Genomic DNA, 57671 nt, shown 5'->3' on the forward strand with positions numbered 1-57671 from the left:
AAGTTGAAAATGCTGTTACTAGTATGGGAAAAGAAGTAATCCTTGGAGCACTTGCGGCAACTCTAATTATCTTAATCTTTTTACGTAACTTCCGAACGACACTCATTGCTGTTGTCAGTATTCCATTATCTATTTTATTAACACTCTTTTTACTACACCAATCTAACATCACACTTAACACTCTAACACTTGGTGGTTTAGCCGTTGCAGTTGGACGTCTCGTCGATGATAGCATCGTTGTCATTGAGAATATTTTCCGACGTTTACAAAAAGAATCTTTCTCTAAAGATATTATTCTCGATGCAACGAAAGAGGTCGCCGTCGCAATTACTTCTTCTACTTTAACAACGGTCGCTGTTTTTTTACCTATTGGCCTCGTATCAGGAGTAATCGGAAAATTAATGTTACCTATGGTATTAGCAGTCGTATATTCTATACTATCATCCTTAATCGTTGCACTAACAGTTGTTCCACTTATGGCTTTTTTACTACTCAAAAAAACAAAACACAAAAAGCCAAGTTCTTCACCACGATATGTCGCTACATTAAAGTGGGCTCTTTCGCATAAATTCATTATTCTACTTACTTCTTTTTTATTATTCGCAGGATCGATTGCTGCCTATGTATTACTACCGAAAGCGAATATAAAATCTGAAGACGACACAATGTTATCTATTAATATGACTTTCCCAGCTGATTACGCTCCTGAAACACAAAAACAAAAAGCTTTTGATTTCGAAAAGAAGCTACTTTCTAATTCAGATGTAACTGATGTTATTTTACGAATGGGATCTAGCGCAGAAGATGCACAATGGGGGCAAACGACCAAAAATAATCTCGCAAGTATATTGGTAGTCTTTAAAAAAGGTTCTGATATTGATCAGTATATTAAAGAGTTAAAGAAAGAACATAAAACTTTTGAACCCGCTGAACTTGATTATATAAAAATGAGTTATTCAAGCTCTGGCGGCGGCAATAATTTACAATTCAACGTAACAGCCACTAACGAAACGAATTTAAAAGAGGCTGCTACTATCGTCGAAACAAAACTAAAAGATATGGATGATCTTTCTAAAGTAAAAACGAATTTAGAAGACTCTAAGAAAGAATGGCAAATCCATGTTGATCAAACAAAGGCCGAACAACTAGGATTAACACCAGAATTAGCAGCTCAACAAGTGGCATTCCTTATGAAGAAATCACCTATTGGTGAAGTTTCAATCAATAACGAAAAAACTACTATTATGATAGAACATAAAAAAGAAAGTATTACTAAACAAGAAGACATTTTAAACACAAACATACTATCACCTATTAATGGACCAATTCCTTTACAAGACATTGCAACTATTTCAGAAAAACAACTTCAAACAGAAGTCTTCCATAAAGATGGAAAAGAAACCATTCAAATTACCGCAGAAGCTTCAAATGAAGATTTAAGTAAGGTAAGCGCAGAAGTGAACAAAGCGATAGCCGACTTAGATTTACCTAGCGGAGCAAAAGTAAATATCGCAGGCGCCACTGAATCTATGCAAGAGAACTTCACAGATTTATTCAAGATTATGGGGATTGCAATCGGGATTGTATATTTAATTATGGTTATTACCTTTGGGCAGGCGCGTGCTCCTTTTGCAATCTTGTTCTCCTTGCCATTAGCTGCTGTCGGCGGTATTTTAGGATTAATCATTTCAGGAACACCAGTTGATGTAAATTCCTTGATCGGCGCATTAATGTTAATCGGGATTGTCGTTACAAACGCTATCGTATTAATAGAAAGAGTACAACAAAACCGAGAACACGGTATGGAAACGAGAGAGGCCTTACTTGAAGCAGGTTCCACTAGATTACGCCCAATTATTATGACAGCTATTACAACAATCGTCGCTATGCTACCACTCCTATTTGGTCAATCACAAGCAGGAAGTATGGTATCGAAAAGTTTGGCAGTCGTTGTCATCGGCGGTTTAGCAGTCTCAACTGTCCTTACATTAGTAGTCGTTCCTGTAATGTATGAACTATTAGATAAAATCGGGAGAAAAAGACGCTCTCGTAGAAAAATAAATACTTCTACAGAAACACCTGATATTTAAACGAAAAAGCGTTATCTTCACGAATGAAGATAACGCTTTTTCTCTACCTACTCATATAATTCATCATTTTTTCTGCATACCGCTCTAGAGGTTCACTAGAATTCACAATAAGATATTCACTATTTAGAGGTCTTTTACTACCATTTAACCACTTTTTAAAAGCTACTTCCGACTCCACCTTTTCAATTTGACTGACCAGACGCTTACGTGTTTGTAGTCTCATATTAATCTCTTCCATATCATTCAGATAACACTCAATATATTTATATTTCACACCATGTTTATTAGACAGCTTAATTCCTTTTTCAACCATCCCTTCATATAGACATGGACTATCCAATATCACACTATGTCCTTGTTCTAAATATGAATCAATCAATACCCATTCAGCATCATACGCAAGTCCACCAATAATCGTTGTTTCAATACCTTTCACTTCTAGTGATCTTAACAATGCTGATTTCAAAACGTCATGATCTACAATTATAGCACCTGTTAACTCCCCTATATACTTAGAAACTGTGGATTTTCCCGATCCTGGAAAACCTGACATTTGCAGAAAAAACAATTCCTCCACCCCTTCATTTGCACCTGTTCATCTATATAATTCAATTCCCGTTACTTCCATTCCTTCTATATTAAAACGCAAAAAGAACCCCCTACTTATAAATAGAGAGTTCTTCTTTATAACTTATGCCGCTTTTACCTTCTTCGTCGTTTTACTTTTTCTTTTCGCTCCTGTAAAACGTTTGTGCAATATAGATGCTACTAATCGTGAAATAACATTGAATAGTAATACCATAATAATTAATACAGCTGCAGATTTTGTCGCAATTAACTTCGCATCCGGAATAATTCCTTCAGAATTTAACTTCCAAATGTGAACCGCTAACGTTTCAGCTGGTCTAAATGGGTTTAAAGGATGAGCAGGACTTGAGAAGTCCGCTGCTGAATTTAAAATTGGAGATGTTAAACCCGCTGTGTAAATCAATGCTGCTGCTTCACCAAATATACGACCTGCCGCTAAAATAACACCTGTAATAATTTGCGGTAATGACGACGGGATAATAATACGAGTGATCGTTTGCCACTTTGTTGCACCTAACCCAAGGCTCGCCTCTTTCACATTAGCAGGAACTTCTGAAATCGCATTTTCACAAACACGTGTTAAACCTGGCAAGTTTAAAATCGTTAAAGCAAGGGCACCACCCATTACTGTGTATCCCCATCCTGTCATTGTAACGAACACTAACAAACCGAATAAACCAACAACAATAGAAGGTAAAGATGCCATTGTCTCAATACATAAACGAACAAAGTTTAAAAAACGTCCTTGTTTTGCATACTCTGCTAAATATATTCCAGCGCCTAATCCAAGTGGAATGGATATAATAAGCGTTATAACAAGCATATAGAATGAATTGAATAACTGCGGACCAATCCCACCACCAGCTCTTGTATTGCTTGGTTCTCCAAACAGGAAATTAGGATCCCAAAAACCCCATCCCTTTTGTAAAATCTCAAATACTAAGAACACTAGTAAAGCTACGACTAAAGCCGCAACCGCATAAAAGATACCTGTCCAAACTTTATTTACCGTCCTTGCATTCATTATTATCGCTCACCTCTTTGCCCAATTGCTCGAATAACTAAAATAAACAGGAATGAAATAACAAGTAAAATCATTGCTAAAGTCCATAGCGCATTGTTCCAAGCAGTTCCGTTTAATGTATTTGTCATATCCATTGTCAAAATACCAGTTAACGTTGCTGTCGGACTATATATTCCTTCTGGTAATTTAACCGTATTCCCAATTACCATTTGAACCGCTAACGCTTCACCAAAAGCACGCGCTAAACCTAAAACAACACCTGTTAAAATCCCTTTTTTCGCAGCAGGAACAATTACTCGGCTAATTGCTTGCCATTTCGTTGATCCTAAACCATAAGAAGCTTCTAAATAATCAAACGGAACAGAGCGTATTGCATCTGAAGCGATACTAGCAATAGTAGGTAAAATCATAATACTCAGGACAATAATACCTGCAATTAAACTAAACCCTACTCCCCCAAACGAATCACGTAATAGCGGTACTAAAATTGTAACCCCTAATAATCCGTATACAACCGAAGGAATACCAACTAATAATTCTAAAACAGGCTTCAATACTTTATTTCCAAACTTCGGCGAAATTAAATTCATGAATATAGCAAGAGCTATAGCAATTGGTGCACTAATAATAACCGCACCTAACGAAACCACCGTTGAACCTACAATGAAAATTACAGCCCCGAAAGTTCCCTCATCAGCATTTGGACTCCATTTTGTCGATGTTAACATCTCAGTAAACGAGATACCACTTTGCGTAAAAGATTGAATTCCTTTACCGCAAATAAACGCAATAATAGCTAATGTAACTAAAACAATAAAAATACCACAAAACGTAACAAGTGATCTTCCTATATATTCACTTTTCACGTAATTAATTTGTTTTTTCCCCTTCATCACAGGACAGACCCCACTTCATAAATTGAAATGAACAGGACTGGCCTTGCAGCCAGCCCCATAAATTTTATTACTTATTTAATTTAGACATTGGAATATAACCCATATCTTCTACTTGCTTTTCAAAATCTTTACCTTTTACATAGTCAATGTAAGCTTTTGTTGCTTCTTTCGCTTCACCTTTCGTTACCATGTACTCGTAAGACCAGAATGGATATTTACCAGACGCAATGTTTTCAACTTTTGGTTCAGCACCATCAATTTTCACTGTTTGTAGCGCACCTTTTTTCTCGCCAACCATGTAAGACATTGCTAAATAACTTACTGAACCTGGAGTAGAATTAATCGCTTGCTCTACTGCACCGTTAGAATCTTGTGTAGTACCAGTTCCGTCATTAATTTTCGCATCTTTCATAATTGTTTTTTCAAACGTAGCACGTGTACCAGAAGAAGCTGGACGGTTAATTACGTTGATTTTTTCATCTTTCCCGCCTACCTCTTTCCAGTTTGTTACTTTTCCAGTGAAGATATCTTGTACTTGTTGTACTGTTAAATTATCAACTTTTACATCTTTATTTACGACAAGTGCGAATGCAATACCCGCTACCTTGTTATCTACTAATTCTTTCGCCTTATCAGCATCTTTTATTTTATCTGCAGATGGAACATCTGAGTTACCAATTTGGACTGCACCAGAAGCTACTTGGTTAATTCCAGTTCCACTACCGCCACCTTGCACTTGAATAGAAACGTTTGAATTTTTCTCCATAAATTTCTTTCCAGCTTCCTCTGCAAGAGGTTGAAGTGCTGTAGAGCCTGCAGCTGCTATCGTACCTGACAATTCTTGTTTTGCATTATCGCTTCCTTTAGCATCTTTACCTGATGTCTCTTCTGCTTTTCCACATCCCACTAATGAACCCGCTACCACTAAAGCTGCTAAAGAAAATTTAATACCCTTTTTCATGACCATGTCTTGTACCCCCATTTGGATTATCACTTTTCACATTTATCTACTTCTTTCGAACACAAATTCATTGTAGGACAATAATATTATGTGAGTGTTAAGCAATTTTTAATTTTAAGTAAATGACGATAATAATCCTTAAAAACTAGGAATCCCAACATTTATAGTTAAAGAACCCAACAAAATCCACACTAATTAAGCTGTAATGTAAATTTACTCTTAACAATGTAAATTCAATGTAAATGTTTTTCACTCTTTTTCCCTTTGAGTTAAAGTTACATTTACAATTCCGCTGTATTTTGTTACTTTTACACACCTAATTTATGCACATCACACAGAATTTCAGTAATATTTTTTAGTACAACTAAATAAATTGGAACAATTCTAAAAATAAATGAATATTTTTAAAGTACCAATTGACAGCATCATCCAATGTAGTCTACTATATTACTAACAAAAAGTTTACCTAAGGAAACTTTTTAAACTTAAACTAACAATATAGAGATGAGGTAACTTTTATGGTATCGGCTAATATAAAACCACTTTCCGAATTTAAGACAGGAGAGTTTGTACAAATTGAGAAGATACAATTAGAAGGAACTATGAAACGACGTTTATTAGATTTAGGATTTATCCCTGGGGCAACAATTAAAGTATTACAACGCAGTCCACTTGGAGATCCGGTCGCTTATCAAGTAAGCAACACCACTATTGCACTACGTAAGGAAGAAAGCTCCCTTATTTTCGGGATATTAATAGGAGATGATTTCAGATGAGCAAACATCGCATTGCTTTAGCCGGCAACCCGAATACCGGGAAAAGTACATTATTTAATACTTTAACAGGCTTAAAACAACATACTGGAAACTGGACAGGAAAAACTGTTTTAAAAGCTGAAGGGGAATATGAACATAACGGTAGTAAATATACATTAATAGATTTACCTGGGACTTACTCACTATATTCAAATTCTGCGGATGAAGAAGTAGCAAGGGATTATATTATATTTGAAAAACCAGAAGTAACTGTAGTTGTTGTAGATGCAACAGCAATGGAAAGAAATTTAAATTTAGCACTTCAAGTGATGGAAATGACGAGTAACGTAGTCATTTGTATTAACTTAATTGATGAAGCTGAGAAAAAAGGCATCGTTATCGATGAAAAAAAATTAGCAAAATCACTTGGTGTACCTGTAGTTAAAATTTCCGCTCGTAACCGAGTAGGCATCGGTCATTTACTAAATTTCATTGCTAAAGTAGCAAATAAAAAGCTAATTCCAGCACCAATTAAAGTTACTTATAGTGAAAAAATCGAAAATATGATTCGAGAATTAGAACCACAAATTTATAAAGTATTCGGTGATACGTATCCAGCACGTTGGATTGCATTACGTATATTAGATGGAGATAAAAATTTCTTAACTGCACTTGAAAAACATCATAACGAACCACTTGTAAGGGAGGTCGTAATCAATGGAATCTCACTCAGCCAGTAAAGCTCTTCCATTAGACTATATTATTCAACACGCTCAAACACTTTCAAAAGAAGATATACGAGATGATATTGTCGGAGATATTTATCGAACATCTGCAAGCATCTGTAAAGAATCTGTTCAATATACAAATACGGATAAATTATATCGTTCTGAAAAACTAGATAAAATTTTCACATCTCCAATATGGGGATTCCCAATTATGCTCGGTATTTTATCTATCATTTTTTATCTTACAATCGCTGGTGCTAACGTACCATCTGATATGATTGCTGAGTTTTTCGGATGGGCCGAAGGATATTTAACTTCTTGGTTCCAAGCAGCACACGCACCTGAATGGTTACATGGCATTTTAATACTTGGTTTATTCCGTGGTATCGGCGCTGTTATTAGCGTTATGTTACCACCTATGGCCATCTTTTTCCCTATGTTCGCACTATTAGAAAACTATGGATACTTACCACGAGTTGCGTTTAATATGGACCGCTTATTCAAACGCTCTGGTGCACACGGTAAACAATCTTTAACAATGGCAATGGGCTTTGGGTGTAACGCTGCAGCTATTATGTCAACACGTATTATTGAATCACCACGTGAACGTATGCTTGCAATCTTAACAAATAACTTCGTACCTTGTAACGGTCGCTGGCCTATGTTAATTTTAATGGCCTCATTATTTATGGCTGCTGGTTATACAGGTAGTATGCAAACACTTGTTACTGCCGGCGTTGTAGTTGGAATGGTTGTAATTGGTATCGTTATGACATTAACTGTTTCTTGGGTACTATCCAAAACAGCTTTAAAAGGCGTTCCAACCCACTACACACTTGAGTTACCGCCGTACCGTAAGCCAAAGGTTTGGAATACAATTGTGCGCGCAACACTCGATAAATCAGTTTATGTTTTAAAACGAGCTGTTGTTGTAGCTGCCCCTGCGGCTGCATTAACTTGGTTACTAGCTAATATTTTCATCGGTGACACAAGCTTACTTATGTATTTTGTAAATTTTCTAGATCCATTTGCTAAAATGTTAGGACTTGACGGCTTTATTCTAGCTGCTTTCATTCTTGGACTACCAGCGAATGAAATTGTTATCCCGATTTTATTAATGTCTTACTTATCAACCGGAGCTTTAACTGAAATAGATGATTTTAATCAAATTAAAAATTTATTCTTAGAAAATGGTTGGACTTGGTTAACAGCGTTAAACACAATGTTGTTCTCACTTCTTCATTTCCCATGTGGAACGACACTGGTTAACATATATAAAGAAACAAAAAGTGCAAAATGGACATTCTTATCGTTTGCAATCCCTACCGTTATCGCCATTGTTGTGACATTCCTCTCTACACAATTGGTACATTGGTTAGGGCTTGTATAAAGCAAAGCATACATAGAAGGTATCCCCCTTCACATATGCTTTGCACGAAAGAAACCTGAAATCATTCAGGTTTCTTTTTTTGCACATCAGTATTCCAAGGCTGCGCTCCATACGTTGTGAGTTTCTTATGAATAAAGTATATAGCACCTGGAAGAATCGCCATTAATATTGTGCAACTAATTCCTAATCCAGTAAACAACTTCCATCACCTTACTTTACTTTCTTTGGTAATGCTGAACCTGAATGTTCAATTGTTGGATCAACGTGAACATTAATTTCAGCATTACTAAAATAATTCTGGCCTTGATCCCAATTCTTACTAACTTTCTTCCACTCTTTATAATTATGCCTCTTATATACCTCTCCTAATTCCAATACATCTACCTTATATTTTTTTTGAACAAGCTGTATAGACTTTTCAATACGCTTCTTCATCTCCTTTGAAATCTCTTTCTTTAAAAACTTTTCATTCATCACTTGTTTTGGTTCATTAAAATGTAACTCAGCTAATATGCCTTCTGTGGACAAATAAATATCAAACTTCGGTTTTGTAGCATTTTCAGTAGACACTTGGATCTTTCGGCGCAACTTATGAATTTCATATGTAATGAGCTGATTCTTTTTACGAACAGTAAAGAAACCTCCAATTTTTTTACCTATTACATAGTTCATGCCTAATGTTTGTTCTCCATTCAAAGTTCCAACGCACTTATTATCCTTTCCACGGATCAATGCCGCTCCTTCCATTTGTACGCCTTGTTTAGTTAACCCTAAGAGAGGTAATGCAAAACTTCGATCTGCAATCATTTTTCCTTGTACTTCACCAATTCTCGCCGCCTCAATCATTTGAGCGTTTTTCGGAGGATGTTCAGCTAACATATCAATGTACTGCGCCGGTAAGTTTTCAGGTTTTGCACTCTGTTTTAAAATAGATTCTGCATTTTTCTTGGAAACGAACAAACGAATATTTCTTCTCATTTCATGGTCACGAAAATATACATCTAACGTATTTTGCAAAACATACGGATTTGCTAGTAATTCATCCGAAAAAATAATGACTTGTATATGCGGAAAAAATAATGTTCGACTAATTTTTTTAGCAATTATTCTTATTTGCTCAAAGACGCTATCTGCTTTCGCACTTACGTTAATATAATTTTCACTATCTCCATCGCCCTGTCCACCTTGTTGTGCTAACTTACTGGGAAGTACCATCTGATATGTCCCTTTCATAATCGGATTTGATTTCTTTTTCTTCACAATATCGTAAGCTGCGCCTACTACAAAGCCTCTTTCTTCTATTTCTTCTAGTTCAGAGCACCCACTTATAGATCCAACTAAAACCATAACCATTATAATTTTAAGAAGGTGTTTCATTTCTACCATTCCTTCTTTTTATTTTATATACAATAAAAACTAGCAAAGGAGCTAATACGACAAATCCCATATCTATCCACGCTAAATACGTTCCGTAACTTGATAACGTATCTAAATTACCAGGGAGCATATTCAGCATAAAAATCAGAGGCGCGCTTCCGAAAATAAAAATATGTTTCTTCACTTTCGGAAACATGGCACAAAATAATAAAGAGGCGACATCATAATACATTGCTGTAGTGTTATAAATAGTAATAATCCAAGTCGTAAAAAAAATTGCATCGAACCTTTCTAAAAAGCCTCCACCAATTTCAATTTCTTTCCCTAATTCAATTGTTGGATATGTCAATCCACGAGTTGTCATATACGTAAAAACACTAATACAAGTTACATAAATTAAAATGTATGAGAGCACATTTACTATCACTGCTTTCGCAACTGCCATTGGTGCCTTTTTCGCTGTCTTATCATTTAGCAACACAGCATAAAACAGAGCTACCTCAAATCCAATAAATGTGAATATAGAATTTTTAACCCCAACAGCGTATTGACTTACTTCCGTTTGGAAAGCTGGAAATAAATTGTTTATTTCCATTAAATTTATATTTAATAAAGAAAGAAGCACTATTGCAATTAAAACAATAGGTAAGAACATAACATTTAATCGTAATAAAGCTGCTCTCGACCCTGCTATTCCATAGATAACAACTAATAAGAAGAAGAAAGATAGGAGCTGTACCGGCGTATCACTAAATAAATACGTTTGCGAAATAATTGCAATCATCCGCGATTCATATGCTGTCAAAGCCGCAAACGTCAATACTAAAATGCTACTAATTGTATATGCAACAGGCTTCGTCAAATGTATGCTTGTATATTGAACAAAGTTTTGTTTTGGAAATAAAATAGCTACCCTCGTTACAAACCAACCTAAAACTGCACATATTAATCCACCCAAAAGCAAAATAATCCAACCATCTGAAAATAATGTTTGGTTTGCAATATCCCTTGGCATAGATAATGCGCCTATACCAATAATGGTCGATGATACCGCAAACCCAATTTCCCGAGATCCAATTTCTTCATCGCCATACTCAAATGGTTTCAATTATTCTCGCTCCTTTGGACGTACTGTAGAATCTTTTGTTTGTAAATATTCAGGTCTCTCTTTCAGCATTGATTTTGGCATGCGAATAAACTCTTCTTTCCAATCTTTATAAAATGCAGGAGCAATTGGAGTTGTATACGGTACACCAACACTTGTTAAATTTGTAATATGAACAGCAAGCGCAATAAGAGCTAGAATGATTCCATACAAACCAAAAGCAGTCGCTGCTAAAACAAAAACGAACAATAAAATTCGAAACGTAATCGTAATGCTATATACAGGGAGAGAAAAGGTAGCGATAGCTGTAACCGCAATAATGATAACTAAAAACGGATTTACAATTCCTGCATTCACCGCTGCCTCTCCAATTACAAGACCACCTACAATCCCAATTGTTTGTCCCATCGGTTTCGGCAACCTAATTCCTGCTTCTCGTATTAACTCCATCGTTAATGCCATCATTAACGTTTCAATATAGGCAGGAAACGGAACACCTTCTCTTGCTCCAGCAATCGAATAAGCCAATTTAGAAGGAATAAGTCCTTGGTGATATGAGACGAGCGCTACATACATCGCCGGCATTAAAATTGCAACTATACCAGAACCCATCCGCAAAATTCTTAATAAAGTTCCTATTACCCAACGCTCATAATGATCTTCCACAGATTGAAAAATATCGACAAATACTAGCGGAGCTATAAGCGCAAACGGGGATCCATCCACCAAAATAGCTGCCTTTCCTTTCGCTAATGAGGCCACAATATTATCAGGCCTTTCCGTATTCAAAAACTGCGGAAACGGCGACAAATTATTATCTTGAATTAATTGCTCAATTGTACCCGTCTCAAAAACGACATCTGTCACTATGGATTGAAGACGCCGATCTAGCTCCTTTACAATGTAAGGATTAATAATGTCTTCTATATATACTAAAGTCACTTCTTTTTAGGATCTCTTTCCCATAATATAAGATTGAAATCTCAGCTTTGGGTCACGTAAACTACGGCGAATTAACATTTTATTCACGTTAATATCTTCATTTAATCCTATCCTCGGTCCACGTATTAAATCTTCTGTTACTGGCGGTTCTAAACTTCTTTTTTCCCAAGCTCTACTATTAATCACGATCGCAGTTTGAATATTATCGATTAATATAACTGTATCTCCCGCTAAAATCGCATTTATAATATCCGGAAATGTTGTCTTCTTACCAACTTCCGCAATAGAAATAAAGCGATCTAATAATGTTTGAACAACAGCTTCGTCTTTTTGTATCTCTTCATATTGAAGCGTACGAACTACATATTTATAAACGTTATCCTTATCTGTTAACCCACATAAAAAGACAACAGCACAACGTTTAAAACTACCAGCAAGGGCAACTTCCCTAATTGTCAAATCATTAGGCGAACCTAACTCATCTCTAATTTCTTTCATAACTTCAAATAAGTTACCTTTTAGCTCTAACAAGTCCCCCACCTAACTTCCTTTTCAACAAGTTTTTAGTTAGATTCCGCTAATCGAAGAAAATATATACAAAAAAGAGCTATCTCTTTTCAAAGATAGCTCTAGCATAAGAATTACTTTTCTACTATTATATTGTCTTTCTTTATAGACACATTTTTCGTGAACCCGCTAACGATAAACATCACAATCATATTCATTAACAACGCGACTATACCTACATTTAAATCTTTTATATATTGAGGGAAACTCGGAAACATCGTAGCTATAGTTGAACCCGATAAAGTAATATACGCAACCACTAACAATCCAATCCCCATCCCTGCAATCGCTCCTTGCTTCGTAATAACCTGACGTGGAAACAGACTACATACAAGTGCAGGGAAAAGCTGTGTCACTATACTATATCCCATTAAAAGAAGTGCTCCTATCGTTTCTCCACCTTTAAAAGTAAACAAAACAGCTACAAGCGTTACTACAGGAACAAATAATTTCACTGTTTTTGCCACTTGTCGATCCGAAGCAGATGGGACCATTGTTCGGTAAATATTTTTCGCTAATAATGTAGAAGCAGCCATGACAAGCATAGAACCTGGAACTAATGCCGTTAAAACTCCTGCACTACCAATAATCCCAATAAACCAAGGATCAAAAGTTTGAAGAGCCAGACGGAATAACGAAAGGTCTACATCCCCTCCCTTTAATCCAGGAACTTGTAAAATAGCTGCAAACCCTGCAAAGAACACGAAAAGTAAAACTAAAGAGTACAGTGGCATAATGGCCGCATTTTTACGAAATACTTTTTCATTTTTTGCAGAGAAAGCAGAGGCGAATGTATGGGGCCACATATAGAAACCGAGAGCTGTTAGTACAATAGTAGAAACAAACCAAGAAATGCTCATTCCTTCATCAGATAAAGATAAAAATCCTGGTTTTGCTGCCTCTACGGCTTCAAACATCGGTTGAAATCCTCCGTAATAATGGTACGGTAAATATATACCTAAAAACATAACGATAAACAGGATCATAATATCCTTCAAAGCGGCCGTCCAAGCAGAGCCGTGTATACCTGAAACCATTACATATATCGTTATGACAATTGCGCCAATCCACACTGCGATAACTGGCGATACCCTTCCGTAAGACGCTTCCGAAACGATAATTCCTAATCCTTTTAACTGTAAAACAAGGTATGGGATAATCGAAATAACCCCAATAATAGAAACGATAAGGCCAAGTGTCTGACTCTTATATTTCTTCACAAAAAAATCTGGCTGTGAAACTAGATTATGCTCTTTTGCATACTTCCAAACTGGTGGTAATAAAAAATAAGATAAAATATAAGCTAACGCACCATAACCTAAAATATAAAAAGTAGGTGCTCCTTTACTATACGCCCATCCACTTCCACCTAAAAATGTGAATGTCGTATAAATTTCACCTGCCATAAGAAGAAAAACAAAAATAGTACCAAAGCCTCTTCCTCCAACTGACCATTGCTCTAAATTCATATCTTTTCCATGTTGCGCCCGAATTCCTAAAAATAGTGCGAGAAACAAAAATAAAATAATGATAAGTAATGCGGTCATTTTACATCCCCCTTATTAGCAGGATCAAATACGTACACAATCCCCATACAAAGAGATGTAATAAGCACTGATAATAATATCCAAAATAATAAAAATGGCATCCCTAATATGTAAGGAGTAACTGAATTAGCAAATACGGGGCCAACAACTAAACAAAAAACTGGAATAAGCGCTAATACGTGTATTTTCTTCATCTCATTCTCCTTTACTTATGAAATTCATAATCGATGATACAAAGACTTGCACGCCAATTGGTAATGCATCTTCATCAATCGTAAAACGAGGGTGATGGTGAGGATATATAATTCCTTTCTCTTTATTTCCTGCTCCGATAAAAAAGAATGTCCCTGGTGCTTTTTGTAAAAACGCTGAAAAATCTTCTCCAGCCATCGTCGGCTGTAAACGAGTAACTCGTTCTCTTCCATAAAGCTGTAATGCTGTTTGCTCAATAATCTCTGTAACTTTATAATCATTTACGACGGGACGATATCCATATTCATAAGAAAACGTATATTTCGCTCCGTAAGCTTCCGTCACATGCTTTACAATCTGTTCAATTCTTTTCTCTGTTTCTTCTCGCAACTCATGTCTTAAACTCCGCACTGTCCCTTCAATCTCCGCTTGTTCTGGAATCACATTATGAGTTGTCCCAGCGTGAAATTGCGTAACAGATACTACAAGAGAATCTAACGGATTCGTGAGGCGAGAGACAATTTGCTGAAGTTGTGAAACGACTTGTGTGCCGATGGCAATACTATCAACCGTTTCATGAGGGATTCCAGCATGTCCACCTTTTCCTTCTATCGTAATTTTAAAAACATCTGGGGCAGCCATTGCAGGACCATAAATTACACCTACTTTCCCAACCTCTAATGACGCCCAAAGGTGGGCACCAATAATATAATCCACACCTTCCATTACACCTGCTGCGACCATTTCCTCTGCACCGCCTGGAAAGTTTTCTTCAGCATGTTGGAATAGAAAACGAATCTCCCCTTTAATCTTCTCTCTTGCTTGTACTAACTTATGTACGACTCCAAGTAATATCGCTATATGTCCATCATGGCCACATGCATGCATTACACCTGGATATGCAGAAATAAATTCAAACTCATTCTCTTCATGAATAGGAAGAGCATCCATGTCAGCTCGAACCGCAACTATTTTACCAGACTGCTTTCCAATCAACCTTGCCATTACACTATATTTCGTAGGTCTTGACACTTCTAAACATGGAATTTCCCGAAGTATATCGAACACAAACTGTGATGTTTTTTCTTCTTGAAAAGATAACTCTGGATACTTATGAAAATGCCTTCTCCACTCAACCAACTGATCCTTTGACAAAACAAGTTCTTTTGCAACATCCATTTCTCTTCTCCCCTTCTTCACCAAGTTAAATGTTATTATAACGTGAATCGTTAACTTTTAAAAGAATCTTCTGAATTTTCCGTTATAATTACTTAAAAATAAAAAGCCATCAAAAAAGATGGCTTTCTCATTATTATAAAATAGTAATTGCTTGTTTCCCCATTTGCTCCCACGCTTGCTCAAACTCTGCTCGCGGAACAGCGAAACGCGGATTATTTTTTAGAGGATCATTTACATATACAAAGTTTTGATCGTATCCAACTACTACTACACTATGCTCAAAATATGTAATTTTCACTTCACCAGAGCTTGTATTCCATGTTTCAAAACTACTTTCAGCTAGCGGCTTAAACGTTGTATTAATAATAACCCATACTGGAGAACCAGAACTAATTACCTTATATAGATCTTTCACATCTCTATCTGTTAAATTAATTACTTTTTCAGAAACATATTTTTCTGCTAAATTAAAGATTGGTTTATTGTATACACCATATCCTGGTTCAGCTTTCGTATAAATATTTCCAACAAATCCCTCATACGGATTTCCACGCAAACCATTTTGTTCAAATGGAACTCGATGAATTTCACTAGCAAGTTGCATCTTATCTACTTGCACACCTTTATATTGTAGCAACATAGCTAAGCTTGTCACTTCACATCCACGAGGTAATTCTGGTAACTGCTTTATAAACGGAACATTTTCAATCATAGCCGCTTCTTTCATTTCAGATAGAAAATCTAAGCGTAGCACTTGTGCCTTTTGTATAATCTTATCTTTCCCTATAAAAAACGCTACAGCAAATATAATTCCAAAAACAAAAAGATATTTTAACTTTTTCATTTTAAACAAAACTCCATTAATTATTATTTTACAGACATACCTCTTACCATTGTACCTTTCTTCTTGCTAGTTTGCTAGAAAGATTCTGTGAATTATTGTTCATAACTACATCGTTATAAAATTCTAATTATTTTTAATAAAAAGAAAAAACAATATACTTTTTAGCAACATTTTGCTAAAATCAAAATTATTAACATGGTGAAGATATCACCTTGTTAATAAAAACATTCTTAGAGTATTTAGTCATAGTTCGTTTTTTTACATACTCCATTCATTTCCTAGCGAATAAACTGAGTATGTGTCACATCCCCCACTAATGATTAAAAACTCAGAATGTAAACCAGTTAACACATACAAGAAAATAACGGGGTGAGGGGCATATGAATCAACAAGTAGAACAAACAGATTTAAAACGTACAATGAAAAGTAGACACCTTTTTATGATCGCACTTGGTGGTGTTATCGGTACTGGCCTATTTATGGGATCTGGTCAAATTGTCCATAACGCCGGCCCTGGTGGTGCTATTCTTGCATTTTTAGTCGGTGGATTTGTTATGTATTTAACGATGTTATGTCTTGGTGAATTATCCGTAGCTATGCCAGAAGCAGGTTCATTCCAAAGCTATGCAAGCAAATTTATTTCACCTGGTTTTGGTTTTGTTGTCGGTTGGATGTATTGGTTAAATTGGGCTGTTACAGTTGGAGTAGAGTTAACAACTGTAAGTATTTTAATGAAACGATGGTTTCCAGACGTTTCTTCGTGGATTTGGTGTGTTACATTTGCGGCAGCACTCTTTCTTGTAAACGCTTTATCAGCAAAAGCATATGCAGAAGCAGAATTTTGGTTCGCAAGTGTAAAAGTCGCAACTATTGTTGTTTTCATCGTACTCGGTGGTGCAGTTATGTTCGGTTTACTAGACTTTAACGGAAAACCAGCTCCAATGCTTCACAATTTCACTGAGAATGGCGGCTTATTTCCAAATGGTGCATTAGCTGTTCTTCTTACGATGATCACAGTAAATTACTCCTTCCAAGGAACAGAATTAATCGGAATTGCTTCAGGAGAAAGTGAAAATCCTGAAAAAACAATTCCTAAAGCAATCAAAAATACCATTTGGCGCACACTATTCTTCTTCGTCTTAGCGATATCAGTTGTTGTAGGTTTACTCCCGTGGCAAGAGGCTAATCTAGTCGAAAGTCCATTTGTACTTGTATTTGATGTAGCTGGTGTTCCATATGCAGCAGACATTATGAACTTTGTTATTATTACAGCTGTATTATCCGTAGCCAATTCTGGTCTATACGCAAATTCGCGTATGCTTTGGGCGATGGCAAAACAAGGAATGGCAAGTCCAGCATTTACGAAATTAACTAAAAAAGGTGTACCACTAAACGCATTGATTTTCAGTCTAATCTTTGCAAGTCTATCCCTATTAACAAGTGTATTTGCAGCAGACACTGTCTTTTTAGTTTTAACATCTATCGCAGCAATGGCTGCCGTTGTCGTTTGGATGTCAATTGCGGCTTCACAGTTTTTCTTCCGTAGAAACTTCGTGAAAAACGGTGGTGACATAAATGATTTAAAATATCGCACACCACTTTATCCGCTCGTTCCAATCGTAGCGTTCTCACTCAATTTCATTACATTTGTTAGTTTAGCTTTCATTCCAGATCAGAGAATTGCTCTTTATTGCGGCATTCCATTTATGGTCATTTGTTACATTTTGTATCAAGTGAAATATAAAAAAATTGTCACATTTGAACAACAACAGACTATTCCACAAGAAATAAACTAAATATACGAAATATTCAGCTATCTTCCTTATGATAAGATAGCTTTTTTCTATTTCTTGGGTATCCTGGTATAACTTTATTTATCTTAAAATTTTCACAATCGCATTTTTCTCTGGAAAATAGTTTACAATGTAATCAAGTTACAAATGATATTCACCTTAAAAAGTGTGCATTTGTGTCTATTTTTTAACAATATCTCAAAAACTATTGCCTTCTATAAATTAATAGGTTTATATTGTTTTATTGGCATAGTTTCAATCCAAGGAGAAAGGAGATTTTCAATCGTGCAACTAAAGAAAGCGTTTTGGAAGTTGGCTTCGCTTCTTCCGTTATCATTACTTCTGTTCCTCGGTGGCTGTGATAAAAAACTCGCAGTATTAAATCCGCAAGGACCTGTTGCAAAAGCACAGTATGATTTAATTGTTTGGTCATTCTTGCTTATGTCATTAATTATCGCAATTGTATTCATCTTGTTTACAGTCATCTTGATTCGTTATCGTGAAAAACCAGAGAATATGGACTATGAGCCACCTGAACAACACGGTAACACATTATTAGAAATCATTTGGACGCTTGTTCCTGTTATTATCGTTATCGCATTATCGATTCCAACAGTAAAAGCAACTTATGCTTCGGAAGAGGTTCCGAAAGAGTCCAAACATATTAAACCAGTGGAGATTTATGTTACATCTGCAAACTGGAAATGGTTATTCAGTTACCCAGAGGAAAAAATTGAAACCGTTAACTATTTAAACATCCCAGCTGGTGTACCAATTCAATTCAAACTGACTTCTGTCGGCCCAATGAATGCTTTCTGGGTACCAGAACTTGGTGGTATGAAGTACACAATGGATGGCATGATTATGGACCTTTATTTACAAGCTGATAAGCCAGGTTCTTACCTAGGTCGTAGCGCGAACTTCTCTGGTGAAGGATTTACTCACATGGAGTTCGAAGTTGAAGCAAAAACTAAAGAGAAATATGACAAGTGGGTTAAAGAAGTACAACAAACTGCTCCTAAACTAACAGAAGATAAGTACAACGAAATTGTTAAACCTGGTGTAGTTGGTCGTATGACATTCTCTAGCCATCACTTAAGTTATGTAGATCCAAAATCACTTGAATATTGTGATTACAACTACTACAAAAACAAAAAATAATAGCTATAATTCCAACAGATTGGAGTGAACAAAGTGAAGCTTGATGAATTTTTTGTCACAGGTGACCCGATTATTTACGGTGCAGACGCTTCTATCGTTCTTGTGACATTAGCAATCATTTTCGTACTAACAAAGTATAAAAAATGGAAATGGCTTTGGGACGAATGGTTAACAACTGTTGACCATAAAAAGATTGGGGCCATGTATATTATCTCTGCGGTTATTATGTTATTCCGCGGTGGTATGGACGGTTTAATGATCCGTGCACAGTTAACATTCCCAGAAACAACTTATTTAAACGCTGAACACTATAACGGAATCTTCACAACACACGGTACAGTTATGATTCTTTTCATGGCGATGCCATTCGTTATGGGATTAATGAACCTTGTAGTACCATTACAAATTGGTGCTCGTGACGTTGCATATCCGTTCTTAAATGCTTTAAGTTTCTGGTTATTCTTTGTCGGAGCAATGTTATTCAACATCGCTTTCGTAATTGGTGGTTCTCCAGACGCTGGGTGGACTTCTTACTTCCCAATGGCAGGTACAGAGTTTACTTCTGGTGTAGGAAATAACTACTACGCAATTGCATTACAGATTTCAGGTCTCGGTACGTTAATGACAGGTATTAACTTCCTTGTTACTATCTTAAAAATGCGTACACCTGGTATGACTTTAATGAGAATGCCAATGTTTACTTGGTCAATCTTAATTACAACGATTATCATTATTTTCGCTTTCCCAGTATTAACAGTTGCTCTTGCATTAATGACATTTGACCGTCTATTCGATGCTCACTTCTTTACGATGGCGAGCGGCGGTATGCCAATGTTATGGGCCAACCTATTCTGGGTATGGGGTCACCCTGAAGTATATATCGTTATTTTACCGGCATTCGGTATTTTCTCTGAAATCATTAGTACATTCTCACGTAAACGTCTATTCGGTTACAGTGCGATGGTATACTCAATGGTTGCAATTTCTTTACTAAGTTTCGTCGTATGGCTTCACCACTTCTTCACGATGGGTGCAGGTCCAGCGGTTAACTCATTCTTCTCGATTTCGACAATGGCGATTTCGATTCCAACCGGGGTTAAGATCTTTAACTGGTTGTTTACACTGTATAAAGGACGTATTCGTTTTACAGTTCCAATGCTTTGGTCATTGGCATTTATTCCAAACTTCGTAGTCGGTGGGGTTACAGGGGTTATGCTTGGTATGGCAGCAGCTGATTATCAGTACCATAACAGCTACTTCCTAATCGCTCACTTCCACTACGTATTAATCGCAGGTACAGTATTCGCTATGCTTGCTGGATTCACATTCTGGTATCCAAAAATGACTGGTCATATGTTAAATGAACGCCTAGGTAAATGGACATTCTGGATCTTTATGAGCGGATTCAACATCTGTTTCTTCCCAATGTACTTCTTAGGTTTAGACGGTATGACTCGTCGTATGTACACTTACTCTGAAAGTCTTGGATGGGGATGGCTAAACCAAATCGCATCTGTTGGTGCGGTAATGATGGGTATCGGCTTCCTACTTCTTTGCTACAACGTAATTTGGAGTGCTCGTCACGGTGAACGTGACACAACTGGAGATCCATGGGACGGCCGTACACTTGAATGGGCAACTCAATCTCCTGTACAACATTACAACTTCGCGAAACTTCCTGAAATCAAAGAAGCTGATGCTTTCTGGTACATGAAAAAACGCGGAGAAACAGTTACACCAGCAGCAGAAGACATCAAACCAATTCACATGCCAAGTAACTCTGGTGTGCCTATTATTGCGTCTGGATTCTTCGGTCTTGCAGGTTTCGCATTAGTATTTAGCTGGTTCTGGCTTGCAGCAATCGGCGGCATTGGTATTTTAGCTTGCTTAATCTATCGTTCATTCGATTACGATGAAGGTTACTATATTAGTGTTGATGAAATTAAAAAATCAGAACATGTAGCATGAGAGGTGAAATGATATGGCGGCTTTAGATAAAAGCTTACCTTTGGAATATCAATCCGAACAAAGCAGATTGAATATCCTAGGATTCTGGATTTTTCTTGGGGCTGAAATTATGCTGTTCGCAACACTTTTCGCCTCTTATCTAGTACTTGCTGGTCGTACGGCAGATGGCCCAACACCAGCACAACTGTTTGAACTTAAAACGCTTTTAATTCAAACATTATTACTTTTAACAAGTAGTTTCACATGTGGTATCGTGATTCACGAAATGCGTAAGCACAACCAAAAAGCAATGCTTGGATGGTTCGTCCTTACATTACTTTTAGGTGCAGGCTTCCTATTCTTCGAGATTGAAGAGTTCATTATGTATATTGGTGAAGGCGCAACAATTCAAACAAGTGCTTTCCTATCTGGATTCTTCGTTCTTCTTGGAACGCACGGAGCCCACGTAACAGGCGGTATCATTTGGGCAATTTGTGTTATTATCCAAATTTTAAAACGAGGTTTAACACCAGTTACAGCTCGTAAAGTATTCATTATCAGCTTATACTGGCATTTCCTTGATTTAGTTTGGGTCTTTATTTACACACTAGTTTACTTGAACGGGATGGTGGCGTAAATGGGTCAAAATAACAATCAAGCAAACGGGCATGCGCATAGCGGATTCCCTTGGTCACACGTTTTCGGATTTATTTTATCGCTTGCACTAACGTTTCTAGCGTTATACGTGGCACTTTATACAAACCTGCCACTATCAACGATCTTAACTACCATTATCATAATGGCTGTTGCGCAAGCGTTGTTACAATTAATTATGTTCATGCATTTAAAAGAAGGAGAAGGAAGAGTTCAAGTTCTTACTATGATTTACAGTTTCTTCGTTGCAACTGCAACAGTTGGTTTAACTGTATGGATTTTCTTCTCAATGTAATGTACATGAAAAAGACTGCTGAGATTCCTCAGCAGTCTTTTTTTATTCCCTCCCCTATTACATCCACATTACGGAATTAACAACAGAATCATGAAAAATATACTTATTATGACAAATGTTAAGAAAACTCTTTCTTTATGAAATCGAATCCATATGCGTTGCTTTTCTACCTATTATATGGCTAAATAAGTACTATATTTATTTGAAGGGAGAGAACGCAATGGAACATCACACTTCTGTTCTATCACTTATGGTTGTCGTTGCAATCGCGTTTTTCGTTCCCCTTTTGTTACAACGCTTTAAATTAAAAGCACTTCCTGTCGTTGTTGCAGAAATCATCGCAGGAATCTTTGTAGGTAAAAGTGGGTTTAATATTATTGAGCCAGATATGTGGCTTCAAGTCTTATCGACACTAGGATTTATCTTTCTTATGTTTTTAAGCGGTTTAGAAATTGATTTTTCTATCTTTAAACAAAAAGGGAAAAAGAACACGACAAACGAACCAAACACATTCCAAGCAGCAAGTATTATCTTCTTATTTATTTTCATCTTATCTTATGCCCTATCACTACTATTCGTATGGCTAGGATTTGTAGATAATGCAATGTTTATGACTTTAATCATTTCAACAATCTCTTTAGGTGTTGTCGTACCAACATTAAAAGAGAATAACTTAGGAAAAACAGCAATTGGGCAAATCATTTTATTAGTCGCTGTTATTGCGGATTTAGTTACAATGATTTTACTCGCTGTATTCGTCGGATTAAATTCCGAAAGCGGCCAAAGCATGTGGCTTCTTCTTCTTCTATTCGGCGCTGGTATTGTTATTTACTTCGTTGCAAAACGTTTTAAAAACATTCCATACTTGGATAGCTTAAAAGCTGGGAGTGTACAAATTGATACACGAGCTGTTTTTGCACTCATCTTAATATTAGTTGGGTTATCTGAATCCGTTGGAGCTGAAAATATTTTAGGCGCCTTCTTAGCAGGTGTACTCGTATCATTATTATCACCAAATGAAGATATGGTTGAAAAACTGGATTCTATCGGATATGGTTTCTTCATTCCTATTTTCTTCGTAATGGTTGGTGTAAATTTAGAGGTTTGGTCTATTTTTAAAGAGCCTTCTAGTATGCTAATGATTCCAATTCTAATTGTAGGACTCTTTATCTCAAAACTGTTACCATCACTCGTTTTACGAAAATGGTATCCACGTAATATCGTACTGGGGAGTGCCATCTTATTAACATCGACACTTTCTTTAGTTATTGCAGCTGCACAAATTGGTGAAAAGCTAGGGATCATCAGTCCAAGTTTATCTGCTTCCCTTATTTTAAGCGCAGTTATTACTTGTATTTTTGCGCCTATATTATTTAAAAAGATGTTCCCAAAAGTAGAAACGCCAAAACCAAAAGTTTCTATTATTGGTGCGAGCAGAATTACCCTTCCGTTATCACTTGATTTAAAACGAGAAGATTATGACGTAACACTATATATGATGCGTCAAAATAAAATAAATGATGAGGAAGCGAAATCGCACGACTTCCCAATTGTGAAATTAGATGACATCACAATTGCATCATTAACTGAACAAACAGCATTTCATGCAGACCGCGTTGTTGTTGCAACAAGTGATGATGAACAAAACTTACTATTAGCAGAACATGCAAAAGAACTAGGTGTTGAACATGTTATTGCAAGTGTAGAAGATCCGCTTCTACAAGAAAAAGCAACACAAGAACATATCGCCGTATTCTCAACCATTAACTCTACACGTATTCTATTACGTGCGCTAATTGATAAACCGAGTCTCGTTCGCTTAATTACAACAGCAAACGAAACAGTCCGTGAAGTTGAACTACGAAGCAATAAATATAACGGCGTTGCACTTCGTCGCCTTCCGTTTCTAGGTGATGTACTAGTCATTCAAATTTATCGTGGAAATAAAGCATTAATCCCGCATGGTGATACAAGACTACAACACGGTGATACATTACTTGTAACAGGCTCAAAAGAACATATCGATACACTAAAAAACATATTAGAATAAAAAAATGTTACTATCACATATTATGAGGATGGATCACATTATGTCTATTGTAACTTTAGCTCTTTTATTATTAGCGGAAATACTAGGTGCCATTATTCTCATCGGTGTTAGTATTGAAATTTGTAGTTACGGATGGAAAAAATCAAATGGAATAAAATACTCTTGCCTCTTACTTTCACTCCTTCTCGGAACCGCTAGTATACTCGGACTTTTCGCCGCACCTGCCTATTTCTTTATACAATTAACAGAAAAAGCGTTATAAGAAAGGATGTTACTATGCTTACCGTGAAAAATATTGACGGATCTGAAACTTACGTATTACGTCAAAAAATTTTGCGCCCGAGTCAAACATTAGCAGATTGTAAATACCCTTCCGACTATGAAACAGACAGCTTTCACCTAGGGGCATTTATAAATGATAAACTAATTAGTATCGCTTCCTTCTCAAAAGAAATATATCCTGACCTACCTACAGGTATTCATTATCGTCTACGAGGAATGGCAACATTACCTGAATTTCGAAACAACCACGCTGGAAGCTCCTTAATTCAGAAAGCAGAACAAATCTTACAAGAGCGTCAAGCAAATATGTTATGGTGTAATGGCCGAATTACTGTGGCTGACTATTACAAGCGCTTAGGCTTCCAAGAACATGGTGAAATCTTTGAAATTGAACCAATTGGCCTTCATAAAGTACTGTATAAAAGAATATAAAAAAAGCTTTCCGCAATACGGGAAAGCTTTTCTTATATTTCAACCTTCACTTTTTATTTTTTTCATATATATGTATATAAACAGACTAGGAACTAAAAAACAAGCTAACATAATAAGTCCTGTCATACTAATTTCTTTTATTGAAATATCTGGTGTTACAACGATACAAATAGCTAAAATCCCAATAACAATGCTTACCGGAACGAATAATAGCTTCATAAGATAACTGCGTGATACTCCGCCCGTATGCTCATACACTTGCACCGAGTTTTTTAAGTTTAAAAAGTTAATCCCTATTATCCCGCACATAAATACCATTAATAAATCCGAAACACTTTCATATCCTGCATCTTGCAAAACGTAGCGATAAAAAACAATACCTAGTATGAAAATATTTTGTAAGATGAAAACTAATCTAATATGTTTTAACCCCTCAATCATTAAACGTTCATCTTTCACAATTTTCATCGAATCACTCCTTTTCCTCCCAAAACAAATCATTCAAAGTTTTATCTACTGCATAACAAATTTTCAAACATAAATCTAAAGATGGGTTGTATTTCCCCTTCTCAATTAAACTAATCGTTTGCCTTGTAACGCCTACTTTTTCTGCTAATTGTTGCTGTGTTAAATCTAACTGAACACGCGCGACTTTTATTTTACTTACAGCCATTCATGTTCCCCCTCCATCTATATTGTAACATATATATTACATTAAGTAATTTATATTTTGCGTGACTGATTATAGTTTCACTTTATTATACACAAAAAAGGAGCCCCTCATAAGAAGCCCCCTCTCCTATATTATAAGAATAAATGACATCCAAATAAAATTGTAAATAAGTATAGTAATGGATGTACTTCCATCCCTTTCCCTTTCACAATTTTTAAGACTGGATACACTAAAAATCCAATTGCAATTCCATTCGCAATACTAGACGTTAACGGAATACCAACGAAAATTAAAAATGTTGGTAATGCATCTTCAAATTCATTCCAATTAATATCACGAATACTTTGTGCCATTAAACTACCGACAATAATTAATGAAGGAGCTGTAATAGCGGCTACGCTTGATAAAGAAGCAATAACAGGGCTGAAGAATGCCGTTATAATCGTTAGGCCGACTACTACAATACCTGTTAATCCTGTTTTACCACCTGCAGCAATACCAGCTGAAGATTCAATCGTCGCTGCTGTTGGGCTTGTCCCAAAGATAGAACCTGTAGTACCGCCAATTGCATCCGCAATAAATGCTTTACCAAAGCGTTTCTCTGTATTATCTGTAATTAAGCCTGCTTGTTTAATTAAACCGAGTAATGCTCCTGTTGTATCAAATAACAGCACAAGTAAAAATGAAAATACAACGCCATATAATCCGTATTCAATTACATCTGAAAAGGCGTTAATTGGATTTGAAACGATAATACCCTCTGGTAAATGAGGCATCGCAACAATTTTATCCGTAAACTTCAGCTGCCCTGTAAAGAAGGCGATAATTCCTGTCACAATCATACTAATAAATAATGCACCGCTCACACGCAATGTCATTAATACCGCCGCTAAAATCAAACCAATTAAAGTTAAAATAACGGCTGGAGAATGGAAATCACCAATCGTAACTAAGTTAGATGGATGATCAACGATAATTCCAGATAGACGTAATCCAATAAAAGCAATAAATAACCCAATTCCACCTGCAATTGCATGTTTTAAACTATCAGGAATTGCGACAATAAGCTTTTGCCTAAATGAAGTGAAAGATAATAAAAGAAAAATGATACCTGTTACAAATACTGCTGAAAACGCAATGACATATGTAATCCCCTCTGCCTGTTGAACGACAGAATAAGCAAAATACGCATTCATTCCCATAGCTGGAGCAATAACAATTGGATAGTTAGCTAAAAACGCCATACATAGCGTCCCTACAACAGTCGCAATAATAGTTGCCGTAAAAGCTTGATCAAATGGTACACCTGCATCAGATAATATTTTCGGATTGATGACAAGAATATACGCAAATGTAAAAAAAGTTGTGATGCCAGCTAAAAGCTCTTGCTTCACAGAAGTGTTATATTTTTGTAATTGAAACATGGTTATGTACCCTTCCTACATCTGAATTATTATCACACATTCTTTTCTTACTAGTATGTGAGAAAATATAATACTTAATCTTAACAATCAATAAAAAGAAGAGTCAATATATTCGCTAATAGTTCGAATTTTAAGTTTAATTCTGACAAGCACAGATGTAGTACAGTTAATAATGATTATTTTTGTAGCATAACAGATGGAAATGTTTTATAATTTGAAATAGTTAAATATTTAGTAAACGCATTCAAATATCGTTCACTCTACAAGGGGGATTCTTCTTATGCAGCACACAAACAAATCTGGAACTTTAAACCGAGGTTTAAAAGAACGACATATTACTTTAATGTCACTCGGTTCAGCTATTGGCGTTGGACTATTTTTAGGATCTGCTTCTGCTATTAAACTAGCTGGTCCTTCTATTTTACTAGGCTATATGATTGCTGGACTCGTTATTTTTTTCATTATGCGAGCACTCGGAGAAATGGCAATTGAACAACCTGTTGCTGGCTCTTTTAGTAAATATGCATATGATTATCTTGGACCACTAGCTGGCTATATTACCGGTTGGAACTACTGGTTCTTATGGGTTGTTACTTGCATGGCTGAAATTACGGCTGCTGGCATTTACATGCAGTACTGGTTCCCAGATATTCCGCGCTGGACTTGGGCTTTACTCGCTCTATTATTAATGAGTGCTTTCAACTTTTTATCTGTAAAAGTATTTGGAGAACTTGAATTTTGGTTTGCTCTCATTAAAATTGTCACAATTATCTGTATGATAGTAGTTGGAACTGGTATTATTTTATTCGGATTCGGAAATGGCGGAATAGCTACTGGTATTTCAAACCTTTGGTCACATGGTGGCTGGTTCCCAAATGGATTTTCTGGGTTATTACTCTCCATGCAAATGGTATTATTCGCTTATTTAGGCGTTGAATTAATCGGTGTTACAGCTGGTGAAGCGCAAAACCCGAAAAAAACACTCGCAAAAGCAATCGATAACGTATTTTGGAGAATATTACTGTTCTACGTTGGGGCTCTATTCGTTATGATGGCAATTTATCCATGGAACGAACTTGGTGAGAAAGGAAGTCCATTTGTATTAACATTCCAGCAAATCGGTATCGCAAAAGCAGCAGGAATTATTAACTTTGTCGTATTAACAGCAGCTCTTTCTTCTTGTAATGGTGGTTTATTTAGTACAGGCCGTATGCTGTATACATTAGCTCAACAGAAAAAAGCTCCCGAAAGATTCGGTCGTTTAAATAAAAATGGCATTCCAAGCCAAGGAATTGTAGCAACAGCAATCGTTTTACTCGTTGGTGTTATATTAAACTATCTTGTGCCCGCAAAAGTATTTACATGGCTCACTAGTATTTCAACTTTCGGGGCAATTTGGACTTGGGGGATTATATTAGTCGCTCAAATTAAGTTCCGTAAAAGTTTGCCGACGCAAAACAAACAAAAGTTATCGTATAAAATGCCTTTATACCCATTAAGTTCATATTTCTCACTTGCTTTCCTTGCATTCGTATTATGTATAATGGCGTATTCAGAAGATACAAGGATTGCATTAATTGTTGGACCAATTTGGCTTATCGGTTTAGCTGTCGTGTATTACATGAAAGGTTTTCATAAAATTGATGAAACACCTAATTCAAAAATTAGTTAAGCAAAACATCCCTTCCTTATTACTTGGAAGGGATATTTTTATGCCTATATAAATATTTCTCAACAAATTTCACGGTATTTTTACAAATTTTTAATATTTTTTATGTTTTCCGTCTTTATTTTTACAGAAAAATAAATTACATTATTAAAGCACATATATTTATTATTAGGGGGATTCTTCTATGAAGAATAAAAAGTGGATTACATTTTCTTTAGCAACAGCAATTACACTAAGTATAGGAGCTTCGTTCATACCGTCTACTTATGCCGAAAGCTCTGTAGACCCAGCTCCTGAAATTGCTGCAAAAGTTGTAAATCAAAACAATGGGAAAAAAGTATTATTCGATAATACACACGGTCAAACTGCCGGGACTGCTGACTGGGTTATCGATGGTGGCTTTTCTGATTTCGGAAACGGCATTGCCCAAAACGGCTATCATGTAAAAGAACTACGTAAATCAACACCGATTACATACGAAGATTTAAAAGACTACAATGTGTTTATCGTTCCAGAAGCAAATATTCCTTACAAAAAATCTGAACAAGACGCTATGTTACAATACGTGAAAAATGGCGGTAGTATCTTCTTCATTGCCGATCATTATAATGCAGATCGTAATAAAAATCGTTGGGACTCTTCTGAAGTATTTAACGGATATAGACGCGGTGCTTGGGATAATCCAGCAAAAGGAATGTCTAACGAAGAAGCCAATTCACAAGCTATGCAAGGAGTAGAAAGCTCTGATTGGCTATCTGACAACTTCGGTATTCGCTTCCGCTATAATGCAATCGGTGATGTTTCCGCTAAAAATATTGTATCACCTGAACAATCATTCGGAATTACAGAAGGGGTTTCATCTGTAGCAATGCATGCTGGTTCTACTTTAGCAATTACAAATCCAAAACTAGCAAAAGGACTCGTTTATCTTCCAGAAAACCCAGCAAAATGGAATAACGCTGTTGATAGCGGTGTGTATAACGGCGGTGGTGTTGCAGAAGGTCCTTATGCTGCTATCGCAAAAGTAGGACTTGGAAAAGCTGCCTTTATTGGAGACTCTTCTCCTGTTGAAGATGCTACGCCAAAATACGTTCGTGAAGACTCTGGCCAAACAAAGAAAACTTACGATGGATATAAAGAAGAAAACGATGCGATTTTACTAGAAAATATCGTAAATTGGCTATCGAATAAAGAAACATTTACAAGTTTAGACCAAGTAAATGGTTTACAACTTGATTTACCTACCACTTTACAAACATTTGAACAACCAAGCTTATCAACTGAGCCACAACCTGAACCTTGGAGTGCGCCAAATGCAGGTTATCAATGGTTTAATACAAATACTTTTAAACCTGGTTCATATGGCTATAACGGTGCAGTAACAGCAAATGACTACGTAGTTACACACCCTAGCACTCTACCAAACAATGAAGTGTTCCAAATCAAAATTCAAGTAAATAACTTATTACCAAACACAACATACAATAATTATTCTTTAGGTATATTCACTACTGGCGGTACACAAGTAGCAAAAGTTCAAAATACAAACGGCACTTGGCCATCTACTTTCGGATATAGTAGTGCATTTTCTTTCACAACAAACAGCTTAGGTTCTGCTGAAAAAATTGTGAACGTACAAATCGATCCAAATACGACTGGACAAGCAACACTTCGTCTACGTCAAAATACAACAGCGAAATATAGTGAGACTGTAACGATTAATAAGAAATAATGAAAAAGGCAATCCGGATATGGATTGCCTTCTTCTCATTTCTCTTCTTTTGAGAAGAACATTCTTGAAATAACGATGCCTATACTTCCTACGATTAAGAATAACACTGCCCTAATCATCATTGAAACTTCTGGTAAGTCTAGAAGAAATAGCTTTCCTATCGTTACGACTAACACGACTAAGCCGGCATATAATATTTCATTCATATTTTTATTCCGGCCAAGCCAAACTGCAAATAATGCATACACCATCCATAATAACGATACAGATACACTTATTATGCTTCCATCTGTGGACAAAACTTCACCGATTCTAGTAATTGTAATAAATACAATCACCATAAACCAATAGAGTGCTATAGAATACATATACTTGCCAAAGCTCGCTAATACTTCTTTCGCTTGTCTCATGCAATAATAGAACGTTCCTATTAAAATAAGATGAGCAACAAAGCCTGCCGAAATAAATTGATCAAACGGGTTAAAAATCGTCTGTATCATTCCAATTGCGTAAACCGTCGCACTAACATACAATTTTATCTGTTGTTTTCCTTTAATAGAAGTAAATATACCGAGGAAGCCTTGTAATAATAGTACAATCGCTGCATTCACTAAACTATACTCATATAAAATCGCTAAACTAAAGGCCCCCATTGCGAAACCAAATAAAAGATTTGTAAATGTAGAATGTCTATTCTTCCTATATTCAAACACGAACATAATAGCGTGCACGAGTGCACTTATCATTAATCCCCATGTTGTAAATTCATGTATTTTTGAAATGGCTAATATAAAGAAGACTGCATTCGCACTAAATATCGCCAAGCGTGGCTCTACTATAAAACTTCTCTCCGTAAACATATGCCAAAATAATAGTAAGTGAATTAAACCATAAACTACTGTTAACTGGACTTGCAAATCCTCTACTAACATTGACATAACAGCAAAGAAGACAAAAAGAACAATAGCAGCAACAACATAAGAAATCATATATAAATACTGATAACGATTTTTCAACGCATACCATAATAAGCTGAGCGTTAGTATCATCTCATATCCAAAGAAAATATACGGATTAGGAGTCGTACTATTTAATAAGAATGGCACGAAGAAAGCTCCTACCGCTACGAATATAGTAAGATATTCCGATTGATACTTCTTCGCTATATAAATACCTAAAATGACCCATGCAATATTACATACAAACGCAACACTCGCTGGAATAAATCCATATAAATAATGTGCCGCAAATGTCGTTAAAACTATACCCGTAATACTTCCTCCTGCTAGTACTAACCCTAATGCTTGTCGCTCTCGTTTAATTTGAATATCCCCTATATAATAAAAACCGATTGATAGGACAATACCAAACACAATTCGTATTGCTGGTGTTAATAATCCCGCATCTACCCCTGCTTTAAATAACCAAATTACTCCAAGCAACATAATACCGACAAATATGCGCGGTAACCACGTTTGGCAAAACTTAATAATATTAAATGGTTCTCGTTTAAAAGCAGATATATCTACTTGTTTTACCTCACGTTCTTGCACAGGTTCTTTTATTGTAACTACTTCTTCTTTTTGTTTTTCTTCCGTCACCGTTTCAATATATTCTTTCTTTTCCTTACTAACATGTTGCTTAGCATTTTCTGCTTCTATTTCTCTTTGTTTTGCTTTCAATTCAAAAAGTGCTTCTTGAATCGTTTCAATTGCCGTTTCGAGTGCTTCTATTTTCTTATTCAAATCCTCCTTCATGAGCTCCCTCCTCATCATCCGTTCGAAACCTATATATTACCAATTACTTTTATCATACTCTTAGTCTATTCATTTTCAATACCATTTTTCCAAAAAAAGAAAGGTGTTTTCCGAAATCGGAAAACACCTTTTTATTTATAGCTATACTAACAATTACACTAGAGCAGGAACCTACAAGTGCTGAAGCAATGGCACTTGGCCATCTACTTTTAGATATAGCAATGATTTGCTAAAATAAATTATTGCTTTTCATGTATACAAAAGCCTTTTTACCTGCTTATCTTTTATCAATTTTTGCAGCAATTCGATTTCCAATGAATTGGACGGACTGGACAAGAATAACAAGCATAAGTACTGTAACTACCATAACGTCGGTTTGAAAACGATAATATCCAAACCGAATTGCTAAATCACCAATACCACCTCCTCCGACAACACCTGCCATCGCAGAATAAGAAATAAAACTTACTGTTAAAACCGTTAAGCTTAATACAAGACCCGAACGTGCTTCAACGAGTAATACTTTCCGTACAATTTGAAGCGGCGTTGCTCCCATTGCTTCCGCGGCTTCAATTACTCCTTTTGGAACTTCACGTAATGCCTGTTCTACAAGTCTTGCAAAATACGGAATTGCCGCTACTGATAAAGGAATCGTTGCAGCAATTGGACCAATTGTTGTTCCTAATATCGCTCGTGTAAGGGGCACAAGAGCTACTAATAATATAATAAATGGGAATGAGCGGATAATATTTACAATCCCGTTTAAAATACGATGAACAATGTTCTGTTCCAGAATTTGTCCTTTACTTGTAAAATATAAAATAACACCTAAAGGAACGCCTAAAATAATTGCGGCTCCAACAGAAAGTCCAACCATTAACAATGTTTGCAAAAGTGATGTCCCAATCTCCGGAAGCAATGGGATAATATTATTGAACATGTGCAATACTCCCTTCTTGCTCTACACCTAATAAGAGTTTCGCAATTTCTGATGTTGGTTTTAATTGTTGATCATACAAATCAAATGATTCAACAACTTCTCCATCTTCCATAATTGCGACTTTATTACAAATTTGTTTAATGACATTCATTTCATGTGTTACGATTACGATTGTAACGCCTAATTCTCTATTGATTTTTTGTAAGAATTGCAAAATAGAAAGTGTTGTTTTCGGATCAAGCGCCGATGTTGGTTCGTCACAAAGTAATACTTTAGGGTTATTTGCTAATGCACGAGCAATTGCTACCCGTTGTTTTTGTCCGCCACTTAGTTGTGAAGGAAAATGATGTGCTTTATCACTTAAACCAACAATCTCTAAACATTCTCTTACACGATTTTCTCTTTCTTCTTTCGAAACTGATTTTAGCTCTAATGGTAAAGCGACATTATCTAATACATTTTTATTATGAAGAAGATGAAAATGCTGAAATATCATACCAATCGATTGTCTTGCCGTTCGCAAATCTTTCTTAGATAACTTTGTTAAATCATTTCCGTTCACAATGATTGCACCTGAATCTGGATTTTCCAATAAATTCATTGTACGTAACAATGTAGACTTTCCGGCACCACTTAATCCGGCAATCCCGTATATATCATATTCTTCAATTTGCAAAGAGACTGATTTCACCCCGTGAAATAAGCCTTCTTTCGTTTGAAAGGTCTTATTTACATCACGTAATGTTATCATTTCACTCACTCCTTTTCACTTGATTTAAAAGCATCTTCTGCTAGTAACGAAAGCGTTACATCATCCATTGGAGGGTTGTGCAAACCAGCTCGAACATTCAAATAATAGCGGTGTAATGGATTTGTTTCAGATAAGCTTTTAGCCCCTACAATTCGCATCGATTTATCAACAACTGATATTGCCGTATTTGTCGCAATATATTTTGCTGCGGCTAGCTCCGCTTGTAACGATTGTTTATCTTCTACAGCATCATATTTTTTTGCGATTTGATATACAAACGTACGAGCTTGCAAAAGTTCTAGCTCTAATTCTCCTACTAACCTTCTAACATTAGGAAGCAAACTAATCGGATGAGTTAAACTATTCGGTTGATATGATTTTGCAAAATCAATTGCATAGTTTCTTGCGGCCTGTGCGATTCCTAAATAGCATGCTGGTATATGAAGTAACCATCCAATTCCTTTTGGTTGCGTCTTTGAATCTTTTATATCAGTTAAATACTTATTAGCAATCTCTACATTTTTTAATACAAGATCATGACTAGCGGTTCCACGCATCGCAACGCTATCCCATGTTTCTTCAATAAAAACGCCTTTTTCATGTCTTGGGATTACAAATTCTCCAATTTCTTCGCGCCCTTCTATGCTGGCTGATATGATGAAATAATCAAGTACAGGAGCCATCGTTGTAAAAGTTTTTCTCCCGTTTATTATCCACTTATCACCTTTTTGAACAGCTAACGTTTCTGGTTTTCCACCACGCGTAGGACTCCCTGTATTTCGCTCTGTTGCAGCTCGGTTAAAAAGAGCACCCTTTTTTACTTCTTCACAAAGCCAGGAAAACATGTCAGGTTTCCACGACCGATTTTCAGCAAGTTCCTTAATAATTCCAAGATGCCACCCAATTGATAAAGCTGTCGCACCATCTCCTTCGGCAATCTTTTCTTGAAATAAAACAAAATCATATAAAGAAATAGATTCTCCTCCAACATCTTTTGGGAGTGTTAGTTTTGTATAGCCAATACCCTGTAAATCTTTCATATTTTCAAAAGGAAAAGAACCAAGCTCACTTAGTTGATGCTCTCTTCCTGCAAACTGTGGAATTAACTCCTTTAGCTTTTCTAATACAAGCAGTTGTTTTTCTGTTTCTACATACGAGATTGCCATATTGAAGCCTCCTTTTACTTTAAATAATCAGGTAAAACAAAACCGTTAAACTGTTCTTCAGATTCAATCATTTTTTTAAATTCTGGTGAATGATATGCCTCAATTAAATCTTTAACAAATGCTTTCTCTTTATCTTCATCACGAACAGTAACGATGATTCGGTGTTGTGATGGTGTTTTTTCTAATTCAAGTGCCTCTTTTAATTTATGTCCTGATGAAATAACAAGATTTCCGTTAATAATACCGTAATCTAGATCCTTCATAGCTCGTGGAATTTGCGGCGATTCAAGTGGAACTAGTTTGAAATTTTTCTTTTTATACGTCACGTCTTTTTCAGAAATCGTTAAAATATTTACATTGTCCTTTAATTTCACCCAACCAATGCCTTCTAAAATTCGTAATGCACGCTCTAAGTTAACAGGATCATTTGGTACTCCTATTTTCATACCATCTTCCAAATCATCTAGTGATTTATGTTTTTCAGAATATACACCTTGGGGTGCTGATGGGACTTGTATTACCCCTTTAATTTTCGCATTATTTTCTTTTGCGTAAGATTCCATAAAGGCCGTACTTTGAAATATGTTTGCATCAATATCTTTATTTGTTAACGCTGGATTGGTTTCGTTTGGTGAATTGAACTCAACAATTTTAACTTTATACCCCTTTTTCTCTAAGTACGGCTGTACTGCTTTTTTCACTTGATCACTATACGGACCAGGTGTAAATCCTAAACTAATTTCTTTTTGATCCCCCGTTGATGTTTGTGTGCAACCAGTAATAACAAACAAACTGCATACAATACTTACAAGTGCTAAAAATAAACGTTTCATCTCTTTTCCCTCCTAAATAAAAAAACAACCTTACATATAAGAAGGTTGTCGTTTTCTCCCTCTTATCTACTCGGAATTAGCACCTTGTTATTTTGTCAGGTTGCTGAAGCTTCATTGGGCCGTTCCCTCCACTTCTCTCGATAAGATTATATTGAATTGTTCTTCCTATTGTGTCACTATTCCGATAAAAATACAAGGTTTTTTTACGTTTTTTTCCAAAAAAAAAAAAAAAAAAAAAAAAAAAGAAAGGTGTTTTCCGAAATCGGAAAACACCTTTTACTTATTTATTCTTATTTATAACAATACTCACGATAACACCAATACAAGCACCTATAATAGCTGGAACAATCCACCCTACACCTTCTGTATAAAACGGAATGTACTTTAATACTGATATCCATTGATTCAACTTTACATTTTTATTGAAAATATCAACTGCACTAAACACCGCTACAATTCCAACAGTTACTGTATATACGTATGCATACTTTCCAATATACTTATGGAATAACCCTAAAATAATAAGCGTTAGTGCAACTGGATAAATAAATCCAAGAATTGGTACTGATACTTTTAAAATTTGTGTTAATCCTAAATTAGCTAAAATCATACTAACAAAACTTAAGATAAATGCCCAAACTTTATAAGCTACTTTCGGAAATGCACTTGCGAAAAATTGACTACAAGATGTAACAAGTCCGATTGACACACATAAACACGCGATCGTAAAAATAAGACCTAATAAAACGACCCCGCCTTGTCCAAATAATGTAGACATCACTTGCGCTAACACTTGTGCACCATTATCAAATTTCCCCAATGAGCCACTCATTGAACCGACATATCCAAGTATGACGTAAATAATAGATAATAATAGTCCCGCTCCAATTCCAGCAATACTCATATATTTCGCTAACCCTTTATCATCTTCAATACCTTTTGCACGAAGAGCATTGGCAATCACAATCCCAAAAATTAAAGCTGCTAATGCATCCATCGTTAAATACCCATCTAAAAACCCTTGGAACATAGGCGCTTGTCCATAGTTTCCAGCAACCTCTTTCACACTACCTACTGATGTAAACATGCTTTTTATAAAGATAAGAGCAATCATACCTAATAATAACGGTGTTAAAACTTTTCCGAACAACCCCATTAATTTAGACGGTGATAAACTTAACCAGTACACAATACTAAAGAAAATAACTGTGTAACATAATAAGACTACGCTACCTGCTTCCGGAAATAGCTGACCCGGTCCCATCTCAAAAGCTAGACTTCCTGCACGCGGAATGCCAAGGCCTGGTCCAATAAATACATACACGATACACGGAAAAATAATAGCGAATGAAGAATGAACTCTACCCGCTAGCGTTTGAAAACTTCCTGCTTTCGCAATCGCAATAACTCCCAATATAGGAAGACCTGTTGCTGATATAATAAACCCTACTAATGAAATCCACACATGTTCTCCTGCTTCATATCCAAGAAAAGGCGGGAATATAAGATTCCCCGCTCCAAAGAACATTGAGAATAACATAAGACTAATAAGTAAAATTTCTTTTTTCTGTAACAATTTCATCTCTTTCTCCTTCTTTAATTTCATCTTTTATGAAATCAATTCCACATATAAAAAAGTGCAAAAACCCGCTTCCTTACAAAGAAAACATAGTCCATAGTCTAACATAAAAGAAACATCCATTCTATAGCTACCTCCCTTTTCCAATTTCTTCTGAAAAATCAACCTTTATTGACTTATAATAGTTAATAAGGTAAAATATTAAATGTACAAAATTATTAACTTTGTTTTTGTTTGTGTCAGGAGGAAAATAACATGGAATCAGCGATACAACTAGAAAGAGAACAACAAAGAAAAAAGAAACATCCTCCAGGTTTATACTTACTCTTCTTTACAGAAATGTGGGAAAGATTTAGTTACTATGGATTACGAGGATTATTAACATTATATTTAACGACAGCTTTAGTAAGCGGTGGTCTTGGGTTTAGTCCCGCATGGGCACTCTCTATTTACGGATTTTATACTGGAGCCTGTTATTTCACACCAATGATTGGTGGATACTTAACAGACCGTTTTCTAGGTAGACGAAAAGCGATCACAATTGGTGGTATAACAATGGCAATCGGTAACCTTACACTATTTTCCTTACAAAACCAAGTCGGCCTATACCTCGGATTAGCGCTTATTATTATCGGTAACGGATTCTTCAAACCGAACATCTCTACACTGGTTGGGGAATTATACGAAGAGAACGATCCAAAACGTGATAGTGCATTTACCATTTTCTATATGGGTATTAATGTCGGATCATTTTTAGCTCCACTCGTTTGCGGATTTTTATCAGAAAATTTATTCAAAACAACGGTTGATGGCGTTGTACATTACGGATTCCGTTACGGATTCTTAGCCGCTTCAATCGGAATGATCATTGGACAAATTTTATTTACAACATTATCAAATCGCTTCCTTGGTGATATCGGTAAAAAACCAACTCGCGATTTACAAACAACAGATGGACAACCATCAGTTGGAGATACACCGTTAACAAAAAAAGAAAAACAACGTACTGCAGTTATCGTCATTTTAACATGCTTCGTTGTCTTCTTCTGGGCTGGCTTCGAACAAGCTGGTAGCTCATTAACATTATATACAAACAAATTTGTAGACCGCTCTGTATTCGGATGGGAAGTTCCAACATCTTGGTTCCAATCGGTCAATCCATTATTTATTATTTTACTTGCTCCAGTCATTTCGGCATTATGGGCAAAGCTTGCAACTCGCAAGCGTGGAGATTTAAAAATCCCAACTAAAATGGGACTTGGTATGATCTTGCTCGGTATCGGTTATATCATTCTCGTTATTGCTACATTAAAAACAGGTAGTGATGAACATAACATTACAGAAAAAGCAAACTTACTATTTATCGTCTTTACGTATCTTTTCCATACGTTAGGTGAGCTATTCTTATCACCTGTTGGACTATCAATGGTTAGTGCACTTGCCCCAGTAAAACTTGCTTCTTTATTAATGGGAGTATGGTTAGCAAGCTCAGGAATCGCTAACATTTTAGGCGGACAACTTGCAAGCTTTACAACTTCACTTGGATATGCTGAAGTATTTACAGTAATTGGCGCTGTAGCAATTGTATTAGGCTGCGTTTTATTACTAATTTCTAAGAAGTTAGTGAAATGGATGGATTAAAAAAGATGAGAGATTTCCCCTCATCTTTTTTATTTCTTCGCCTTCGTTCCTACTAAATCACCAGCAACAACATAACGTTTAGAATTATCTTTCACAGATACACATGTAATAAGCGTTATCTCATTTTTTCCATGATCTTCAACAACTTCCCACTTATCAGGAGTTACTTCAGATACACCAGTAACCGCATATTCATATTCGTTTTCATTATCATACAAATAAATTTTATCGCCTTTTTTTAGAGACGCTATATCACTAAATAAAACACCTTTTTTAGACATGTTATGTCCTGCTAATGCATAATTCCCTTTTCCCATTACTTGATTTTCTTTTACTGTTGCTGCACCTGATAATAGGTTTTTCTCAGTAGAAGACTTTAAAACAGGAAGTTCTAATGAAACACTTGGAATCGAAATACGACCAATTACTTGTTTCTTATCTAAAGATGCGTTCGCTACTTCTGCCAAGTCTGGTTGATTAATTTTCGAAGCATCTACAAATTCCGTCTCATGTTTTTCATAATCCATCTTTTGGACAGCCTGTACATTTTCAGTCTGTTTCTTTTCAGCTTGATATCCATCATAAAATGGCTTGCCGATTAATACACCACCTACAACAAATAGGAGGATTGCTACTATACTATAAATTCTTTGCTTATTCATATACAATTCCTTTCCCTTACAAAATCTTACTCTATATAAAATGATAAGATAATATTGCTATATGTACAAGTATAAGCTGAAAAGAAACCTTCTTGCCAGTGCAAGAAGGTTTCTTTTTAAGCGATTTTATTTCGATATAAAGATACGTGGAAAATTGTCATTTGAATAAAGAAAATACTAAATGCAATATATATTGGATATGCAGGAACATATAGATTAGCAATTGGAGAAAGCGTTAAAAAACCAACCGCACAAGGCAACACGTACCATAGTGACATAAATGTAGTACGACAAGCCTTTTCTGTAATCGCCTTTTCCCGTTCGTATTCTTGAGGAAATAATAGTGGAAACATCCAATATGATAGCTCTTTATATTTTTTCTTTTGAATTTTATAAAGAACAGTCGATACAATACCAAATATTAAAAGCAATCCTATTGGCATTAAACTCACCGAAACTTCAAATGGTACCCTCTTCGTTTGAATAAAATTAGCAACTTCGATAGTAAAATAATACAACTCAATAAATGCCCAACCTGCTAATACCATTAAGAGTACATTCAACATATAGGAAAATACAAGTCTATTCATCCTCTTCCCCCTCCTTATTTAAAACAAACACATCTTCCATCTTGAGCTCGAACACATCGCAAATCGTAAGTGCTAATAACAAAGAAGGAACATAATCCCCTTTTTCAATTGCCGCGATTGTTTGTCTCGTCACTCCAACCTTTTCTGCTAATACACTTTGCGAAAAATTAAATCGAGCTCTTAATTCCTTCACTCTATTTAAAATGGTCAAATTTACCACCTCTCACCATCATTGTATGCTATCCTTAACAAAATGTAAACTCAACTTAACATTATTTTTATAAAAAAAATCCAACTCTACGTATTGTAAAGTTGGATTACGTGTTAGTTTAAAATTGTAACTTTAACTGTTCTTCTGCCCCAACTACTTGATGAACCTTTATCTGGCATTAAAACATCAATTCTATGCCCCTTAATAGCTCCACCAGTATCAGCTGCAATTGCGACTCCATAACCTTCAACATTTACAGTTTTACCTAATGGAATAACTTTTGGATCTACAGCAATTAATTTCATTCCTGGGTTTGCAGTTAGATTATAACCTTTCCCACCTGGTCCCCATGCAGAGAATACTTGTTGACCTGGTGCATAACCATTTTCCGCTGGATCAGCTGTATAAGCTGTAGCTTCTACATAAATTTCTTTCCCACCAGCAGTTGGCTTAGGAGATGGTTCAGGTTGTGGAGGTTCTACCTTCGAATTATTATTAGTAACTGGTTCAGCTGGTTTATCAGCTGGTTTACTAGCTTTTGCTTGCTTTTGCTTTTCAGCAATTTCCGCTTGCGCTTTCGCTAAAGCTTCTTGCTCAGCCTTTGCAGCTGCCTCCGCTTTTGCACGCTCTTCTGCTGCAATTCTTGCTGCTTCTTGCTCACGAGCAATCGTTTCTTGTACTGCCTTCATGTTTGATTCGATTTTAGCCTTTTCTTCTGCAGCTAAATTAAGTTGGCTTGCAACCTGATTATATTTAGCTTGAACTGTTTGTAAGTTAGCCTGACGCTTTTTCAAGTTATCTTGCAAATCAGCTTGTGCTTTTGCTAATTTTTGTTTGTCTACTACTAAAGATGCTTCTTTTTCGTCAATTGTTTTCTTGTCTGCTTCAATTTGACGAAGATCTTGTTCCTGTAGACGTAAAATTTCTTTATCAGCTTCTAAAATAGTAGAAACTGCGTTCATACGTTGTAAGAAATCTGCAAAGTTTTTTGACTCTACTACAACTTCTACTACTAAACTTGTATTTGAACTGTTTTGAACAGAAACCATACGTTTTCTCATAATATCTTTACGAGCAAGGACTTTATCCTCTAAAACGACAATTTCTTCCTTTTTTTGTTCAATCTGCTTATGTGTTTCATCAATTTTACGTTGAATAGCAGCTTGATCCTCTTTATTTTTTGCAATTGTATTATTTAAATTATGTAGTTCGTTTTCGATACCTTGAATTTCTTTACTAACAGCTTGCTTCTCTTGCTCTTTCTTTTGCATTTCTGCATCGTTTTGCTGCAATTGCTGTTGCATGTTGTTAAGTTTCTCGTCGTTTGACTCTGCTTTAACAGCGACTGTACTAGAAAGACCTATAATTCCTGCTAATACTAGACTACTGATTCGCTTAAAATAGTTCATAATCCGACTCCCTTCTTATACAGTTATACATGATTTATTTTACAGTTTGTTTACAATACCATTAAATACAGTTTATTTTTCATGACGAAAAAAAGGGAATTATGCATAAAATGTAATAGATTCTTAAATATTTAACAATTCCTATATTTAAAAATTATAAAAGATGCTAAAATCCAAATATAGAGAAAATATAACTTCTAAAGGCGGTTGAAATAAATATATGTTTACTCAAAAGAAATCACTCCAACATAAAATTGATCAATTAGAAAGTCGTATACAAGAACTAGAAGCAGAATTAAAACAAAAGGATATCGAACAACAAGAGACTATTTCTTCTATCCACGATCGTGTACAAAGCGTTGTTCAAGAGCATCAACTTGTAAATAATCAACACCATACACTTCAAAATTTAGTTCAACAATTAAGCTCATGTTTCGAAAATGTTTCAACACGCACTACACATTCCAATGAATTGAATAACGAAATGTTACAAAAAGAACAAAGCTTAATTCAATCTATTGAAGAAATTATTGATTGTTCTAACGAAGGAAAAGAATCTGTTCATCGTTTACTTATTGTAATTAATAAATTAGGCGAACAATCTCAACGTACGTCTAATAGTATGAATCATTTAAGTGAACGCTCAAAAGAAATTGAGCAAATTGTAGAAGTCATCCAAAACATTGCAGCACAAACAAATTTACTTGCTTTAAATGCAAGCATTGAAGCTGCACGTGCTGGTGAACACGGTAAAGGATTCGCTGTCGTTGCCAATGAAGTAAGAAAACTAGCAGAAAGTACCGCTGAAAGTACAAAAAACATTGGCAACTTAACGAAAAAAATTCAAGAAGAAATTGAAAAAGCATACGATAATACAAAAGATAATTTGCATTTAGTCGATGAAGGTGTAGAAATGAGTGCCGATACAAACGCTAGAATCGAAAATATTTTAATTATGATTCAAACGTTACAAAACGGTGCTACTAATGTTATTAAAGCTATTGAAAACCAAAAGACTTGTAATGATGATATATTACGAGAATTCGCTAATACACAACAAATGTTCCAAAAGTTAAATACTACTATTATGAATCACATTCATGATGCTGAGAAAGTCGATGTTCAATTAACGAAAAGTCTTGAAGAAACAGTAGTTTCTCATTAATAATAAAAATCCCTTATACTGCTATAAGGGATTTTTATTATATTTCGAATATTTATTTCTTCTCAATATTCATCCGTATCTTTGTTATAATGGACAAGTTGTTTCTTTCGACTATTAAACAAGGAGGTTATTATGGAACAATTTTACTACATTTTAAAATATTTAATTCTTGGTCTGTTCCAAGGACTAACAGAACCGATTCCGATTTCTTCAAGTGGTCACCTCGTTTTAGCACAGCATTTGCTAGGACTAAAAATCGAAGGGTTTAGCTTTGAACTACTTGTTAATTCAGCTTCATTATTAGCTGTATTACTTATTTATAGAAATGATTTAATTCGTCTAACAAAGAATGGTCTATCTTATATATTTACAAGAGCAGAAGATGCAAAATCAGATTTCTTCTTTATTATTTACCTTGTTATTGCGACCATTCCAGCAGGTGTTATTGGTGTTTTATTTAAAGATTACATCGATCAGTACTTAAAAGGTGTGAAAATGGTTGGGATTTCCCTTCTTATTACCGCTGTCGGTCTTTGGATTATTAGAAACTTGCGTGGACGTAAAAATGATGGCGACCTTTCTATGAAAGACGCAATTATTGTCGGCCTAGCACAAGCTTGCGCACTAATTCCTGGAATAAGCCGATCAGGTGCAACAATCGTAGCAGCGATGTTACTTGGTATGAAGCAAGAAACGGCTCTTCGTTTCTCATTCTTACTATATATCCCTGTTAGCTTAGGTGGTTTATTACTAAGTATTACAGACATTGCAAAAGATCCAAATCTAGATACACTATTCGTACCATATATCGTTGCATTTATCGCAACATTTATCATGACGTATATTTCATTAAAATGGTTTATGAACATTATGGCAAAAGGAAATTTAAAATATTTCTCTTTCTATTGCATTATCGTAGGTGTACTTACTCTTATTTTCTTATAAGGTGAAACTTACAAATCAAAAAGCGAGTCATTCTATTACACTAGAACGACTCGTTTTTTTATGCATATACTTTCTTTTCTTGACAATACAAACGAATAACATGTTTATTTTGTTGAAATACATCATGCGTTAGGCGGATAATAATAAAATTTCGTTTTATTTGATCATCATGAACAAAAATCTGTTCTCTCTCTTGAAAACGCCATGCACTTTCAAAAGTTGTAATATGATCCCCACTTACAGAAAAAAGCTCATATCGCATATTTTGTACCCTCTCTCAACTTATAATAATCATAATATCATTATATTAAATTTAGTATAACTTAATTCCGTTAAAATTTGTAATTTTTTCTATTTCGAAATATTTTAATTTTGTTTTACGCTTCTTTTAACGTTATAATGATAAACGAATTTTCATTGAAAGGAGCTACATTTTGACTGCATATATATTTCCAATAAAAACAGCATTTATTTTATTTCCTATTTTAGCAATGTTCCTCTTAATACCTTTTTTAATATTTAACTACCGAAAGTACGGTTATTTAAATAAATGGCGTTCATTTATTTTGTACTCATTATTACTTTACTTATTAAATGCCTATTTTCTTGTGATTTTGCCGTTACCACAAACATATGATACTTGTAGCCTACAACCGGCTAATACACAACACATGCAACTATCACCATTTTATTTCATACAAGAAATTAGTAATCATACTTCGGCAATTTTAACGAAACCAGCTACTTATTTCTACCTATTAAAAGAATCTGCGTTTTTACAAGTAGCATTTAACGTTCTATTAACCGTTCCATTCGGTATTTACTTACGGTATTATTTCCGACGTAGTTTCTTACAAACAATTTGTATTTCTTTTTGTCTTTCACTCTTTTTCGAGCTAACACAAGTGACTGGACTATACGGTATATACAATTGTGCGTACCGCTTATTTGATATAGATGATCTGTTTTTAAATACATTAGGCGGCGTAATCGGCTTTATCATTGCACCAATTTTTACGTACTTCCTTCCGAAAGCAAGCGAATTAGATAGTCATATTGATTTGGAAACGAAACCAGTCGGATTCGTTCGTCGCTTTATCGCGATGCAAATTGATTGGATTTTCTTATCCATCGTTGTACCTGTCATTAAAAACAAAGGAAATTCTTTCTTTGTTTCTAATATTCAATCTTACACGAACATATACGAACTCATTTTCATAACGTGTTCGATCTTTATTTACTTTATTATCATTCCATACTTTACGAATGGAAAGACAATCGGTAAAGCATTGCTTCGTATTTACGTGAAAGGACAATCAGATCGTATTACGTTGAAGGAACTATTCATCCGTTATGGTATATTCTATTTCGTTTTAGGTGGAATCAATTATATTCTTTCTAGTAGCTCTATCTTAAATCTTAAAGAGCCTTTAGTATTAGTAGTTATATTATTATTCCAACTCGTAATTAACGGTCTATTTATTATTCATGTTTTATTACATGTATTTAGTCGTGATAAGTTACTATTTTACGAGCGAATTAGTCAAACAAGAAATGCGATCGTACTAAAAAAAGCTGACAAGTAATACTTTGTCAGCTTTTTTTCATAATCGTAAATAACTTTTCTGTGTAAGGATTTGAAAATATTTCTGCTTCATCTAATAATTTCCTCACCTTTAGAAACGAATGCAATTCTGGATATATATTTTGTAATTTTTCGTACGTTAACGTATGCATTTTTCCCCAATGCGGGCGTCCTTCATACTTTAGAAAAATTTTCTCCACCTCACCAAAATAAGCAGCATACTTCATACCTTTATACATATGAACAGCTATATACGCAGAATCTCTTCCATACGCTGGACTGAGCCATATATCATCCCTTTTCACATAACGGCATTCAATTGGGAAGTGCACTTTATACTTTTTCTTTTCAATAAGGTTTGAAATTTCTTCTACAACGGCCTGCATATACTTTGAAGGAACACTATACTCCATTTCATAAAATGGAACCGCACGCGATGTAGCAAATACTTCATAACTCGGACCAATTATTTTTGTATTCGGTACAGCTTTAGCTGATAATCGACTTACTCCTTTACTTATAGAAGGAAACCATTTACATCCTTTAGATAACAAAGAGAACATCTTATTTTCAAGTAACTCTACCTTTAGTTTATGCCATTTCAAATCACTTTTTTTACCCGTTGTTTCGTTTGTAATTTTCACTTGCACTTCATCTGAATAAGGAAAAACAAAAAATTCAAAATGGCGATTCTTCTTATATTCTTCTAGCTTGTTCATTACAGTAGATAATGACTGTTTTTCACTTTTATAAACGAGTGAATAGGCTGGAATAACCTTCAGTTTTATTTTTACAATGATACCTAACATTCCAAGCGATAACTGAAAAGCTCTCCAATATTGTACATTCTCCGTTTCCGAACAAACTATACTCTCACCTGTAGATAAAACTGCGGTAATCTCTATAACTTGTGTTGATAAACTTCCAAAGGTAATACCCGTTCCATGCGTCCCCGTACTAATTGCTCCTGCGATAGATTGCGAATCAATATCCCCTAAATTTTCTTGCGCATAACCTTTTTCCTCAAGTAACTTCCCTAGCTCATGTAACTTTGTTCCTGCCCATACTTCGGCAACCATTTCTTCCGTATCAATATTCACAATTCCCTTCAATTCATCTAAAGAAACTAAAATTTCTTCCGTTTGCACAAGAGGTGTAAACGAGTGTCCTGAACCGACAACACGAATTTTCTTCCCTTTCTTTCGCGCAAGCTCTATAACTTCTACTACATCTTGTATACTTTCTGGATACATCGTATAATGCGGTGTTCCTTCTACATTCCCTGTCCAATTTCTCCATTTTTGTCTCTTTATAGAAAGCATTGACCATCCCCCCGATATGTTGAATACTTCCCAATAATCTCTCCTTCTTTCACACGATATAAAAACGGAAACCGCTCACATAACTCTCCAGCTTTACTATGGCGAAACAAGATACAATCTCCTATTTCTACTCGTTCCTCACCGTTATAAAAAATCGGTGTTTGCACTTCACCAGCGCCTTCTAAAGCTAATAGTTTTGCACCATTCGGCCTCCAAATCTCAGGTTCTTTATCTTTCCCAATTGCGCCTGAGGCAATATATCCACCACCTAGACAAGTGTAAATTGTTGGGGCTGGTTTACGCACAACTGGTAAAGCAAACCCGACAGCTGGATGAAATTGCACCTCTTTATAATAATCAAACAGCTTCGGGGCATAAAAAGCCGAACCTATTGTAATCTCTGAAACTGAATGATCTTGCTCAGTTGTTTTTATACTTCCTGTGCCTCCCCCATTTACGAATCTTAGTTCAATACCCATATTTTGTATTTCTTTTACGATATGTCCTCTTCTTTCTTTAACTTCTAACACTGATTTCTTCTTTAAATGTGAAATCACTTTACTTTTCACTCGTTGATTCGGTATGCGATCTCCTACCCCAGCAATTTGGGCTTCATATCCCATTACACCATCTAGTATTAAAAATAATGATTCTTTCACCCTTTCTACTATTTTCAAAGTACCTTGCACATCTTTTACCGGTGATCTTTTGACACCAAAATGAAACTTAAAAAAACGGCTGCTCATATCAATATCTAAACAAACACGAAAACATCCTTTAGACTTCTCAGCAATTTTTTCTAAATAAACAATATGATCTTCACAATCCACCATACAAGTTATAATGAGCCCTTGCTTTGTTAGCAAACTTATTTCATGTAACGCTCTTTCATCATAAGCAGGATATCCGAGCAATAAATCATTGAATCCTTGTTCAATTAAAAATAAAGCTTCCCTAGGTGAAAAACACATAATACCTTGAAATCGTTCATTTGCAGCTAAAATCTTTTGCATAACCGGAACAGAACGTAACGATTTACTCGCTATACGAATCTTCTTATTGCCACTTAATTCTATAATCAATTGAATATTTCTATCTAAAGCTACTTCATCCAAAAATGCACACGGCAATGGAACTTCTTTAAAAATTCCTCGATCCACATTTTTTCTCTCCTCTTCTCTATATGTCTTATACATATTGGAAAGAAAGTTGGAATCTCCTCTACAAAATAAAAAAGTTTCTTCCTATTTAAGAAGAAACTTTTTTAGAACTACTTCATAGAAATAGTTGCTGCTACTGGATAATGATCAGAATAATCATCATACGTATATTTTTTGAGCCATGATGTAACAGTCCACTGTGGAGATTTCGGTTGTAACACTTTATTCTCTACAAATGACGGGTTCGCATGGTCTTTACTTGCAATAATATAATCTAAATACTCGGCAGGACTATCAGGGAAATTATATTTTGCAATACTGTTTGTCGTCGCATCCCAAGTTGCTGTATGTCCCGTATAAGATGGAATAGAAGCGTGCAATGTTTTGAACATTGATGCGTATTCTGAGTCACTATTGTTCTCAGCATTTATTTTATTCACATTCATATCACCACCAAATAGGACGTACTCGTCATTTGGTATATTTTTATTTTTAATAAAATCTTGAATTTCTTTTAACTGGTTTGTACGTACAGATGCAGGTGAAGTTTTTCCGCACATACTATCTTCTGCCTGCAAATGCGTCCCAATTACATGAACGAAACGATCATTTTTCTTAATCTTCGTGTATACAAATCCTTTATTCGATAAATTATCCGGCCCGCATCCATTTGCAAATACATATTGAACCTTTTCAACGATCGGCCATTTGCTCACGATTGCAACGCCTCCATCTTCAGGCGTTGAAGATGAATAACTACCTAACGTTTTATCCCATTCATTTCCGTTACTACGACCTAATACAGCTGTTTGATTTGGGTATTCTTTCTTCAAATTTCCTAAAAGGCGATCTGAAGCACTATTATCAAACACTTCATTTAATATAACAACGTCTTGATTTTTAATATAATCTGCCGCCCCAATTAAATCAGCACGCTGACTTTGTCCCCAATTCGGATATAAGTTAGTTGATAGCATGTACACGTTATGCGTCATCACTTTCAAAATGTTGTTTTGATCTGTAGACGTGTCTGCTTGAGCTGAAGATCCTCCGTATAAAACTCCTAAACCAATCCCAAAGCTAAGTACACCTTTTAGCAATTTACCTTTCACGTTCCATACCTCCATGTATATAGTAATAAAAAGGTCAAATACTCTATTGTGAGATTTGACCTTTTTTAAATACTTAACGATCTCCGTACGTATCAAACCAAAGCTGAATGTATCCAGCAGTAACACGTTGTGCATCCATTAATCGCTTACCTGTCATTGGCGTAACTTCAGCGCGCCATTTATCTGCATATTCTTGTGACACAGCTGCTTTTACGAACCAATCTTTCGTATTATCATTTACAATTCCAGAGTAATCTTGTTTCGCTACTACTGCCGCTCCATGAATCCACTCTTCTGGATTTGTACCTTTCCAGTTCCAATATCCATTTCCATCCGTCACTTTATAATTATCTTTTATCGTATCTACAAAGTTTTCATATTTAGAATGGAATCCTTGTGGATACGAAAGATTTGTAAAGTTTGCTGCATGCATCGGTTGGTTTACATCTCCTAAATAATGAAGAGATAATCCTAAATAGAAGAATGCTTGTTTCATATCTTTATTTTTATATGATTCACCAGCTAATTTAAAATATTTAGCGCCAGTTTCTTTTGCCTGCTTTGCAAATGGAATATATGTTTTTCCATTTTCTGGATCATAGAAATGTGAAGCAAATGTGCTATTATCATAATAAGGATTTTCATAGTCAGCAGCATAAATACCGTTCTCTAACTCCGTACGCCATTCATTTAATTGTGCAACTCGATCTTGTTTTACAAGTGTTGTATTGCGAGACATAATATCAATCGCACGGTTTACAATCCATAAATGAGAATTTACGCCTTCTTTATGTTTATCTTCAGCAGACCAGCGGTGAACTATTTTTATTTTACTTCCCCCATCGTTTTCATGAGCAAATGCAACGCTTTGTAAAGGAGCTACTACTGTAATAGCTGCTGCTAAAGCAAGTACTTTCTTTTTCATCTGAAATCCTCCATTTTATAATCGAATTATTGTAAACTTTTTGTTAGGATCCTATGATGTCGTCCGGTTAACCTATGACTAGAATATCCCACCTTTCACGAAATTTCTATTACTAAATCAAAATATGCAAATGTTCATATCATTATAACTTTATACACAGTGAATATAATGAATGAATACACTTTCATTTTAATAAACTATTATTAAGGCTTATCTAAACTAATGTAAAAAAAGAGTAAAGCACCCACATGCTTTACTCTTTTTTTCTATTCGATAATATACTCGGCAGTTGTACATTAACTGCCAGCTTATGAATAAATCCAAATACTAATCCAATCCCAATAAATATGTATAAGATTGTAAATATCTTCCCAAAATCAGTTTGCGGGCTAAAATTCGCATCACCGACAGTCGTCAGCGTCACAACGCTAAAATACAAAGCGTCAAGAGGACGTAATTCTTCAACTGTACTATAAAAAATCGTACCAGATGTTAATGTTAAAAATGTTAATACGAATAATACTTGAAATTCTTTATCTTTCCACGCTCGTAAACAAGCTTTTAGCATTCGTTTCAATGTCAACATAAATGAAAGCATGAGACTTCCCCTTCCAAACAAAATACCTGTAGTTACAGGAAAGTCTATCACCTTTCTGTACAGAAAAAAAGTAGCCCTCTTCTATTTCTAGAAAAGAGCTACTTTTTACTATTCTATATTATTTAGGTGAAACAAGAATTTTCACTTGTGTTTTATCTTTTACAAGTGCTTCAAATCCTTCTTCAACAACTTGATCTACTGTGATTTTTTTCGTAATTAATTTCTCTGCTTGAATTTGACCAGAGCTAATTAATTTAATAACAGCTGGGAAGATATGACGGTATCCTAAAATACCAACCACTTCTTTTTCTTTTAGTACAAGATTGTTTGGAGTAATTGTTGCGTCTTTTTCCCATACACTAACAATTACAGTTTGTCCTTCGAAACTTGTACTTTCAATTGCTTGACGAAGTACAACTTCAACACCTGTTACTTCAAAGCTCACATTTACACCTAAACCATTTGTTAAGTTACGAATTTCTGCTAATACATCTTGAGTAGCTGGATTTAATACGTAATCCGCACCTGCTAATTTTGCTAACTCTTGACGCTCTTTAGAAAGTTCAACTGCAATAACCGGAGTTGCTCCTGCTGCTTTAGCTGCTTGGATAACAAGAAGTCCAATTGGACCACAACCAAATACTGCTACAGCTTCCCCTTCTTTTAATTTACTTTGACGTACTGCATGAACTGCTACAGCTGCTGGTTCTACAAGTGCACCTTGTTCATACGTCATTTCATCTGGAATATGGTGAACCATATCTTCTGGTACTACTGTATATTCAGAGAAACCGCCGCCTTCTCCGCCAAGACCGTGGAAAACAAGTTGTTCACAAACATTGTAATGTCCATGTTTACAAGCTTCACATTTACCACAAGAATAAATTGGTTCTACAACGACGCGGTCTCCCACTTTATGAGATGTAACGCCTTCACCGATTTCAACTACCTCACCGCTAAACTCATGACCTAAAATAACCGGTGCTTTTACATGTGTTAATGGATGCTCTTCTGTTGGAATAAAAATAGGTCCTGCTAAATATTCATGCAGGTCTGTCCCGCAGATACCACACCATTTCACTTTAATCTTAACTGCTCCTGGTTTTACAGTTGGTTCTGGTACTTCTTCTACTCTTACATCACGTTGATTATGCCAAAGTAATGCTTTCATTTTATACATCCCTCTCTATGTATATAATTAACCTGGTGAAGTTTACAAATCTATTATAATACTTCTATCCATATATTTCAAAAAAACAATCTCGTTCCCACTAAATTTTAACAAATAACGTTCAATATTTTGTCACTTTGTACTTTTTTCCACATCTGTTAATTCAATTTCATTGCGGTTGAAATTAGCATTATGCCATAATAGCATAGGAGAGGTGAATATCGCTTGAAATATTTTATTTACTTTATTGTTATCGTAGCGTTTCTAGATACATTTTCACAATTACCTATTATGAGTACGTTCGCTCAAAGTCTTGGAGGATCCCCTCTTATTATTGGGCTAGTTGTCGGCATGTACTCATTCGCTAATATGATCGGTAATATTATTGCTGGCGCTGCTGTCGATAAATTTGGTGCAAAAAAAATACTTTATATAAGCATGGGACTTACGAGTTTCATAGTCTTGTTATACACTGTTGTTCAAAGTGGTGAACAACTATTAGTTGTGCGCTTTATGCATGGCTTTAGTGATGGATTTTTAATTCCTGCTGCCTTTACGTTTTTATCCAAACAAACAAATGCAGCAAGGCAAGGTAAGGCAATGGCTCTATCTGGGGCTGCTGTTGGAACAGCGGCAATTGTAGGACCTGCTTTCAGTGGGATTATGACAGCAACTGCCGGTATAGAGTGGGTGTTCATTACCATTTCTATTTTAATGGTTCTTGGTACAATCGTATCTCTCTTCTTCTTACCAAATAACGTATCAAGAAAAGATACTTCAAGAACACAAATGATGAACAAAGAAGATATGTTTGAACTATTGAAATCAGAACCGTTATTACAGGCATATATTGGTGCTTTCACACTCATGTTTTCACAAGGAATTGTCACTTATATGTTACCAGTAAAGGTTGAAGCATTAGCCCTTAAAGCATCTACAACAGGCATGATGTTAAGTGTATTCGGCATTACCGCTATCCTCTTCTTCTTACTGCCAACAAATCGTATTTACGATCGATTTAATCGTTCAAAACTAATGCTAATTGGTATTGCAGTAATGGCATTAGCATTATCTTTACTTGGATTATTCGCAACAAAAGGTATGCTCTTTATCGTTATGATGATTTATGGCGTTGGATTCGCTATCCTTTTCCCATCCATAAATGCATTACTTGTTGAAAATACAACAGATGATAAACGCGGAAAAGCGTTCGGATTGTTTTATGCTTTCTTCTCATTAGGCGTTGTTGCTGGATCCTTTACAATTGGAGCAATTGGGGCATCCCCTAGCGTCAGCTTCGTTATTGGAACTGCATTCTTATTAACGTTTGCCGGAATGATTTATGTCAGAAGCAAAATAAAAAACAAAGGCAAAGTAAAAAAGACAATGATGGGTTAATTCCATCGTTGTCTTTTTTACTGATAAACTTCTATTCAACTTTTAACTTTCAATAAGCCATATTTAATAAACAATATGGCATTATATTTTTCATAGAGATAATACAATGGATAACAAAACAAGAAGAAAATAAGTACAGTTGGTACATCGTCTATAATAGAAAAATACTTTACTAATAATTCCTTAATACTCTCTCCAATTATAATAAACAGTGGGATTATACAAATTGCTGCTAATATTAAGCACGGTGTGATCCTCATTTCTTTTAGCCTCACTTTACAATGTGGACACCTGAATGAAAAAGGATGCGGGAGATCCATAATATGTTGCGCAGTAATATTCCCTTCACACTGTGGACATTCAATTACTTCTTTCATTTTACTCACTCCTTTCTATTCATAAAAAAGAGCACTATCCAAGTAGCGCTCTTTTATTGCCGAATATATTACTTTTGTGTATAGCCAAGTAACAATGTAAATAAATTAAACTGTAATGGCAATACTACAGTTCTTCTTTTACAAAAAAAGTATATAAATACCGACGATACTTCGACAATTTCCTCGGAAATATTTCCTTTCCCTACATAATTTGATACACTACAGATAAACAGACACTTGTATTACATAAGCTAAAATAATAACTTACTGTACAATTTAAAAAGCACACTCTCCATATGAAGAATGTGCTTTTCTGTTATTAACGTTTAATCCAAACAGCGCCTGCTGATTTATCCTCTGCCTGTCCAACAACTTGGAATTTAAGTCCAAGATTCGGAACTTTTCTTCCTGCGTCTGCAATTTGTTTGTTACTATATACTTTTGAATCATCAAAAGTTGTAACGCCTTGTAATCCAGAATAGTTAAACTGTCCACGTGTTAATGAATTTACACTCCATGCTGGTGTTTGATCAAATGAAAATGCTGCGTCTGCAATTTGCATACCTGTATTACCGTAAGTTGGTTTTCCGTTTAAATTGCCAACAAGTGCCTCTGGATGCGAATCTACAACACCAAGGAATCCTTCACCTGGATGCACCCCAACCCAGTTATCTTTGAAACTATCATCTGCATACCAAACGACAAGACCTGTATTATACACTGGACCTTTTCCTGCTTTTAAACCATTATCTGATCCCGCATAGTTTCTCCACTCTAAGTAGTAATAATGAGCTTTCTTCTCTGTCCCATCAGAAACAACAAAACCATTTAAATTCATTTTAGACTGTCCTTCTGCATCATCAGAAAGTACAACTTGTCCATCAACAGTTACATTTACATTGTCCATCGCAAAACCTTTATATGTTACAGCTGGATCTGTAATATAGTCGAATTGTATTTTCACTTTTTTGCCTTTAAATTGACTTAAATCATATGATTTATCAATCCATTTCCCATCTGTTGTATCTTTATCTCCTTGGACTACTTTTTCTCCAAGTCTATCAATTAATGTTTTCGTTCCATCTTCTGTTACTGCATGTACTTCGACGAAATCGCACTCTGCTTCTAACTCATAATTTGCTTTATAATCGAATTTTGCATTTGTTCCTTTTGTTAAGTCAAAGAATGGTGTCTCTAACGTTGTATGCATATCATCGCCTCTTGTACTATAATATGCATGATTTCCAAACTCCGGTTTAATCGTTTCAACACTTTTACCTGGTAAGTTAACACGTACAATGCCTGGACGATTTGATTTCGTAACACTTTGATCAATATATGTAGGAACTCCTACACCACTCTTAATTTTATCGTAATCTACTTCTAATATTTTTGCCCAGTTGCCACCCATATTCTTTTGTAAGAAGTCTTTATTTTGTGGTGAGAAACTTGTCGGCTCCGTTCCTGCGATTTTTCCTGTCCAACTACCTCCACTCATTAATGACCAAGCTTCGACAGGTGAACCATTTCCAGTATATTTCGTGTCATATTCATCTGGTAATCCAAGATCATGTCCAAATTCATGCGCAAACACACCTACAGCTCCATCTTCTGGTTCAATTGTGTAATCATGTGCTGCTACTTTTCCACCAAAGTAATCTACTTTTGATTTTGTACCTTCAATCGCTACTGGATCTACTGCTAATTTTGAACGATGTGACCAGATCGCATCATCACCTAATTTACCACCACCTGCTTCTTGACCAACACCAGCATGGATTACCATTAAATGATCAATTACACCGTCAGGTTCATTTTGATTCCCATCACCATTTGTATCATATCTATCAAACTGATCAAATTGAGATAAATCTAACCCTTTTTCAGCAGCTGCATGTAAAGCTTCTTTCACTAAATCACGTGCGCCTTTTGGACCTTTATTATCATGACCACTGCTACCATCAGCACCGTAGTCAGATGCTTTTCCTGGAACAGTTAGCCACTCCGTTACATATCCGTCTGTCGTATAACTACCACCAGACTGCTCTTCGTAATATTGTTTAAATGTTTTTACTTTCGAACCATCAAATAATGTATATGGTTCATTACCAAATAACATCTTTTGATAATGCTCTCTACTAAAGTCATTCGAATACATATATCCTGGTGTTTGATCAATATTATTATGTTTATAATCACTAAATTCAACAAGTAATACTAATACTTTATCCGTTCGAACAGACCCCTTATATGGCGCTTGCTTTGCTTTAGATGTTGGAACTTGCCCATTCAATTGTTTTTTATTTGGTTCAGGCTTTTGCTCAGGGCTAACATTTTTTTCAGGTCTCTTTACCTTTTCCTTTTCTTCCATTTTTTTCTCTTTTATTTTTTTCACGAAATCAGATGCCTCTTTAGCAGTATCAGCTGGAAGAATTTCTTTATTTGCCTGGTCCCCTTGTTTCTTTTCAATATATTTCTCTACAGCCTTTTTCGTCTCTTCTTTAGAAGATACTGGATTAATTTCTCCTCTTTCTTTCAGAGCTTCCGCTAGACGATCTTCTTGAATTAAATTGTAATCAATTGGTGTTGTAGATACATTTTCTTTCTCTTTTGCTGGCGTTTCTGCGTATGCTAATGGAGCACTCATTACAGATGTGCATCCGATAATTGCCGCAATTGCTAATGACGATAACACTTTAAATGGCGCTTTTCTTCTCAATTTATTTCTCTCCTTTTATAAAACTTAAAATTCAGATAAATAAGTACATTTTTGTCGAATCCTCTGTTCACTACCCTCCCTATATAAAATGGCATAATTCTATAAACGTTAAACTTTTTGTTATAGAATCATGCCCTCCAGTTTTCTGGTCAGAACTTCTACCGTTTTATGTCGAAATATGAAACATAAAAAGTGATTTGATATATATTAAATAGCTTATATAACAAATTTAAAAGACAATATGCAAAATTGCATGAAAATTCTTTTAAATACAAAAAAAGAATCCTAGTCACTTAAACTAGGATTCTTGATTTTCTATTATTTCTCTTGTGTTTTTTCCCAATCAGCTAAGAATTTCTCAATTCCTTGATCTGTTAGTGGATGCTTCACTAATGAAGCAATTACGTTTGCTGGGATTGTTGCAATATGTGCACCATTTAATGCTGCGTCAGTTACGTGAACACTGTGACGTACAGATGCTGCGATGATTTCTGTTTCGATGCCGTGAATTGCAAAGATTTCTGCGATTTGGCGAATTAAGTCCATACCGTTATGACCGATATCATCTAAACGACCTAAGAATGGTGAAACGTATGTTGCACCAGCACGAGCTGCAAGTAATGCTTGAACTGCTGAGAACACTAATGTAACGTTTGTACGAATTCCTAAGTCAGAGAACGCTTTTACTGCTTTTAAACCTTCTGTTGTCATTGGAACTTTTACAACAACGTTTGGAGCAATTTTCGCTAACTCTTTTCCTTCTTCGATCATTTTATCTGCTTCTAAGCTAATTACTTCTGCACTTACAGGTCCTTCTACAACGTTGCAAATTTCACGAATGCGCTCGTGAAAGTCTACGCCTTCTTTTGCTACAAGTGATGGATTTGTCGTTACTCCAGCTAATACGCCTAATGCATTTGCCTCTTTAATTTCGTTAATGTTTGCTGTATCAATAAAGAATTTCATTTGTTATTCTTCCTTCCTAATTTTCATTTTATATTTATTTATTTTTCTTAATAAGCTCTAATTCAATCGGAATAGATTTGTCCACTTTTTTACCTTGCGTGATCTCTTTTGCTGTTTGCATCGCCTTCTCTCCGATTAATTCCGGTTTTTGAGCGACTGTTGCAGCCATACGCCCATCGTTAACCGCTTTCACAGCATCTTCAGTTGCATCAAATCCAACGACGACTACATCTGTTTTTCCAGCAGACTTCAATGCTTCAAGTGCACCTAATGCCATCTCGTCGTTATGCGCAAACACCGCTTTAATATCACCATTTGCTTGCAAAATGTTTTCCATAACAGATAATCCTTTTGCTCTATCAAAATCAGCCGCTTGTTTAGCAACTACTTTT

Annotated in this window: 54 protein-coding genes, 1 pseudogene and 1 riboswitch (2 of these 56 only partly in view); of the genes and pseudogenes, 19 read left to right on the forward strand and 36 right to left on the reverse strand. The window is 35.5% G+C overall.

Going from position 1 to position 57671, the window contains the following annotated elements; all coding sequences use genetic code 11:
• Positions 1-2090 carry the 3' portion of an efflux RND transporter permease subunit gene (locus QCI73_RS23895; protein WP_353823884.1) on the forward strand. 955 nt of this gene lie to the left of the window's left edge, so only the last 2090 of its 3045 coding nucleotides appear in the window; its start codon lies beyond the left edge, outside the window; its stop codon occupies positions 2088-2090.
• Positions 2091-2133: 43 nt separating this feature from the next.
• Here QCI73_RS23895 and QCI73_RS23900 read toward each other — a convergent pair whose 3' ends face one another.
• The 4 genes from QCI73_RS23900 to QCI73_RS23915 form a co-directional block, all read right to left on the reverse strand.
• Positions 2134-2658 carry a P-loop nucleotide/nucleoside kinase family protein gene (locus QCI73_RS23900; RefSeq protein WP_353823885.1) on the reverse strand — a complete coding sequence of 175 codons (525 nt, stop codon included), beginning with the start codon at positions 2656-2658 and terminating at the stop codon, positions 2134-2136.
• 123 nt (positions 2659-2781) lie between these two features.
• Positions 2782-3702 carry a phosphate ABC transporter permease PstA gene (gene pstA, locus QCI73_RS23905; protein WP_000994138.1) on the reverse strand — a complete coding sequence of 307 codons (921 nt, stop codon included), beginning with the start codon at positions 3700-3702 and terminating at the stop codon, positions 2782-2784.
• Between the two features lie 2 nt (positions 3703-3704).
• Positions 3705-4595: a phosphate ABC transporter permease subunit PstC gene (gene pstC / locus QCI73_RS23910; RefSeq protein ID WP_011040013.1), complete on the reverse strand. Its 891-nt coding sequence runs from the start codon at positions 4593-4595 to the stop codon at positions 3705-3707.
• Between the two features lie 70 nt (positions 4596-4665).
• Positions 4666-5565: a phosphate ABC transporter substrate-binding protein PstS gene (locus QCI73_RS23915; RefSeq protein ID WP_000245119.1), complete on the reverse strand. Its 900-nt coding sequence runs from the start codon at positions 5563-5565 to the stop codon at positions 4666-4668.
• 512 nt (positions 5566-6077) lie between these two features.
• On the opposite strand from QCI73_RS23915, the gene QCI73_RS23920 reads away from it, so the two are divergent.
• From QCI73_RS23920 to QCI73_RS23930, 3 genes are read left to right on the forward strand one after another with little or no spacing between them, the layout of a single operon-like run.
• Entirely contained in the window at positions 6078-6335 is a 258-nt protein-coding gene (locus QCI73_RS23920) for a FeoA family protein (protein ID WP_000252983.1), read from the forward strand.
• Complete coding sequence (locus tag QCI73_RS23925; protein ID WP_353823887.1) at positions 6332-7054, forward strand: FeoB small GTPase domain-containing protein; 723 nt, start codon at positions 6332-6334, stop codon at positions 7052-7054. Before QCI73_RS23920 ends, QCI73_RS23925 begins: the two co-directional genes overlap by 4 nt.
• Positions 7032-8432, forward strand: coding sequence for a nucleoside recognition domain-containing protein (locus QCI73_RS23930; protein WP_000443601.1), 1401 nt, complete (start codon positions 7032-7034; stop codon positions 8430-8432). Before QCI73_RS23925 ends, QCI73_RS23930 begins: the two co-directional genes overlap by 23 nt.
• Before the next feature lie 61 nt (positions 8433-8493).
• Here QCI73_RS23930 and QCI73_RS23935 read toward each other — a convergent pair whose 3' ends face one another.
• The 8 genes and pseudogenes from QCI73_RS23935 to QCI73_RS23970 all read right to left on the reverse strand — a co-directional run bounded on the left by QCI73_RS23935 (position 8494) and on the right by QCI73_RS23970 (position 16185).
• Positions 8494-8631: a hypothetical protein gene (locus QCI73_RS23935; RefSeq protein WP_000493983.1), complete on the reverse strand. Its 138-nt coding sequence runs from the start codon at positions 8629-8631 to the stop codon at positions 8494-8496.
• Positions 8632-8642: 11 nt separating this feature from the next.
• A complete protein-coding gene (gerLC, locus tag QCI73_RS23940) occupies positions 8643-9809 on the reverse strand; it encodes a spore germination protein GerLC (RefSeq protein WP_353823888.1) in 1167 nt (388 codons plus the stop codon).
• Positions 9793-10917 carry a spore germination protein GerLB gene (gene gerLB / locus QCI73_RS23945; RefSeq protein ID WP_000802016.1) on the reverse strand — a complete coding sequence of 375 codons (1125 nt, stop codon included), beginning with the start codon at positions 10915-10917 and terminating at the stop codon, positions 9793-9795. The genes gerLC and gerLB overlap by 17 nt, the downstream gene beginning before the upstream one ends.
• A pseudogene (gerLA, locus tag QCI73_RS23950) lies at positions 10918-12396 on the reverse strand (spore germination protein GerLA).
• A 101-nt stretch (positions 12397-12497) separates the two neighbouring features.
• A complete protein-coding gene (locus QCI73_RS23955) occupies positions 12498-13970 on the reverse strand; it encodes a sodium:solute symporter family protein (RefSeq protein ID WP_353823889.1) in 1473 nt (490 codons plus the stop codon).
• On the reverse strand, positions 13967-14164 hold the full coding sequence (locus QCI73_RS23960; protein ID WP_000719858.1) for a DUF3311 domain-containing protein: 198 nt from the start codon (positions 14162-14164) through the stop codon (positions 13967-13969). The genes QCI73_RS23955 and QCI73_RS23960 overlap by 4 nt, the downstream gene beginning before the upstream one ends.
• A 1-nt stretch (position 14165) precedes the next feature.
• Positions 14166-15341, reverse strand: a complete 1176-nt coding sequence (locus tag QCI73_RS23965) for an amidohydrolase (protein ID WP_353823890.1) — start codon at positions 15339-15341, stop codon at positions 14166-14168.
• Between the two features lie 133 nt (positions 15342-15474).
• Positions 15475-16185 (reverse strand): C39 family peptidase, encoded by a 711-nt coding sequence (locus QCI73_RS23970; RefSeq protein ID WP_353823891.1) that lies wholly within the window; start codon positions 16183-16185, stop codon positions 15475-15477.
• Between the two features lie 380 nt (positions 16186-16565).
• Here QCI73_RS23970 and QCI73_RS23975 point away from each other — a divergent pair, with 380 nt between their 5' ends.
• From QCI73_RS23975 to QCI73_RS24010, 8 genes are all read left to right on the forward strand, one after another.
• Positions 16566-17981 carry an amino acid permease gene (locus QCI73_RS23975; RefSeq protein ID WP_001977922.1) on the forward strand — a complete coding sequence of 472 codons (1416 nt, stop codon included), beginning with the start codon at positions 16566-16568 and terminating at the stop codon, positions 17979-17981.
• A gap of 282 nt (positions 17982-18263) precedes the next feature.
• Positions 18264-19139 carry a cytochrome aa3 quinol oxidase subunit II gene (locus QCI73_RS23980; protein ID WP_001176167.1) on the forward strand — a complete coding sequence of 292 codons (876 nt, stop codon included), beginning with the start codon at positions 18264-18266 and terminating at the stop codon, positions 19137-19139.
• 33 nt (positions 19140-19172) lie between these two features.
• Positions 19173-21107, forward strand: a complete 1935-nt coding sequence (gene qoxB / locus QCI73_RS23985) for a cytochrome aa3 quinol oxidase subunit I (protein ID WP_000762372.1) — start codon at positions 19173-19175, stop codon at positions 21105-21107.
• Between the two features lie 13 nt (positions 21108-21120).
• The gene (gene qoxC, locus QCI73_RS23990; protein WP_000729317.1) at positions 21121-21723 is read left to right on the forward strand and encodes a cytochrome aa3 quinol oxidase subunit III; all 603 of its coding nucleotides are present in this window, start codon (positions 21121-21123) and stop codon (positions 21721-21723) included.
• Complete coding sequence (gene qoxD, locus QCI73_RS23995; RefSeq protein ID WP_000531380.1) at positions 21724-22035, forward strand: cytochrome aa3 quinol oxidase subunit IV; 312 nt, start codon at positions 21724-21726, stop codon at positions 22033-22035.
• A 220-nt stretch (positions 22036-22255) separates the two neighbouring features.
• Positions 22256-24085 carry a monovalent cation:proton antiporter family protein gene (locus QCI73_RS24000; protein ID WP_029437498.1) on the forward strand — a complete coding sequence of 610 codons (1830 nt, stop codon included), beginning with the start codon at positions 22256-22258 and terminating at the stop codon, positions 24083-24085.
• A 4-nt stretch (positions 24086-24089) separates the two neighbouring features.
• The gene (locus tag QCI73_RS24005; protein ID WP_011040011.1) at positions 24090-24347 is read left to right on the forward strand and encodes a DUF4022 family protein; all 258 of its coding nucleotides are present in this window, start codon (positions 24090-24092) and stop codon (positions 24345-24347) included.
• A gap of 14 nt (positions 24348-24361) precedes the next feature.
• A complete protein-coding gene (locus QCI73_RS24010) occupies positions 24362-24799 on the forward strand; it encodes a GNAT family N-acetyltransferase (protein ID WP_353823892.1) in 438 nt (145 codons plus the stop codon).
• A 39-nt stretch (positions 24800-24838) separates the two neighbouring features.
• On the opposite strand, the gene QCI73_RS24015 is transcribed toward QCI73_RS24010, so the two are convergent.
• From QCI73_RS24015 to QCI73_RS24025, 3 genes are all read right to left on the reverse strand, one after another.
• Positions 24839-25267 carry a hypothetical protein gene (locus QCI73_RS24015; RefSeq protein ID WP_353823893.1) on the reverse strand — a complete coding sequence of 143 codons (429 nt, stop codon included), beginning with the start codon at positions 25265-25267 and terminating at the stop codon, positions 24839-24841.
• A 4-nt stretch (positions 25268-25271) separates the two neighbouring features.
• Complete coding sequence (locus QCI73_RS24020) at positions 25272-25472, reverse strand: helix-turn-helix transcriptional regulator (RefSeq protein ID WP_000301182.1); 201 nt, start codon at positions 25470-25472, stop codon at positions 25272-25274.
• Between the two features lie 131 nt (positions 25473-25603).
• Positions 25604-26896, reverse strand: a complete 1293-nt coding sequence (locus QCI73_RS24025) for an NCS2 family permease (RefSeq protein WP_353823894.1) — start codon at positions 26894-26896, stop codon at positions 25604-25606.
• 280 nt (positions 26897-27176) lie between these two features.
• On the opposite strand from QCI73_RS24025, the gene QCI73_RS24030 reads away from it, so the two are divergent.
• The gene (locus QCI73_RS24030) at positions 27177-28568 is read left to right on the forward strand and encodes an amino acid permease (RefSeq protein WP_353823896.1); all 1392 of its coding nucleotides are present in this window, start codon (positions 27177-27179) and stop codon (positions 28566-28568) included.
• Between the two features lie 181 nt (positions 28569-28749).
• Positions 28750-30297 (forward strand): DNA-binding protein, encoded by a 1548-nt coding sequence (locus tag QCI73_RS24035; RefSeq protein WP_000791495.1) that lies wholly within the window; start codon positions 28750-28752, stop codon positions 30295-30297.
• Between the two features lie 35 nt (positions 30298-30332).
• Here QCI73_RS24035 and QCI73_RS24040 read toward each other — a convergent pair whose 3' ends face one another.
• The 6 genes from QCI73_RS24040 to brnQ1 form a co-directional block, all read right to left on the reverse strand.
• A complete protein-coding gene (locus QCI73_RS24040; RefSeq protein WP_353823898.1) occupies positions 30333-32054 on the reverse strand; it encodes a DUF2339 domain-containing protein in 1722 nt (573 codons plus the stop codon).
• Positions 32055-32331: 277 nt separating this feature from the next.
• Positions 32332-32994, reverse strand: a complete 663-nt coding sequence (locus QCI73_RS24045) for a methionine ABC transporter permease (RefSeq protein WP_017560983.1) — start codon at positions 32992-32994, stop codon at positions 32332-32334.
• Positions 32984-33745, reverse strand: a complete 762-nt coding sequence (locus QCI73_RS24050) for a methionine ABC transporter ATP-binding protein (protein WP_017560982.1) — start codon at positions 33743-33745, stop codon at positions 32984-32986. Before QCI73_RS24050 ends, QCI73_RS24045 begins: the two co-directional genes overlap by 11 nt.
• A gap of 5 nt (positions 33746-33750) precedes the next feature.
• The gene (locus QCI73_RS24055) at positions 33751-34911 is read right to left on the reverse strand and encodes an acyl-CoA dehydrogenase family protein (RefSeq protein WP_270795570.1); all 1161 of its coding nucleotides are present in this window, start codon (positions 34909-34911) and stop codon (positions 33751-33753) included.
• 14 nt (positions 34912-34925) lie between these two features.
• A complete protein-coding gene (locus tag QCI73_RS24060) occupies positions 34926-35744 on the reverse strand; it encodes a MetQ/NlpA family ABC transporter substrate-binding protein (protein ID WP_353823900.1) in 819 nt (272 codons plus the stop codon).
• Positions 35745-35803: 59 nt separating this feature from the next.
• Positions 35804-35891, reverse strand: a riboswitch (SAM riboswitch).
• Positions 35892-36024: 133 nt separating this feature from the next.
• Positions 36025-37326: a branched-chain amino acid transport system II carrier protein BrnQ1 gene (gene brnQ1 / locus QCI73_RS24065; RefSeq protein WP_353823901.1), complete on the reverse strand. Its 1302-nt coding sequence runs from the start codon at positions 37324-37326 to the stop codon at positions 36025-36027.
• A 252-nt stretch (positions 37327-37578) separates the two neighbouring features.
• Here brnQ1 and QCI73_RS24070 point away from each other — a divergent pair, with 252 nt between their 5' ends.
• Positions 37579-38964, forward strand: coding sequence for a peptide MFS transporter (locus QCI73_RS24070; RefSeq protein ID WP_042874383.1), 1386 nt, complete (start codon positions 37579-37581; stop codon positions 38962-38964).
• Between the two features lie 29 nt (positions 38965-38993).
• Here the strand turns inward: QCI73_RS24070 and QCI73_RS24075 are convergent, their stop codons facing one another.
• The 4 genes from QCI73_RS24075 to QCI73_RS24090 form a co-directional block, all read right to left on the reverse strand.
• A complete protein-coding gene (locus QCI73_RS24075) occupies positions 38994-39626 on the reverse strand; it encodes a class A sortase (protein WP_353823903.1) in 633 nt (210 codons plus the stop codon).
• A gap of 116 nt (positions 39627-39742) precedes the next feature.
• Positions 39743-40216: a DUF2178 domain-containing protein gene (locus QCI73_RS24080; protein ID WP_353823904.1), complete on the reverse strand. Its 474-nt coding sequence runs from the start codon at positions 40214-40216 to the stop codon at positions 39743-39745.
• Positions 40209-40427: a helix-turn-helix transcriptional regulator gene (locus QCI73_RS24085; protein ID WP_000154009.1), complete on the reverse strand. Its 219-nt coding sequence runs from the start codon at positions 40425-40427 to the stop codon at positions 40209-40211. The genes QCI73_RS24080 and QCI73_RS24085 overlap by 8 nt, the downstream gene beginning before the upstream one ends.
• A 113-nt stretch (positions 40428-40540) precedes the next feature.
• Entirely contained in the window at positions 40541-41836 is a 1296-nt protein-coding gene (locus QCI73_RS24090; RefSeq protein WP_353823905.1) for a 3D domain-containing protein, read from the reverse strand.
• Positions 41837-42320: 484 nt separating this feature from the next.
• On the opposite strand from QCI73_RS24090, the gene QCI73_RS24095 reads away from it, so the two are divergent.
• Together QCI73_RS24095 and QCI73_RS24100 are read left to right on the forward strand one after the other, a co-directional pair.
• On the forward strand, positions 42321-43001 hold the full coding sequence (locus QCI73_RS24095) for a methyl-accepting chemotaxis protein (protein ID WP_372465543.1): 681 nt from the start codon (positions 42321-42323) through the stop codon (positions 42999-43001).
• Positions 43002-43133: 132 nt separating this feature from the next.
• The gene (locus QCI73_RS24100; protein WP_000434782.1) at positions 43134-43946 is read left to right on the forward strand and encodes an undecaprenyl-diphosphate phosphatase; all 813 of its coding nucleotides are present in this window, start codon (positions 43134-43136) and stop codon (positions 43944-43946) included.
• Between the two features lie 58 nt (positions 43947-44004).
• Here the strand turns inward: QCI73_RS24100 and QCI73_RS24105 are convergent, their stop codons facing one another.
• The gene (locus QCI73_RS24105) at positions 44005-44208 is read right to left on the reverse strand and encodes a hypothetical protein (protein ID WP_353823907.1); all 204 of its coding nucleotides are present in this window, start codon (positions 44206-44208) and stop codon (positions 44005-44007) included.
• Positions 44209-44380: 172 nt separating this feature from the next.
• Between QCI73_RS24105 and QCI73_RS24110 the strand changes: the two genes are divergently transcribed.
• Positions 44381-45532, forward strand: a complete 1152-nt coding sequence (locus QCI73_RS24110; RefSeq protein ID WP_000127970.1) for a VanZ family protein — start codon at positions 44381-44383, stop codon at positions 45530-45532.
• Positions 45533-45539: 7 nt separating this feature from the next.
• Here QCI73_RS24110 and QCI73_RS24115 read toward each other — a convergent pair whose 3' ends face one another.
• From QCI73_RS24115 to bdhA, 6 genes are all read right to left on the reverse strand, one after another.
• On the reverse strand, positions 45540-46853 hold the full coding sequence (locus tag QCI73_RS24115; RefSeq protein ID WP_353823908.1) for a D-arabinono-1,4-lactone oxidase: 1314 nt from the start codon (positions 46851-46853) through the stop codon (positions 45540-45542).
• A complete protein-coding gene (locus QCI73_RS24120; RefSeq protein ID WP_262725087.1) occupies positions 46841-48013 on the reverse strand; it encodes an amino acid deaminase/aldolase in 1173 nt (390 codons plus the stop codon). Before QCI73_RS24120 ends, QCI73_RS24115 begins: the two co-directional genes overlap by 13 nt.
• Positions 48014-48123: 110 nt before the next feature.
• Positions 48124-49140: a sphingomyelinase C gene (sph, locus tag QCI73_RS24125; RefSeq protein ID WP_327923612.1), complete on the reverse strand. Its 1017-nt coding sequence runs from the start codon at positions 49138-49140 to the stop codon at positions 48124-48126.
• Between the two features lie 58 nt (positions 49141-49198).
• On the reverse strand, positions 49199-50050 hold the full coding sequence (gene cerA, locus QCI73_RS24130; protein WP_353823909.1) for a phospholipase CerA: 852 nt from the start codon (positions 50048-50050) through the stop codon (positions 49199-49201).
• A 253-nt stretch (positions 50051-50303) separates the two neighbouring features.
• On the reverse strand, positions 50304-50648 hold the full coding sequence (locus QCI73_RS24135) for a potassium channel family protein (protein ID WP_000948232.1): 345 nt from the start codon (positions 50646-50648) through the stop codon (positions 50304-50306).
• Between the two features lie 118 nt (positions 50649-50766).
• Positions 50767-51819, reverse strand: coding sequence for a (R,R)-butanediol dehydrogenase (gene bdhA / locus QCI73_RS24140; RefSeq protein WP_000645822.1), 1053 nt, complete (start codon positions 51817-51819; stop codon positions 50767-50769).
• A 225-nt stretch (positions 51820-52044) separates the two neighbouring features.
• Here bdhA and QCI73_RS24145 point away from each other — a divergent pair, with 225 nt between their 5' ends.
• Complete coding sequence (locus QCI73_RS24145) at positions 52045-53217, forward strand: MFS transporter (RefSeq protein WP_353823910.1); 1173 nt, start codon at positions 52045-52047, stop codon at positions 53215-53217.
• 35 nt (positions 53218-53252) lie between these two features.
• On the opposite strand, the gene QCI73_RS24150 is transcribed toward QCI73_RS24145, so the two are convergent.
• The 4 genes from QCI73_RS24150 to rbsB form a co-directional block, all read right to left on the reverse strand.
• The gene (locus QCI73_RS24150) at positions 53253-53594 is read right to left on the reverse strand and encodes a hypothetical protein (protein WP_061131319.1); all 342 of its coding nucleotides are present in this window, start codon (positions 53592-53594) and stop codon (positions 53253-53255) included.
• A gap of 319 nt (positions 53595-53913) precedes the next feature.
• Positions 53914-56313 carry a M6 family metalloprotease immune inhibitor InhA2 gene (gene inhA2 / locus QCI73_RS24155; protein WP_327923614.1) on the reverse strand — a complete coding sequence of 800 codons (2400 nt, stop codon included), beginning with the start codon at positions 56311-56313 and terminating at the stop codon, positions 53914-53916.
• Between the two features lie 318 nt (positions 56314-56631).
• The gene (fsa, locus tag QCI73_RS24160; protein ID WP_000667661.1) at positions 56632-57279 is read right to left on the reverse strand and encodes a fructose-6-phosphate aldolase; all 648 of its coding nucleotides are present in this window, start codon (positions 57277-57279) and stop codon (positions 56632-56634) included.
• 34 nt (positions 57280-57313) lie between these two features.
• A protein-coding gene (gene rbsB, locus QCI73_RS24165) for a ribose ABC transporter substrate-binding protein RbsB (protein ID WP_000758975.1) crosses the window boundary here: on the reverse strand, positions 57314-57671 show its end. The gene runs 569 nt beyond the window's last position; 358 of the gene's 927 nt are visible here — the last part of the coding sequence; the start codon falls outside the window, past its right edge — the gene reads right to left on this strand; its stop codon occupies positions 57314-57316.

This window comes from Bacillus cereus group sp. MG16, assembly GCF_040459875.1.
Classification (GTDB): domain Bacteria; phylum Bacillota; class Bacilli; order Bacillales; family Bacillaceae_G; genus Bacillus_A; species Bacillus_A paranthracis.

Coding starts and splice junctions, on each gene's coding strand:
- pstA (WP_000994138.1), bottom strand. CDS start 3,702: ATGAATGCAAGGACGGTAAATAAAGTTTGGACAGGTATCTTTTATGCG.
- pstC (WP_011040013.1), bottom strand. CDS start 4,595: ATGAAGGGGAAAAAACAAATTAATTACGTGAAAAGTGAATATATAGGA.
- QCI73_RS23915 (WP_000245119.1), bottom strand. CDS start 5,565: ATGGTCATGAAAAAGGGTATTAAATTTTCTTTAGCAGCTTTAGTGGTA.
- QCI73_RS23920 (WP_000252983.1), top strand. CDS start 6,078: ATGGTATCGGCTAATATAAAACCACTTTCCGAATTTAAGACAGGAGAG.
- QCI73_RS23925 (WP_353823887.1), top strand. CDS start 6,332: ATGAGCAAACATCGCATTGCTTTAGCCGGCAACCCGAATACCGGGAAA.
- QCI73_RS23930 (WP_000443601.1), top strand. CDS start 7,032: ATGGAATCTCACTCAGCCAGTAAAGCTCTTCCATTAGACTATATTATT.
- gerLC (WP_353823888.1), bottom strand. CDS start 9,809: ATGAAACACCTTCTTAAAATTATAATGGTTATGGTTTTAGTTGGATCT.
- QCI73_RS23955 (WP_353823889.1), bottom strand. CDS start 13,970: ATGACCGCATTACTTATCATTATTTTATTTTTGTTTCTCGCACTATTT.
- QCI73_RS23960 (WP_000719858.1), bottom strand. CDS start 14,164: ATGAAGAAAATACACGTATTAGCGCTTATTCCAGTTTTTTGTTTAGTT.
- QCI73_RS23965 (WP_353823890.1), bottom strand. CDS start 15,341: ATGGATGTTGCAAAAGAACTTGTTTTGTCAAAGGATCAGTTGGTTGAG.
- QCI73_RS23970 (WP_353823891.1), bottom strand. CDS start 16,185: ATGAAAAAGTTAAAATATCTTTTTGTTTTTGGAATTATATTTGCTGTA.
- QCI73_RS23975 (WP_001977922.1), top strand. CDS start 16,566: ATGAATCAACAAGTAGAACAAACAGATTTAAAACGTACAATGAAAAGT.
- qoxC (WP_000729317.1), top strand. CDS start 21,121: ATGGCGGCTTTAGATAAAAGCTTACCTTTGGAATATCAATCCGAACAA.
- qoxD (WP_000531380.1), top strand. CDS start 21,724: ATGGGTCAAAATAACAATCAAGCAAACGGGCATGCGCATAGCGGATTC.
- QCI73_RS24000 (WP_029437498.1), top strand. CDS start 22,256: ATGGAACATCACACTTCTGTTCTATCACTTATGGTTGTCGTTGCAATC.
- QCI73_RS24005 (WP_011040011.1), top strand. CDS start 24,090: ATGTTACTATCACATATTATGAGGATGGATCACATTATGTCTATTGTA.
- QCI73_RS24010 (WP_353823892.1), top strand. CDS start 24,362: ATGCTTACCGTGAAAAATATTGACGGATCTGAAACTTACGTATTACGT.
- QCI73_RS24015 (WP_353823893.1), bottom strand. CDS start 25,267: ATGAAAATTGTGAAAGATGAACGTTTAATGATTGAGGGGTTAAAACAT.
- QCI73_RS24020 (WP_000301182.1), bottom strand. CDS start 25,472: ATGGCTGTAAGTAAAATAAAAGTCGCGCGTGTTCAGTTAGATTTAACA.
- QCI73_RS24025 (WP_353823894.1), bottom strand. CDS start 26,896: ATGTTTCAATTACAAAAATATAACACTTCTGTGAAGCAAGAGCTTTTA.
- QCI73_RS24030 (WP_353823896.1), top strand. CDS start 27,177: ATGCAGCACACAAACAAATCTGGAACTTTAAACCGAGGTTTAAAAGAA.
- QCI73_RS24035 (WP_000791495.1), top strand. CDS start 28,750: ATGAAGAATAAAAAGTGGATTACATTTTCTTTAGCAACAGCAATTACA.
- QCI73_RS24040 (WP_353823898.1), bottom strand. CDS start 32,054: ATGAAGGAGGATTTGAATAAGAAAATAGAAGCACTCGAAACGGCAATT.
- QCI73_RS24045 (WP_017560983.1), bottom strand. CDS start 32,994: ATGTTCAATAATATTATCCCATTGCTTCCGGAGATTGGGACATCACTT.
- QCI73_RS24050 (WP_017560982.1), bottom strand. CDS start 33,745: ATGATAACATTACGTGATGTAAATAAGACCTTTCAAACGAAAGAAGGC.
- QCI73_RS24055 (WP_270795570.1), bottom strand. CDS start 34,911: ATGGCAATCTCGTATGTAGAAACAGAAAAACAACTGCTTGTATTAGAA.
- QCI73_RS24060 (WP_353823900.1), bottom strand. CDS start 35,744: ATGAAACGTTTATTTTTAGCACTTGTAAGTATTGTATGCAGTTTGTTT.
- brnQ1 (WP_353823901.1), bottom strand. CDS start 37,326: ATGAAATTGTTACAGAAAAAAGAAATTTTACTTATTAGTCTTATGTTA.
- QCI73_RS24070 (WP_042874383.1), top strand. CDS start 37,579: ATGGAATCAGCGATACAACTAGAAAGAGAACAACAAAGAAAAAAGAAA.
- QCI73_RS24075 (WP_353823903.1), bottom strand. CDS start 39,626: ATGAATAAGCAAAGAATTTATAGTATAGTAGCAATCCTCCTATTTGTT.
- QCI73_RS24080 (WP_353823904.1), bottom strand. CDS start 40,216: ATGAATAGACTTGTATTTTCCTATATGTTGAATGTACTCTTAATGGTA.
- QCI73_RS24090 (WP_353823905.1), bottom strand. CDS start 41,836: ATGAACTATTTTAAGCGAATCAGTAGTCTAGTATTAGCAGGAATTATA.
- QCI73_RS24095 (WP_372465543.1), top strand. CDS start 42,321: ATGTTACAAAAAGAACAAAGCTTAATTCAATCTATTGAAGAAATTATT.
- QCI73_RS24100 (WP_000434782.1), top strand. CDS start 43,134: ATGGAACAATTTTACTACATTTTAAAATATTTAATTCTTGGTCTGTTC.
- QCI73_RS24105 (WP_353823907.1), bottom strand. CDS start 44,208: ATGCGATATGAGCTTTTTTCTGTAAGTGGGGATCATATTACAACTTTT.
- QCI73_RS24115 (WP_353823908.1), bottom strand. CDS start 46,853: ATGCTTTCTATAAAGAGACAAAAATGGAGAAATTGGACAGGGAATGTA.
- sph (WP_327923612.1), bottom strand. CDS start 49,140: ATGGAGGTATGGAACGTGAAAGGTAAATTGCTAAAAGGTGTACTTAGC.
- cerA (WP_353823909.1), bottom strand. CDS start 50,050: ATGAAAAAGAAAGTACTTGCTTTAGCAGCAGCTATTACAGTAGTAGCT.
- QCI73_RS24135 (WP_000948232.1), bottom strand. CDS start 50,648: ATGCTTTCATTTATGTTGACATTGAAACGAATGCTAAAAGCTTGTTTA.
- bdhA (WP_000645822.1), bottom strand. CDS start 51,819: ATGAAAGCATTACTTTGGCATAATCAACGTGATGTAAGAGTAGAAGAA.
- QCI73_RS24150 (WP_061131319.1), bottom strand. CDS start 53,594: ATGAAAGAAGTAATTGAATGTCCACAGTGTGAAGGGAATATTACTGCG.
- fsa (WP_000667661.1), bottom strand. CDS start 57,279: ATGAAATTCTTTATTGATACAGCAAACATTAACGAAATTAAAGAGGCA.